This is a genomic window from Aidingimonas halophila (assembly GCF_900106955.1).
Classification (GTDB): Bacteria; Pseudomonadota; Gammaproteobacteria; order Pseudomonadales; family Halomonadaceae; genus Aidingimonas; species Aidingimonas halophila.
Genome location: NZ_FNNI01000010.1, coordinates 1 through 55,911 on the forward strand (window position 1 = coordinate 1; position 55,911 = coordinate 55,911).

Genomic DNA, 55,911 nt, shown 5'->3' on the forward strand with positions numbered 1-55,911 from the left:
CTTCGCGGTCCATCGTTTGATGGGGTTGTCGTCGCTCATCCTGTCCTCCTGATGACTGCACTATACCCTGTGCAGCTATGGAGGGGGTCACTTCACTGGGTCGTTAACTGCCAACTTAGATCTAGATCCGCTGCTGCAGTCCACACAAACTACAGTATTTTCGTAAAAAATTAAGTATTTTGATTTCTTTCTATGCCTAAAAGTTTAAAAAACTTACTCATACGGAAACCTTTGTGCAAACATAATAGCTATCATAACCAAGGCGATCTCTTCTAGTTTCTCGTATCCATTCTCATGTATGGATTTTTTAATTTCAGGCAGTACCATCTCTAAATCAGCAACGTGAAAGTGATGAACATCGTCTCCAACTTCCAAGACTGCCAACCTCGTCTCCATTGGCCATTTTTTACTTTCTTTTTCTTTAAACACACTATAAACCACATTGTCGTCAAATGAGTAAACAGCCCCTGCCGGGATATGGTATCTAGTCCGAGGCTTAAGCTGCCGAGGCGGTATCTCTCTTCTATCAGGATTTAGTGAAGCAGTCTCAAAGATCTCACAAAAATTCTTAGCGGCCCTAATTTCCTTTCTATTCGCACGTTCTTTAAGCTTGTGGAATGAAGAAAACCTAGTGCTCACTGATGTAGGATGAGAAACTAACGAGGGGATATGAATTTGAAACCAATAATTAAAAATCCTCTTCTTCATTCCGAAGTCTGACTTAGCCTCCAAGTGGCTAACCACTTTTTTTAAATCCTTTTGGATCGTATCTTTAGCATGATCACTAGTAAAAGCAAATGTTAAACCATTATGTTTGTACGCAACTTTAGTTACATCAGCAGCAACGCAGCCAAAGACGTTCCTCCCATCACGTTTTGCGGGCATTCTTTTTTGCAGCTGAACTTCAGCATCTCTTATTCTTTTGCTCAATTGTTTACTGCTGGCAATTCTCTTGCATTCAATATAAAAGGCTTCTTTTTTGGAAACAGCAATAACATCAGTTTCGGTAGTAAGATCAACATGGCAACCATATTGCAAAAAATAACTAGCGATCCTAAGCTCAAACTGAGCATTCCTAGAGTCGGAGTCTTTATCTAGTGCGGCAAAGTCACTTCCGCCTATCATGAGCTCCAACTTCTCATCACCACCTAAAGGCTCTTTGCATTTCAACCCCCTCAATATCCACATAAGCTCGTGAACTTCCCGCAATACATAAAGCTCCCAATCTAATGGGCTTTCAAACGGTCCTGTCAAAGAATTTTTAAATACTCTCCAAGGATCTGAGTCTTCCTCCAAAACCAAAGAAAAATAGTCTAAATACCTCTCAATCCTTGTATTTTTTAATCTTATCCCTTTTAAAGAGAGGTATTCATTAAGTTCCACTAGGTCCTGAAAGTGATGGGAGTACTCTAGTGATGGAAGCGTTTGCAATGGCAAGTTGTATGTTTTTTCTTTTTCCATGCTTTTCAAATCCTCAAACTTGGTACAATAATTAATCAACAGTTTCAGGAAACCATGCAGCGGAATTGAGAAATTCTTCGTGTCCGCTTTGGGTCGAAAGTAGCCATCCAAGCAAACCATAACGATGCAGCTCCTCCAGATCCCAAACCGGCATCAACGTTACAAAATTTATCCATTATGTCTCTTTTAGCAGACAATAATGCTTATGCCCACTTTTTCGGCACAGTTTTTTCGTCAACCCGTAGTCAACGAGGCTGGTCGAGATGGCGTTGAAAAGGGTGGTGGGGAGACTGCTCCAGAGTTGGAGAGCGATGCACTGTATGCAGGCACTTACTCCCAGCCGATGGAGCGGCTTTGGCCTGTGTTATCGATCCGTTGGATGGCTTACCCCATCACCTATGGGAATAGCCTCGATGCCATGGGGGAGGAGTCCCTTTGTCAGGCTGGGTCGCTATTCATCGGTGGGTTTCGTGACTCGCGGTGGCAATATGCGCCTCCGGGGAGGCGCAATGGCAAAAGCTGCTTCCGGACGGGCGAATTGACCGCTATGGACTGCGGCACTCGCCGGTAGGCTGAGCCATTCGGCGGGTTGAGCTGCGTAGGCCCAGCCAGGCATTGACGAAGAGCGTCAACAGGATCAGGGAACCGCCGAGCAGCGTCGCTTGAGGTGGCTGCTCATCCAACCACCACCAGACCCACAGGGTGCCGAACACGGCCTCAATCAAATAGAACAGGGCAACTTCCGCCGATGGCAGATAGCGGGTCGCGTTATCGATCAGTGCGGTGGCCAATGGCATCTGCAATAGACCCATCAGTGCCAGGACGCCGTAGCTTTGTGTTGTCAGGGCCAGTGGCGTTGCCATCGGCAAGGCAATCAATGCCGATAGTCCGCCCCCTATGGCGATGAGGGGAATTCTGTCCAGGTTGGGGTGGCGGCGCAGGAGGGTGAGGTTGCCCCCGACGGCGGCCGCTGCGATCACCGCATAGATATCGCCGAGCAAGCCTTCGCCGGATAGAGAACCCGAGAAGACGATCAACATGCCGGCCATGGCCGCCACGATTGCCAGCCAGGTTCGCATGGCTACCGTCTCATGCAGAAAGCAACGCGTGAAGATGGCAGCAAACAGGGGGGCGGCACTCAGGATGACCACCACATTGGCGACCTTGGTGTTCATGACTGCGAGGACAAACAGGCTGGAGGTGATACCCAGCGTTATTGCAGAGAAGAGTGCAACGCCGGGATTCTCACGTAGCGTTGCCAACCGGCGCCCACCGAGGCACAGCAAGCCAAGCGATAGCGCCATCAGGGCACCTCGCCAGAAGATGACGTTCCATCCATCTGTCGCTGCCAGCCGAACCAGCAGGCTGTCGAAGCTCAGGACCGTGACGCCTGCGGCCGCCATCGCCAGGCCGCGTCCGTGGCCATGTAGGGAGAAGAACATTCAAGGTGCTCCTGCTGTGGTGCGTGATGGCCCGATGTTTAGCCGTGGGTGATCATGAGGGTGTTAACAGCTTGCCTGCCAGGATATGGCCCCCGGTGGAGGAGGGCTGTTCTCTTCACGTCAGCCCGAAAGACTTCTGCGACACGCGCATGCCTCTGCATATCTATCCATTTATGCATAGCCACTCATACCTATCCGCTTATACCCTCCCATACTGCTCCACACCTCCTGAAGTCACCATCATCCATTGAATCCTGATATTCAATTCCTGCTGGTGGCCAGAAGCCGATCTTCCGCTGGCGGCGAGCCGATCAACGCCGACATTGTGATTCAGGGCGCTGCGCCGCTGGTTCTTTTCCTGAACTGGGCCGCCTTGTAGCGGTTACCGCACAGGGCCATGCTGCACCAGCGCCGCTTGCGTGCCTTGGTACGGTCATAGAACCACAGGATGCAGTCAGGGTGATCGCACTGTTTGACGAGGGTGAAGTTACCTTCCACCAGTAACTGCGCCACCGACTCGGCGACCGGGCCAAGGAGGGATGCGATCGGCTCACCGCACGCCGTACGGGTCAACACCAGGTTGCCTTCGTCATCGCGTTCCAGGTGCGGGACGCTGGAGTAGGCGTGCAGGTGCTCGTTCAGGCCGCTGATATCACCCAACTGACCTTCCTTGCGCTGCGCGATGAGCTGACGCGCCAATGCCCGTAGTGCTTTCGCCTGGGCGAGCAGCTCTGCAAGATCAATTGCCTCGTCCTCCGGCGCCGAAACGACACCACTCCGCTCCAGCCAATGGAGCACATCGCCGCCGCTGTTCCAGTATTCGATGACCTCGCCGTTGTCGCGCGCCTCGGTATTCAGCAGGTCCATCGCGAGATGGTCACCCACCATTGGCGCCTCGGCCAGGCTGCTGTTGCTCGGTATTTCTGCATCTGCCATTTCGTAACCTCTAAAAAATAGTTTGACAGGTTATCAAGGGCTGGCTCATGCTCAATCTCGAGTAACCTATTTGGGTTGAGTATAGAGGTTATGTAGATTCCCACACCAGCTTTAACGTCGAGGAACACCATGAGCACAAGAGAAATGCCATCTGCAGCCACTGCCAACAGCACCGAGACCCCTGTGCAGGTCCACTACAGGACCATGGAGGTCCTGGGCACCAGTGTCTTCTATCGCGAAGCCGGGTCACCGGAGGCACCAGCCGTGTTGCTGCTGCACGGGTTTGCCGCGTCGTCGTACATGTTTCGCGACCTGATCCCGCAACTGGCCAGGAAGTATCATGTGATCGCTCCTGATCTGCCTGGCTTCGGGCAGACCACGGTCTTGCCGGGTGTTGAGTTCAACTACACCTTCGACAACCTGGCATCGGTGATTGATGACTTCACCGTGGACAAGGGGCTGGATCGCTTTGCCATGTACGTGTTTGATTACGGAGCTCCGGTCGGTTGGCGTCTGGCGGTTAAGCACCCGCAGAAGATCACCGCGATCGTGAGTCAGAACGGCAACGCCTACGAAGAGGGTTTGAGTGAGGGTTGGGCAGATATGCGCAAGGCGTGGGCCGAGCCGACCGCTGAGAATCGCGAATCCCTGCGCCGGTTCAACACCTTCGAGATGATCAAGTGGCAGTACATCGAAGGCGTCAGCGACACCTCGCTGATTCCGCCGGAGACATACCAGTTGGCCCATGCCGCCATCGAGCGTATTGGCGTCGAAGCGCAGATGGATCTGCTGCTGGACTATGGCGAGAACGTCAAGCAGTACACTCAGTTGCACGAGTTCTTCCGTCGCTACCAGCCCCCGACACTGGCGATCTGGGGCGAGAACGATCCATTCTTCATACCGCCTGGTGCCGAAGCGTTCAAACGCGACAACCCGAACGCCGAGGTACGTTTCCTCGACTCCGGCCACTTCGCCATCGAAACCCATGGCAAGGAGATCGCAGAGGGCATGCTGGAGTTGTTGGATCGTAGCGTCACGACCTGAGCCACATCATCCTCACGACAGCGGGCCTGGCCGGAGAGCTGGTCAGGCCCGCATGCTGTGGGGAAGGAAGGTATTGTTGTGGCGAGTGGTTGTTGGTGTTTGGGAATGGTTGCTTTCGGCCAAGAGCGGACATTGAGATCATGCTGATATAACGCTGCAATCAGTCGCGCGAGGAACGAGCGTCGGCTGCATTGCCATTGTTAGGCTTATCACGCTCACTCTCGGTCCGTGAATCAAAATTTGCACGCAAACCCGCAAAGCTGACTTCCATACTCTTCATTTTTAGCCTGCTTTCTTTCATGAGGACCGTGAGCAAGGCGGCCAGCACAGCAACCACCGCTGGAATAACCAAGAACAGAAGCTGTTTAGGCTCGGAAATCGGTCCTGAGTCTGTTGACGTAACAAACCCAACAACAGCAGTCATCATGCCCACCATCATGCTCATGGTCGCAACCAGTTGCCGACGATAGCGTGCTGCCTTCTGATAGTCCTCTGCTTCACCTTTATGCTCAAAACCCGTTATTTCCTCACGTATAACTGCCAGCTTTTCGCAGAACTCTTCCTTTGTTGCAGCCGAGATAAAACTTGAATCCATTACCTCTTTGGTAAGCTCGGCACCAAAATCATTGAGGTCATAAAGAGCAGATCGATCTAGTCCATATCGGCGCGCCGTGGCGGTGGCTAGCCTTTGTAGCACATCATTGGTTGGAATGACGCCCTCAGATATGCCAGGCCTCACTGCATATAAAATTTCCTGATTGGCTTGGTCGACTCGTCGAACATATTCACGATTATCACGGCGTGAAAAAATCGATCTTGTTATCAACGCAACGACTAGGCTGCTTAGCACGCCGGCGCCAATGCCAACTACCCAAGGATTGTTTATAAACTCACTCATCAATTTCCTACTGTATACCTAACAGGTATTAGACAGCGCACTCGTTGATTGACTTGAACGAGCGCGCGCGTTCAACATTCTTATGCCGCCACATAAACTCATTGATTTTTTGATGTATTTTCGTCGACATGGCTATATAACACCAATAAACGAGCATTCAGTCTTTGCCGGCATGTCGGCTTTGGGTCGTCCTGCGAATGGTAGCGAGGTCAGGCCCACGCTAGGCATGGATTGAGCCACACTTTCCTCTCCACCTGTGGAGAACCATGCCATGAATGCTTCAACAACTGCAATTCGAGAGCCCTGGAACAAAGGCAAGCTGGTCGGTCAGAAAACACCACTTCGCTTAAAAGATATCTGGGCCATTCGTGTTCGGCTGCAGCTCGCCGGGAAGACACGCGATCTAGCGCTATTTGATCTAGCGATAGATAGCAAGCTGAGGGCCTGCGACCTGGTCACTTTACGTGTCCGTGATATTTCTCATGGCGAGCGCGTGTCACCAAGGTCCATCGTAATGCAGCGGAAGACACAACAGCCAGTGCAATTTGAGATAACCGAGCAGACACGCGAGGCCTTAGCCGATTGGATTCAGCGCGCCCGGCTTCGAAGCGAGAACTATTTGTTTCCGAGCCGCCTCAGTAGCTCAGAGCACCTGTCAACACGACAGTATGCTCGTATCGTCAAAGCTTGGGTAACCTCTATTGGCCTAGATCCTTCTATCTATGGCACGCATACGCTGCGCCGTACCAAGGCATCGCTGATATACCGTCGGACGAAAAACCTGAGGGCCGTTCAACTGCTCTTGGGTCATACGAAGCTGGAAAGTACTGTCCGATACCTTGGGATAGAGGTAGATGATGCTTTGGAGATGGCTGAACAAACAGAAGCATAGCAAGAGCAGAGGCGGCCTGATTCGGGCCGCCTCTACCGGCCAAAAGCTGCCTGTCGTTGCGAACTTCTGAGCGACGGCTTCAGACTGATCTCGGTCGTTCGTCATGATCACGCCGAACGACCGCCTAAACAGGTAACCGACATTCGTAACCGTCAATTTCTACTGCTTCACATGCCTTCCCCCGAACGCGGAAGGAGCAGGAGAAAAGGATCTAGGGTGTCGGTTGTCGACAGGTACACCAAGTCGCAGAATATCACCCGACTCCAGCATCGCTCTGATTTCCTATTGCTCATTTTTTAAAAACGGCGTGGCATAGCCAAAGTATTCATTTTGAGCTGTGCGTTGCACATCCCAGCGCCTCGAATGTCCCGCTGGGCGCTCCCGTTGATCGGCATGCGTAAGGACCAAGCGATTCTTGGCACGAGAAACCCCGACGAAATAGGCGCATCGGTTTTCATCCTGATCGCCAAAGAAGATTTCGTTGTCGACGGCCATGATGATGACTGAATCGAACTCAAGGCCCTTGCTCTTATGGATGGTCAGGATTCGTACGGCTTGGTCATCTGAGAATCGCTCAAGAGCCTTGGGTAAGTCAGACTCCAACTTTAGCAATTCCTCGATTCTGGCCTTGGTATCGCGAACCACCTCCTTCAACCGATCGCGTGACTCGTAGTCTGGGGAGAGCGACACCAGAGTTTCGATACTGACTTGCTTCAGAAATTCTCGAACCAACTCCCACCAGCCGGAGTAGGGCTCATCGACCAACTCGGCAATGGCTATCTCTTTTCGTTGCTTCTTGACGAGTCGATCAAGGTCCTTGCGCGCGTTCGACTGAATCTCTTCATCAGCAAAAGGGATGAGTTGATTCATGAGCCGGATCCAGGCTTTTGGCTCGCGCTGGCCGTAGAGGCAGGAGAGATAGTCCACGATCAGACGTGCAGCCGGCTCGACCGTAATGTCCTGCATATGCTGCTCGTTACGGAACGGGAGGCCACGTGTCTCCAACGCCGCCATCAGATGATCGGCGTACAGGTCGAGCTGATTACGAACCAGGACTGCTATCTCCGCAGGTGGCAACTGCTCGGTCCTTATCCAGCCTTCAATCAAGCCAGCGAGGTAGTCAGCCTCCTGACGACTATCTTCGAAGCGCCAGGCGAATACCTCACCTTCGTCGCCGGCAAGCTGCTCATCAGGCATGACGGAAGATGGGTCAAGCTTGCGAATGATTTCGTTTTGCAGGCGAAGCAGTCTCGGCTTTGAACGAAAGTTGCGGTACATATTGAGCGGGGCGGCGGCAAAGTCGGCAACGAAAGTCGGAAAGATGCCGTCCAAGGCTCCTGCCCAGCCCATGATCTTCTGTTTAGTGTCGCCCACGGCGGTTAAGCGAATGCTCGTGCCTTGAAAGGCGAGCTTGAGTAGCTCGTACTGCAGGTTGGTGCAGTCTTGGAATTCGTCGAGGAAGACGTCGCTGTAGGTTTGACGGATGGCGTTCCGCGCGACCGCAGACTGCTGCAGAATCTCGATCGCAAACGGCACCAGGTCGGAAAATTCGATCAAAGTCCGTGATGGGGCAGGCTTTCTATCCGCAATCTTGTACCCTGCATCCAGCGCATATTCGCCCGTAAGAACAGGGCGGAAACGGTCGATAATGCGCTTGGCGAAAGCATGAAAGGTATAGCTGTCAAACCGCGTGGCAAGCTCGGAACCACAGCGCCGCTTGACCCGCTCTTTTAGGTTACTACTGGCATCAACCTTAAACGAGATGGCCAGAATCCGTTTGGGATAACGACAGGTTCCTGTGCGCAGTAAAAAGTCTGCACGTTGCGCAAGCATTTCGGTTTTGCCAGCTCCAGGGCCTGCCGTAAGTGCGAGACTTCGCGCGCACTCTTTGGCTGCCAATAGTGCATTCGGTTCAAGAGTCAGCCCATCTGCAGACTTCCAAGCATCGACCGCAATCACTCCGGCAACTCCTCGAGTTTGGCGATGACGGCATCGGCCAAACGTCCGAAGGATTCGGGAATATTCGCGAGCAGGTCTGCATCGCTGAGATTGGCAAGCGCGTCAATGTGCGCGGCCGGCTTGCTTCCTAGCTTGAAGCTGCGGTGATAAGTGCTGAACAGTTGCTGTTCGTCCTCGCTATATTGGCTTGCATCCTGATGGTTCTTGCCGAGGACAGCCTTGATCGTTGACTCTTCGGGCGTTTCTTTCTCGGCATCGTAGGCAACCGGGTAGGCCAGCAGCATGGAAAAATCGAGATCCATGGGCGCCGAGAAAAACACTCCGCGATTCTCCAATTCGAGGAATACGCTTTTCTCGTCTTCAAAATAGTGATGTGTTCGGACTGGTTTTTCGACTGCATCCCATTTAGGTAGATCCCAATCATCAGGGAGCGCTTTTGTCGGCTCAAACTTCACGAGTTGATCATTCACGTATTTGATCCGTCCCCAGCCGGCGGCATAACGAGCCACATCAAGATCCAACAGTGTCAAATACGGAATCTGCAGTGAAGAGAGCAGCCGCCAAAAGTGATTGACATGACGCCCCCCCAAGGGCGCTATCGAAACTGCTGACTCATCAACCGGAGCCCCTTTGGCCTGAAGTAGCCGTGGCAACACGATTTCTTCACTATCACCCTCTCCCAGAACCACCAAGCGGGAGAAATAGACTTCAGGAAAGGCCTGTACGGCCTCACGCACAAATTTGTGTGCTTCGTCTCCGTTTTCCGGCAGTGGAATGTGCATGACGCGTGATGTTCGATTCCGGGTCAGCCGTAGATAGCGGATACGTTCCGGAGCGACGCGCCGCAACATCGTCGGCGCGTGGGTCGCAATCAGTGCTTGTGCGTCACCTTCGCTGGTCATCTTGTTGAGCGCATTGACGATCCGCCCAAGGTAGTGCGGAGAGAGGCTGTTTTCTGGCTCTTCGACCGCCACCAGCGTAAACACGGGCGGACGCAGTTTTTCTGCGTCGAAAGAATCGTCATCTTCAGCTAGGACAGCGCGACCAATGGCTTGCGAGGACAGCACGAGGGACAGATACAGCATCGACTTCTGACCATCGCTCAGTCTCGAGAAGTCCACCAACTGCTCGTCATGGCCCGGCGTGAATGATACCGACATATGTCGCAGCAATGCTTCAATCTCGGACGTAGCAAATGTGAGCTTGGGGTCGACAAAGAAGCTTCCCTTGTGCAAAGTACTCCATGTCGATTTCAAGCTTTTGCTGAACGTGTTGATTGATTGATTCGCCGCCAAGCTGTCGCTGATTTGGTCGGTCAGGCCCTTGATAACGGCTCGTTCTGCATCCCAGTTCACCGCACGCAGCATGCGTCCCAGCAATGCATTGGCGCCATAGGCAATGTGATCGGCAGGGTCACGGCGTGCGGGCAGGTAGTGAACGTGGATATGCTTGCGTTCAGATCGGGGAACTTGAGCTGTGCTCAGCGGCGAGCCATCTGCATTGATGTCCAGCACATAGACCATGCTTTCTTCTATATCTCCATCCAAGCCCATGGTGGCGGTGAGGCGGAAACGCACTCGCGGTGTGCCGTCGATTTCGTCAAGGCGCATGTGGCCGAAATGAGGGGCTACCGTACTATTGTCGTCGTCATCCTCGTCGCCGAGTTCCGGGAACAGAAAGTCTGCCTCAATCCATAGCTGACGCTCATCTGGCGGTGCTTCCTCGTTGAATGGGACATGAAAATCCGAGCGCAAGATCCGGCGCAGTGATGGCTCAAAGGCAAACAGACGGCACAGGGCTTGGAGTGCTGCTGTCTTGCCTGAGCCGTTATGGCCGATGAGATAAGTAATCTCCTCCAGCCAGATCTCGGTGGGCGCCGCTCCGAATGACTGGAAGTTCGAGAGCCGGATCGTTTGAAGCCTCATTAAATGTCCTCACCTGAGTTTGTCGTTATGGGGAGATGAGTGGTCAATCTGCACCAAAGAGCGGCCGTTTGGCCGACAACCCCGACCGACAACAACCGCTGCGGAGCAGTCATCGGCCTTTCCTCATCGAACTTCCGCTTTGGGTCGATAGCCGTCATTCCACTATCTCCTCATAGAACGCCAGCCTCCCCTCTATCTCCTCCATTCCTTCCAACGGTCGCTCATAACTCCACGCCACATCGGCGTGCTCGCCAAACGAGAAATACGCGGCGTCGCCCTTGAATGGACAATGAGTCACGGTCTCGGAGGGGGTCAGCAGGTCCATTCGTACGTCGTCGCGGGGAATGTACTGGCGCGCCGGATAACCGCGTTCTCGGAGCTCGATGGCGCGGGTGGTGTCGGCGAGCGGTGTGCCATCGATGACGACACGCACCCGGCGGTCGTGCGGGTTCAGGGTGATGCGGGGTTCTGAGGAAGCCGGTGCCATGGTGCCATCCCTTGCGTACGGGTTGTGTCGTTATGGTGTCATTGGGTTCAGCCTAGCACCGAAGGATGTTTTGCCCCATGCGTTGGATCAACGGAATGGCCGGGGCAGTACACTCAACACGGTGGCCCATGGTCAGGCATGCCGCGTCGATGAACCACACCATGGCTCCTGGAGATGCTAGAGTTCGAGTGAACCCTTCCCAATGGCTCAGCGACCATGTCCCACGTCGACATCACCGTGATCTCCGATGCCATCTGCCCATGGTGTTTCATCGGCAAGCGCCACCTCGATCTCGCCCTGGCCGAACTGCCCGAGGAAATCGGCGTGTCGGTGGCTTGGCATCCTTTCGAGCTCAACCCCGACATGCCCGCCGAGGGGCTGTCGCGGCGCGACTACCGCACCGCCAAGTTCGGCTCGTGGGAGCGCTCCCAGGCTCTCGACGCCCAGGTTGAGGCGGCTGCCACCCAGGCCGGTCTCGAGATTCACCACGAGCGCATGACACGAACGCCCAACACCTTCAATGCCCACCGGCTGATCTGGCTCGCCGGGGAACATGGATTCCAGTCGGCCGTGGTCGACGCGCTCTTCCGGTACTACTTCGTCGAAGGGCAGGACATCGGTGACAGCGCGGTACTGGCCAACGCCGCCCTAGACGGTGGACTGGTGGGTATCGACATCCCCGCCTTCCTGGCGGGCGACCAGGGCCGCAGTGAGGTAAGAGCCGGCCTCGACGAGGCGCGGCGCCTGGGTGTGAGCGGCGTGCCCACCTTCATCATCGACGATACAGTCGATCTGTCGGGTGCCCAACCACCCGAGACACTGCGCCAGGCGATTCTCGAGACGACCGACAAGCGTTGAGGGCCCCGCATCCCGACGATCTCGAGATTGGTTCCCACGGCAAGGAAAGCAGCAACGATGCGGCCTACCCTGCCCAAGCCATTAGCGTCTGGCTGAGCGACGCCACGGCCTTCTCCAGCTCGGCGAGGCCCTGATGCGTCGCCCGTTGATTTCCGAAGATCGACAGTGTAGACGCTGATCGCTCGCGGTATCGGAACGGTGCTTTAGCCTAGAGGAGGTACGGCTCGAGCCAGCGTCTCAGTTGCGCTCCCTGCATCAGCCCGGCCTGGCGGGCGATCTCGCGCCCGCCCTTCAAGACGATCAGCGTGGGGATGCTGCGAATGCCGAAGCGCCCGGCCAGGTTAGGTTCTGCTTGGGTGTCGAGCTTAGCGAAGCGGATCCGCGGCTCCAGTTCGGCAGCCACCTGGGCGAAGACCGGCGCCATCATCTTGCAGGGTCCGCACCAGTCGGCCCAGAAATCCACCACCACCGGCAGCTCGCTGCGCTCGACCAAGGCCGCATAGTTGGCGCTGGTGAGCTCCAGCGGTGCGCCGGTGAACAGCGCTCGTTTACACTTGCCGCAGCGCGAGGCGTCGGCCAGCCGCGCCGTGGTCACGCGATTGATGGCCAGACAATGGGGGCAGGCCACATGCAGGGAGTCGGTCATGGCAGGGCTCCAGGAAGGATGACATTGACGAGAATATGGAGGCGCCCGCCATGAAAGCAAAGCCAAGACGCCCTTCTCGACATGATGAAACTCGCCATCTCCTGGCCTCAATGGTTTGGTAAGCTGCGGAAGGCGGGGCTTGGCCGCTGGCGTAACCGCGCAGCACGGTGTAACGCGTCACCTGCTCATCATCGAGCCCATGGTAAACCCGACGAGGCTGTCAATGGATGCACCGTGAATAGGCTCCCGCGTACCATGCACAGAGAAGCGGTACACTGCGACGAAGCAAACCAATGGCAAGGCAAACAGCTCCGATGAGACGATCCGCTGCCCCTACGCATACCCGGCATTCGCGAGGCGACGCCAGGTCATGACTACAGACATGGCATTTTTCACTGAATACAGGACAGGGAGAGTCGGCCTTTGTCGTCGCCAATAACGAGATACTCGCTCAACTGGCTGACCGGTCAGTTTCACGAGCCAAGCAGGGAAGCGATGTATCGCCGTGACATCGATTCCAGAGTTCGCCTCGAAACCTGCCTGGCCCTCAGCGTGGCTGCCCTGGTCTTTGGCATGTTTGCCATTTCGGACTACTACTATACCGGCGTGAGCACCGAGCTTTACCTGCTGCTCGCCATGCGAATCCTGGTGGTCGTCTCATGCCTGGCTCTGGCATTCGTGATCGGGCGCTGGGGAAACTGTTCACGCAAGGGCTGGCTGCATGCCTTGCCACTCTGGATACTGGCAACGGGCATCATCCTGATCGTTCCCTTGCGCCCCGAAAGCCTCTCGACACAGGTCACCGCCGTGGTGGTGGCCACCATGGCCTTCTACCTGCTGATTCCCAACCTGCTCCCCGTGGTGGCATTCGCCAGCCTCTATTTGAGCCTGGGCTTCCTGGCTTCAGCGATGATGGTGGCCGATATTCCTGCCGTGGTCGCACTGCGCATATTGCTGTTGCTCATCATGACCAATGCCGTGGGGTTCTTCGCCTTGCTGCGTCTTGAAAAACTGCAACGAAAGCAGTTCGCGCTGCTGCAGGAAGAGCGCATTCAGAACCGCCAGCTGGTCGAGGAAATCGCTCACCGAAAATCGCTGGAAACGCAGTTGCGCATGGTGGCCGAGCGGGATGCCTTGACGGGCCTGGACAGACGAAGCCATTTCATGAAGCGCGCCGAGGCGCTGCTTCTACGGTCGCAGCTCGAGAAGACGCCCTTCAGCCTGTTCATGATCGACGTGGACCACTTCAAGGCCATCAACGACACCTGGGGGCACAGCCAGGGGGACCGGGTGCTGACCGCGATCGCGGGGACCTGCAAGCGATCCCTCAGGCCCCAGGACATGATCGGGCGCTTCGGCGGCGAAGAGTTCATCGTGGCCCTGCCGAATACTCACCTGAAAGACGCCCGAATGGTCGCGGAACGCGTGCAGAAGACGGTCGCCGAACTGCCGGCGATGGAGGAAATGCCCGACCATCGTCTGACCGTTACCATCGGCATCGCCGGGGTATTCGATGAAGAGACTGACTTACCCGCCCTGATCCAGCAGGCCGACCAGGCCCTGTACGCCGGCAAGCACGGCGGAAGGAACCGGGTCGTGATGAGCCACGAAGGCACGAACGAGGCTTGAGGAAAAGGAGCGGGTACACACCGGCATCAGCCACGCACGGAACTGCCTCACTGTGGTGAAAAGCGGCCACGAAATGCTGGATGAAGCGGTGACGGGGGTAGCGAGGACGAGCACGGAGCAAGCCAGGGGCCGTTTCTCAGGTCGTCACCGCCGGCTCGCGGCTGGTTCGGTAGAGTTCCTGCAACCGGCCGATCAGTGCATCCACCCGGCGCTCTGCCGCCGCGATGGAGGCTGCCAACGGCTCTCCGCCCTCTTCCTGGTGCTCGATGGCCACCCGATGGATTCGAGTGATGCCGATGAATTCCAGCGCCGTGGACAGGCCGGGCTCCAGGTGATTCATGTGGGCCAGCTCGCCGCCGGGCTCGAAGCCGGCCCCGCCCCGTGACGACAGAACGATCGCGTGACGCGGGCGGTCGGCCAGGCGGGGCGTGAAGGGGTCGTCCGGCCGGCTCGGATCGTAGTCCACCGTGCGCCCCATGCGCACCACCAGGTCCACCCAGGCCTTCAGCGCCGCCGGCATGCCGAAGTTGTACAGCGGGGCGCCGATCACCACGACGTCGGCTGCCGTCAGCTCGTCGATCAGCCGATCACTCTCGGCGAGCACCTCCGCCATCCAGGGCTCCTGGCGTTCCAGGGGCGTGAAGGCGGCCTGGATCCAGCGCTGGTCGATGAAGGAGGGCGGGCTGCCGCCCACGTCGCGATGGGTCACGATGGCCTCCGGCTGACGGGCCTGCCAGCCGGTGACGAAGCGGTGGGTAAGGCGGCGGCTGAGGGAGCCGTGCTCGTCGGTGCCGGCGAGGCCGGGGCGGGCACTGGCGTCCAGCTGCAGGATATGGGTCATGTCAGGCTCCTTGTATTGTGAGTTGAACTCACTCATCGTTGAGGGGTGACTTGAGCCTATAATCCAGGTATTGGGGCCACAAACGATGAATATTTGCCGGTATAGATGAGCCTAACTCAACCATGAGCCCTCGCCGACTCCCTTCACTTTCTGCCCTGCGGGCGTTCGAGGCCGCCGCCCGCCACCAGAGCGCCAAGCAGGCAGCCAATGAGCTGTCCGTCACGGCCACGGCCATCAGTCATCACATCCGGGGGTTGGAGGATGCCCTGGAGGTGGAACTCTTCGTGCGCAAGCCTCGGCAGCTGGTGCTCACGCCGCAGGGACGGGAGCTCTTCCAGACTCTGGAAGCGGCGTTCGACAGCATCGGAGAGGCCGTTGCGCGCTTGAAGACGCCGCCCGTCCGTCAGGCGGCCACCCTCTCCACCACCCCGGCGGTGGCCGTGCGCTGGCTGCTGCCCTGGGTGTGCCTGCTGAGGGACTCGCATCCGGACATCGACCTGCGAATCCACGCCTCCCACGAGCCGGTGGCACTGGACGGCGTGACCGCGGATCTGGCAATTCGCTATGGCGACGGCCAGTGGCCGGGACTGGTGGTGGAAAAGCTGTTCGACAACACCTTCATCCCGGCCTGCAGCCCCCACCTGAACCTGAACGATCCGTCTGAGCTGCCCGATCATCCGCTGATTCACTTTCGGCCCCAGAACGCCTCGGTAACGCCCGCAGACTGGGCCGGCTGGCAGAAGCGGGCCAAGGTGGAGGGGCTGGATGTCGGCGCCGGGCTGGTATTTTCCGACGAGACCCACGCCATTTCCGCTGCCATCGGCGGTCAGGGAGTGGCCCTGATGAGTCGCCCGCTGATCGCCGATGAACTGGCGGAGGGGCGCCTGGTCCAGCCCTTCGGGCCGGAGTTGGAGGGCAAGCCGTTCTATCTGGTCTATCCGGAAAGCCGGCGCGATACGCCGACGATACGAGCGATCCGCGACTGGGTGATGAGGGTGCCGGGAGGACTTTACCAGCTTTCGGACAGCACTCGAGGAAATGCCAATGGCGTTTGATCCTGCCCAGCCGCGGTAGCCGGCCCGCCAAGGCGGTACACTGGGGCGACCTCACTCATGGCAAGGCAAACAGTATCGATGAAACACTCTCCTACTCCTGACACTCGTACCGATGGAATCGGTGAGCCCCCGCTGACGGCACTCGGCGGCAGCTACATTCTCTTCGCGATGGCGGCCGATGCCGAATACGGCCCGCATCTCAGGCAGCGAATCGAGCCGCTCATGACCGGCGTAGGCCCGGTCGAGGCGGCCGTCGAGCTCACCGCGGCCCTGGCCACCCTCACCCAGCGCGGGCGTCTACCGGACCTGGTGGTGTCGCTGGGCTCGGCGGGCAGCCCGGTGCTCGAGCAGACCGAGATCTATCAGGCGACTGCCGTGTCCTACCGTGACATGGACGCCACCTCGCTGGGCTTCGAGGCGGGCGCTACACCCTTTCTCGACCTGCCGGCCTCTCTCCCGCTGCCCTTGCGCATTCCCGGCATTCGCGAGGCCACGCTGTCGACCGGCGCCAATATCGTCTCAGGCGCAGCCTATGACGCCATCGCCGCCGACATGGTGGACATGGAAAGTTATGCCTGCCTGCGCGCCTGCATGCGTTTCGAGGTGCCGCTGGTCGTGCTGCGCGGCATTTCGGACGGCAAGGCCGAGCTGCACCACGTAGATGACTGGACGCAGTATCTCCACGTCATCGACGAGAGGCTGGCCATGACCGTCGACCGTCTTGGCGAGGCGCTCGCCGAAGGCCTGTTGAAGCACTGAGATCTGGCGGCGGCTGCGGAAGGTCCTTCTCTGCAGCGTCGTTTGACACGGCCGGGTGTACTGTATTTATATAGCTTTTTATTTAGATAGATCGGTCTATACAGGAACGACAGTCGATGCCAGCTTCCAAACGCGACCAGTTGCTCGCCACGGCCGAGCGCCTCTTCTATGACCAGGGGTTCCATGCCACGGGGATCGACCGCATCGTGACGGCCGCCGGCGTGGTGCGTATGACGCTTTACAACCACTTCGCCTCCAAGGAGGCCCTGGTGATGGCCGTACTGAAGGCTCGTCACGAACGCTTCATGGCCAGTCTGGATACGGCAGCGGCCGCCGCCTCGCCGGGCCAGGCGACACTCGCCCTGGTCGAGGCGCATGGCCACTGGCTGGAGCAGTACAGCCAGCATGGCTGCATCATGGCCCAGGCGATGGGCGAGTACGCCGAGCACAGCGCCGAGATCCATGCCCTGGCGACTGCCGCCAAGACCGACCTGCTGGCTCGCCTCGAGACCGCCGTGGCCCGCGACGGGCTGGACCATCACACCCGTCTGGCACGACGCCTCTTCCTGATGCTGGAAGGCAGCAATACGGCGGTGGCGGTGCTGGGTGCGGAAGTGGCCCTGGCCGACACCCGGGCTGCGGCCGACGCCCTGCTCTCAGCGGCCTGGAGCGAGACCCCATGAAGACCCTGTCCCCGCTCGGCATGGCGACCCTCGGCAGCGGTGTCATTGCCATCACCTACGGACTGGCCCGCTTCGTGTTCGGGCTTTTCCTGCCCGCGATGCGCGACGAACTGACGATCTCGCCGACCATGGCGGGAGTGATCGGTGCTCTGCCCTTCCTGAGCTTCGTCTTCGCGATCCTCGCCGCCCCCTGGGTGACGCGCTACCTCGGCATTCGCCGCGCAGGAGTCGCGGCCGCCGGTCTGGCAGGGGTCGGGCTGATGACGATCGCGCAGGCACCTTCCTCGCTGGCACTGGCCACCGGCGTGCTCATCTGCGGGATCAGCACCGGGCTGTCGTCGCCGGTGATGGCGCAGGCGGTGCACCGAGTCGTGCCGCCCGGCCTGCGCGGGCGGGTCAACGCCATCATCAATGCGGGCACGAGCCTGGGGATTGCGCTCGCCATGCCCGCGGTGCTGATCTGGGCGGAGGCCTGGCGCAGCGCCTATGTCGGCTTCGCCGCCCTCGCGGCTCTGGGCGTCGTGGGGGCCCTCTGCTACCTGCCGCGGGATGAGCAGCGCGCCTCACCCTCGCGACCCAGTACGGCCGCCGTGCCGGTGAGTCGGACACAATGGCTCGCCATCGGCAGGTTGAGCGGCATGGCCGGCGTCATGGGCTGCGTGAGCGCAGCCTACTGGGTGTTTGCCCCCGATGCAGTGATCACCGCCGGGGGGCTCGCATCGAGCCAGACTGCCTGGATGTGGCTGGCGGTCGGCCTCGGGGGACTCGCGGGAGGTGGCGCCGGCGACCTTATCGCGCGCTTGGGACCGGCCCTGAGCCATGCCGCCGGCCTCACCGTGATGTCCACAGCCATTGCGCTGCTGACCGTCGATCCCGCTGACTTCGCCCTCGTCCTGACCTCCGCGGCCCTGTTCGGCGCCGGCTACATGATCCTCACCGGCTTCTACCTGGTCAGGAGCACCCAGATCATGACCCAGGCACCCGCCTTCGCCCCGGTGCTGCCGCTGCTCGCTACTTCGGTGGGCCAGGTCGCCGGCTCTCCGCTGGCCGGCTGGCTGGTCGGGGCCGAGGGCCATACCATCGCCTTCGTGCTCTTCGCCATCCTGGGCATTGCTGTCGCCTGGCTAGGGTCGTGGTGGCTGAACGAGCGAGGCGCACCGGCCGTAGACGAGGCTCGACCACTCGAAGCCGTTGATCGGGATGACCCGGCGGACCGCTAGCCATATCGAACCCACGCCACGCCTCGGACAGCTCCCCGGCGCTGGCCTTCACTGCCGATTCCGGCGAGTCAGGTGGCATGGAAGCGATATACTGGAGATCACAGAGCTTCGAGGAGACCGATGTGCTCGATCCGCAACGCTGCCGTCAGGCACGCCTGGCCCGGGATGCCCGTTTCGATGGTCGCTTCTTCACTGCGGTGACGAGCACCGGTATCTACTGTCGGCCCATCTGCCCGGCCACCCCACCGCAGGAACGTAACGTCCGTTATTTCGAGAGCGCAGTGGCTGCCGCCGAGGCCGGCTTTCGCCCCTGTCTCCGGTGCCGGCCGGACAGCGCTCCCGGCTCACCCGCCTGGAAAGGCGTCGATACCACGCTGGAACGAGCACTGCGGCTGATCGATGGCGGCGCCCTACAGCAAGGCTCGCTCAGTGAACTGTGCGCACGCCTGGGGATCGGCGATCGCTATCTGCGCCACCTGTTCCACGGTCGCTTTGGCGTGTCGCCCAAGAGCTACGCTCTCTATCAGCAGTGCTTGTTTGCCAAACAACTGCTGCACCAGACCAGTCTGCCGGTGACCGACGTGGCCTATGCCAGCGGTTTTCGCAGCCTGCGCCGCTTCAACGACGCCTTCAAGACACGCGTCGGCCTAGCACCGCGAGAACTGCGGCGTCGCGTCGGCGCCCCATCGGCCGCACTGAGTCTCGAACTCGCCTACCGCCCACCCTATGCCTGGCAGACACTACGCGACTTTTATGCCAGTCGCGCCATCGACGGTCTGGAATGGATCGACGACGATGTGTATGGACGCACCATCACCTGGGGCACGACCCAAGGCCACTTCACCGCGATACATCGCCCCGAGCGGCATGTCTTCGACGTGGCGCTGACATTGAACGACCTGGGCTCATTGGCGCCGATCGTGCGTCGCATCCGGCGCCTTCTCGACCTCGATGCCGACAGTACGCTCATCGAAGCGCACCTGGCCAAGGCCCTGCCGGATCTGCCACTGGTGGAAGGACTGCGCCTGCCAGGGATCTGGAATCCATTCGAAGCCGGGGTGAGGGCGATTCTCGGCCAGCAGGTTTCGGTGACCGCCGCCCGGGGGTTAACCACCAGGCTGGTCGCCGAACTCGGCGAAACCGCCGGTGATATCGATGGCAAGCCTTGCCGACACTTTCCGGAGCCAGCCACCATCGCCGCCAGCCCTCTCGACTTTCTCGGCATGCCTGACACCCGTCGCCAGACGCTACAGCGCTTTGCTGCCTGGTACGCCGGTGCCGAGGCCAACGACGACACTCATGCCTGGACGGCCCTCAAAGGCATCGGCCAATGGACCGCCGACTATGCCGCCATGCGTGGCCATTCGCACCCGGATATCTGGCTCGCCGGCGACCTGGGCATCCAGAAAGCCCTGCCTGCCCTGCACAACGCCGATCCACAGTGCGCCGCTCCCTGGCGCAGCTATCTCACCTTGCAACTATGGAGCCACTGAGATGTCTTCACTCGACGCACTCGACTATTACCTCCCCGCCGACGACGAACCGCTTGGCCCGATCCGTCTGCGCGCCAACGAGCACGGCCTCACCGAGATCGCTTTCGTCACGGCCGACGACGAACCGCCCAGGCCCAACCCGCATACCCGGCGCGGCCAACAGCAGTTGGCGGAGTACTTTGCCGGCCAGCGGCAATCGTTCGACCTGCCCCTGGCTCCTCAGGGCACGCCCTTCCAGCAGCGCGTCTGGCAGGCATTGCTCAGCATTCCTTTCGGGAGTACCGCCAGTTACGCCGAGATCGCCGCACATCTCGACGATCCCAAGGCGGTACGGGCAGTGGGAGCGGCCAACGGACGCAATCCACTGGCCATCGTGGTGCCCTGCCACAGGGTGATCGGCAGCGACGGCAGCCTGACCGGCTATGCCGGCGGTCTGGAGCGCAAGCGCTGGTTACTGGCGTTCGAGGCAGGTGAAATGCCTTTCAGATTGGACCTGGCCGACCCTGCCTCGCTTCACGACACTTGAGGCTGGCCAGCGGCGCCGGCGCCGAAGTGCGTGAAGCACTGGGCACCGCGGTGTTCGCCGGCATGATCGGCGTGACCCTGTTCGGACTCTTCCTCACGCCGGTGTTCTACGTGGCGCTGCGCAAACTGGTCGAGCGTGGCCACCGCGAGCCGCAGGCAAGCGACCAGCCGGCAGGAAGCGAGTACAAGGCGTGAGCGGCTGCCGAAAGCGCTGGCATCGACTTATCCCGATGCCGATATCGAGCATGACATGAAATGTACATGAACGTGCGTCGTTTGACTGGATACAACATAGCAATTATGTCCAAGCATCAGGCGGTCGATCCGGCCTATGCTGTGCAAAGTCAACAGGCAGGAGAAACGCGGCATGACGGAACAGTCGAGCCGGTTTCGGTTCACCAAGAGCCCCCATGTACCGGCACTGACAGTGCTTCAGGCAGCGATGCACGATTTCAGCTATGATCGCCACGCCCATGAAGAGTATGCCTTCGGTGTCACGCTGGCGGGACGCCAGGACTTCTTCAGCGGCGGTGAGTTTCATCGCAGCCCGCCCGGCAACGTGATTCTGTTCAACCCCGAAGAGGTTCACGACGGCCAGCCAGGCGGCGGAGAGACACTGGACTATGTCATGGTCTACGCACACCCGCGACAACTGGAAGCGCTGTTCGCCGACGCCCTCGGCCATGAGGCGGCGACCGATTTCCGCATCAACGAGACGTTGATTCAGGACCCGGTCCTGCGCCGGGACATCCTGGAACTGGTGCGCCTGGTCACGACCCAGGTCGGCAGTTGCATTGACCAGGAAAACGCTCTCTACCGGCTCATTGCGCGATCCGTTCAACTCGCCGGCGCCTTACAACCGAACCACGTCGCCAGCCGACCCGATACCCTGCTCGGCTTCGCCAGGGAGTACATCCACTCCCACCTCAGCGAGGATGTCTCGCTGGACGACATCAGCCAGGCGGCCCACCTCTCGAAATACCATTTCCTGAGGCTGTTTCGCCGGCAGTTCGGCATGACCCCACACCAGTATGTGATCAATTGTCGGGTCAATGCCGCGCGTGCGGCACTGGACGCCGGCACATCGCTCAATGAGGTTGCCTTCCAGTATGGCTTTGCCGATCTCAGCCATTTCAACCGGCGTTTCAAGCGCATCTATGGCATGACACCCCGCCAGTATCAGAGCCATATCACCACCTGAGCCGAGGTCTCTCCATGTTGGGAATCGTCGCCTATGCCCTGGGCGTCATGTACACGCCTGGGCCGGTAAATTTTCTGGGCCTGACCGCCGGACTCAACGGGCAAGCCAGAGCGTCACTGGGGTTCTGCCTCGGCGTCGGCACGGCCATGCTGGTGTTATTCCTGGGGTTCGGCTGGGCCGGTGCCGCCTGGGTGCAGGGCGATATACTGGCGGTGATCGGCGCACTGGGCTGCGGCTACATCCTCTATCTCGCCGTTCGCATTGCCCGAACCCGCATTGATCTGGGCAACGTTGATCATGCCCCGCGCGTCCTGCGCTTTCGCGATGGCCTGATCATGCAACTGTTCAATCCCAAGGGCGTGGTCGCCACGCTACCGATCGCCACGATCCAGTTTCCCGCCGAAGGCATCCACGGTATCCCCCTGGTGATCTGGTCACTCGGGCTGGCCGCATTAGCCATCGGCGCGCCGGGAAGCTATGCGATGCTGGGCAACCTGGTCGGAAGCCGAATCAGGAACCCCCGATGGTTCAGATATTTCAACCTGACTATGGCGGCACTGCTCGCCGGAGTGGCGATATCGATCGGCTATGAGCACGTCTGGTTGCCGTTCATGTCTTGAAGGCGGCAAGGCCGGAGCGTCATTTCAGGACTGACAGCACGGCGCTCACGCGATCATTCATTGACTGACTGGTGAGAGCCCCAAAGCTTCGGTCAACCCGGATGCGCCACTGATCGTTTCTTGGAAATGATTGCATAACGCCTACAGCATGCGCGCCCTTGTAATGGAAGGGGCGTCGCCGTGCCTGCACCGATTATGCATTTAGCACCTGAACAAGCACTAACTTGTTTCCATATAAGTCTGAGAAATGGGCGGATATTGCACCTTCAACCGTTATCGGCTTCTCCAAGAATCGAACGCCCGCTTCTTGGAGTCGATCAAACTCATCGTAAAAGCTATCAGTATAGAGAACTCCGATAGGCTGATCGCCCGTTTGTTGACCAACAGCAGCTACATCTCTTTCGGTTTCAGCTTTCAAAAGCCAGACACCTACATCCTTTCGGCTTGGAAAGGTCAAATGGATGAAGCGACGCTCCCCCGCCTCAACATCCGTCGACAGCTCTAGGCCAAGCTTTTCAACATAAAAATTGAGCGCATCCTCATAATCTTCGACAAGAATGACCATCCTTCCAAAAGAGACCATGACTTCTCCTTTCAAGTCTCTATATTTGCATAATCGGGATAGAGGGACGCCTCCCGGATCAGTCGCTGCCGGATACCCGGCCAGTGCTGGCACAGATACGCCGGTCGCCCGGCATTCAGTCCTTTCTCTAGACAACGGTTCAGGTGTCTGCTGCAGCGCATTATTCGACCGACTCGTTCGCCAAGCCGAAGGGGATATGCACCATAGGAATGCTTCCACCTTCGGACTCCAAATGGGTTCGTTGATCATCAAAGAATATATGGGGTTTCAGTACCTTCAATATTCGGTCTTTCTGCATGCCACCGAGAAAGAAGACCTCATTTGCGCTGACACCCCAGTGTTCCAGTGTCGTCACGACACGCTCATGCGAAGGCGCATTTCTTGCCGTGACAATCGCAGTTCGGAGAATGCGTTGGTAGCCGGGATCTTTTTGAACGGCACGATCCTCCAGGTTCTGCATGAATGCCAGCTTTTGAAAAAGGTCAGCCAAGGGGCCAGGGCTATGCGGGATGTGCGATCTTGAGCTTTCATGCTCATGGAAATCATCAAGCTCGCCCTCTTTATAGACACGTTCAGAGGCGTCATCCGCGATAACACCATCGAAATCGAATGCAACCCGCAGTTCTGAATCCGCTATGTCATCGACAACATCGGTTGGCAAGACCGTCCCAGCCGGGTACCCGTAATCAATTGCCTGCGATACGTCCGCCTCATTTGCGGAGAGAAACAGGGACGCATTGAAGGCCGGGATGTAGGAGTACGGTGACTTACCTTCTAGAAATGCAGCGCGCGATATATCGAGTCCATGATGAACAATCGAACGGAATACCCGTTTGCCCGTTATGGCCGAATTCCGGGAAAGAAGGACCACTTCCACAGGCCGCTCTTCGCTGAAACGTTCGTTGATATCAAGAAAGCGTCGAACGAAGGGAAACGCGACACCTTTGTCAAGAGGCTCATCTAAATGCGCCTCTTGATGCTCTCGGTACGCCTTAGGGCCCTCTTCCCGGAAGACCCGGTCCGACGCGCGCAGATCAAAAAGCGCGCTAGAGGCGACAGCAATTACGAATTTTCGGTCAATCGGATATGGCATTTCTATCTCGGTCCGTCGAAACGCGGAGGTTTGCGGCAATTTAGGAGCCGCGCAGCAGTGTAAGAATTGTCCGGCAACAGCGGCTGGTTATGCATTATTCGTGCTTCTCGAACGGAGGCGGCTTGCGGAACGCAACTTGATTGACTGGTTAAATGTCGTCACGCCATTCTCTATGCTTGCGTACCCTCTCGTACTCAAGCCATGGTGCGTCATGCGAAACCCAAATATGAGCCTCTGGCCTCAATTCAGGATCACCGTCCAGAGTAGCTACGCGAACGATTACATGTGGCTGCGCCGGCCTCTCTGCCACTAAATGAGAACCACAGCGTTTGCAAAAATGACGCAATTTCCCAGGCGAGGATTCGAACGTAGAAATGAAACTCGCGCCCTTAAGCCAACGGAAATTCTCGCGCTTTACGCCAGCCGTAGAGGCAAACTGAGCCGCGTGGGCTTTACGACAAGTTTGGCAGTGGCAATGCACAATGGGCATATCCACAGAGTCTATTTCGTAACTTATCTCGCCACACAAACAGCTTCCCTTCAGCCCCATAGAGGGATCTCCTTCCATACATTTAATTGTTAAGCATTTTTACACCGTGCGGAGCATGGCAGATAAATGCCTGTTGGGCTAAGCCGCCCATCAGGCTCCGATACCACAGCTTCTATAGGGTATTGTATTGGCCGACGTGCAGCCTGAGGCATCCGGTCGCGAGGGTACAGGCCTGTGATGTCGCGTTCGGGCCGTGAGATTGACCATGTTTTCACCCCTCTTCGAACCGTCCAACGCCGAAGCGCACCGGTGACTTTAACGTATCGAAGCGGAGCGCCCGGTTAGCTGTCCCCAAGCATGTACGCACGAAGCTGCCGCTCCTCTCGCATGACATAGAGGACGAGAACCCGACTGACATCCTCACGATAAAAAATGCGACACGGTGGAACCACTAACTCCCTGTATACCGAATCAGGAAGCTCTGGGGGAATCCGTCCGGATTGGGGGAAGTCTTCCAAACGCTCGGTCGTATCGCAAACTTCCTGGACCAGATGACTTGCGGCAGAAGGATTATCCAGAGCAATGTACTCAGCGATGGCATCCAGTTCCTGAAGGGCGGACTCCGTCCAGATTACTTCAGCCATTTACTCATTTTCTCCCTGGCCTCACTTTGGCTGTACGTTCTTCCCTCGAGTACAGCACGCTCTCCCCTTGAGAGCCCCTCAAGCAGCTCAAGTCGGCGCTGCATGAACTCATAATCCTGCACATCGACAAGGTATGCGGATGGCTGACCATGCTCCGTGATCAGTATCGGCTCTTTAGACAAGTGCAGATCTGCCAGAATCTTTGTTGCTTGACGCTTAAGGTTCGTAACAAGCTCGACTTTCATGGACTCACCCTGAATCGGACTAATAGTGACACTATAGTATCACTTTTCTGGTGAGGCAATCATAGCTAACGTTTGAGCTGAGGCGAAGGGTTAGGCGTCACTTGGATCGGGTTAAGATAGTAGTTGAGCTTCGATTGCAGCCTTGTCAATGACTGACCAGACTTGGGCGATTCTCCGGTCAAGGAACTCATAGAAGACGTTCTCGGCAAACGAGACCTTCACTCCGTTAACGTCGAGGTTGAGGAATTTCTCTCTTGGCGTGCAGTTGAAGCGCAGCCGGCTTGCTACGTACGGTGGCTCGGCAACTAGCAACTCAATGTTGAAGTGCAGGTCGGGAATATCGGTGAAGTCTCTCTCCAGCATTTCGCGATAGCCTGTCACCCCAATTTGATTGCCGTTATGCCTCACTTCTTCATGAACGAAACGCCCCAAAGTCGACCAATCTTGCTCATTTAGACAGGCAATGTAGTCCCGGTAGACGCTCGCTAGTTCGGATTTGGTCATCGGTGACCCTTTCTGTACCGCGAAGGTGCGGATGCGCGTTGTGGGTGCCCAAGAGTAAGCAGTGGACGCCATTGATGGAAGTGAGCTTGCGCGTGATGCCTAACACCAATAAACGCGCCAATTGCATTTGGTGGAGAGTCTGCTTGAGACGACAGCTTTCCCGTAATCGCTTCCAGCGACTCAAGTGGCTGTTCTTTACTCCATACCGCGTCGTTATGCTTGTTGCTGGAGTAGTCACGGGCACCGCCCTGGAAAGGCAGTGGGACACGGTCATAGAAAGTGTCGGCAGGTCCATCCGCCCCGACGGTCGTGCGAGTGCGGTGTGATTCAGGGCTCTGAGGAAGCCGATGTCATAAGACCATCCCATGCGTATCGGTTATCTCATTATGATGTCATGAGGTTCAGCCTAGCATTCGACGCGGATCACCAACCACGTTCCGGATCAACGGCGACTCATAGCAAGATATGATTACCTGCCCGAAAAGGCTTTAAACAACCGACCGAGGCGAATCATCGAGGTGAGCGGCACCAGCAGCACGACGGCGAATATCGAGCGCCCGGCAATGAGCCCATCCAGTGGGACCGTATCGGCGAAAAACTTGATGAAGGCATCCCCTGTCGCCATGGCCGTGACCGCCGCAATGATGGCCAGGGTTCCCTGTGTAGTGGAATCGGAACTGGCCGACACCATCACCGACGCCAGCGCCGCCGAAGCGATGCAAGCCTACCGCCAGATCGCCCTCAAGCCCGAAGCCATTGCCGCCGCGATAGCCCATGTGATCGATCAGCCCAGCGATGTCGATACCAGTGAGATCGTGGTTCGCCCCACCGCCAGTGCCTAAACGCCGACGATCGTGTGAGGAAAACGAGATGATGCCGGTGCAGACCGGTGCAGTTGCCGCAATGGCGACCAGCCGAGCCGAACATACGGGCATGCCGTCTTATCGCCCCGGTTACAGCATCGCCCCGCCATCGACGGCATAGACGGCACCCGTGGTATAGGCGGATTCGTCCGAGGAGAGATGGACCGCCAGGGCGGCAATCTCCTCGGGACGGCCCAGTCGACCCATCGGCTGGCGGTTGATGAAGGCCTCACGCGCCGCCTGGGCATCGCCGGTGGCATGCATCCGGTCGACCAACGACGGGCTTTCGACCGTGCCGGGACAGATGACGTTGGCCCGGATGCCGTCGCGAATGAAGTCCATGGCCAGCGACCTGGTCATACCGACGACGGCAGCCTTGGTGGCCGAATAGGCGAACCGCCGCGGCACGCCCTTGAGCGGCCCGGCGACCGAGGCGATATTGAGGATGTTGCCGCTGCCACGCTCGAGCATGCCCGGCAGGAAGGCGCGACAGGTCGCATACACGGCCCGCGCGTTGATGTCGAACGAGCGTTCCCAGTCGTCCGGCTCGGTATCCAGGATCGTGCCGTCATGGACATAGCCGGCCACATTGGCCAGCACATCGATCGGACCGATACGCGCCGCCAGGGCCGCAATGGCCTGGTCGTCGGCGACATCGAGCTGATGCGATTCCACGCGGGCGAATTGTTCCGCCAGTGCGTCGACCGGCGCCAGGGTGCGACTGGTGGCGATCACCCGCCCCCCTTCGGCGGCCAACTGCTCGACCACCGCGCGCCCGATCCCCTGGCCCGCGCCGGTGACCAGGATCGTCTTGCCGGCGACCCGCCCGGGGCGCGTCACCTGATCGTTGCTGTCCGTCATCAGATGCCTCCCGCCAGATAGCCACCATCGACACTGATATCCGTACCGGTCACGAAACCGGACTCCTCGGATGCCAGAAACAGCGCCGCACCGACGAGTTCGTCCACTTCGCCGAAGCGGTTATACGGGGTTCGCGTCAGCGCGGCCTGTTTACGCTCGGCCGGCATACGGTCGCGGTTGAGTTCGGTGAGGAAGAATCCCGGCGAGATCGAGTTGACCCGCACGCCCTGCTCGGCCCATTCCGCGGCCAGGGTCCGGGTCAGTCCCAGGATACCGTGCTTGCTGATCGAATAGGCGCAGGCATTGGGCCACCCCCGATGGGCCGCCAGCGAGGCGATATTGATGATGGCGCCCTGGCCACGGTCGAGCATCAAGCCACCCAACACCGTGCTCGTGAAATAGACACTCTTGAGGTTGGTATCCAGCACCTGATCGAATTCCGCTTCCGAGACCTCCGTGGCGGGCTTGATGACGGTGGTGCCCTGGCAGTTCACCAGGATGTCCAGGGTCCCCATGTCACGGGACACATCGGTCGCGAGCCTGTCGATCGCCTGTCTTTCGGTGACGTCGACGGTATAGCCGAGCGCCGAGGAGTCGCTCTCGCGCAACCGTTCAGTGACCCTTGAGACCTTATCGGTGGTGCGTGCCGCTATGGCAACGCGCGCGCCTTCTCGTTGAAAGCCTTCGGCGAGGGTCTGCCCGATCCCGCTGGACCCACCGATCACCAGGGCATTCAGTCCTGACAGTCGTGCAGTCGGCATGGCTGTTCTCCTTGTCGTTCGCCGGCGTTGGATTGACGTACTTGCATCACTGGGTATTCTAGCCTAAATGTATATGTGTATACACATATACATTTCATACAACAACAAGATCCGGTACGCACTCTCAGAGGAGCAACGCCAATGTACAAAACGCTGATAACCCTGAGTCTCGGTGCTCTCCCGTTCGTCATGGTTCCCACGACGTCGCTAGCCCAGGAGGAGTTCATCCGCATCGCCACCGCCGGTTCCGGCGGCAACTACTATCGCCTCGGCGGTGGTCTGGCATCGATCTATAACGACCGGATCGATGGCGTGGAGGCTTCCATTCAAGCCACCGGCGGCACCGTCGAGAATCTCGACCTGCTGGCCGACCAGGAAGTCGAGCTGGCCTATCTGTCCGGCGGGATCGGCCAGGAGGCCTACGAAAACACGGGACAATTCGAACAGCGGCCGGAAGGGCGATACGAGGGACTGCGCGCCATCGCCACGGTCTATCCCAACCCTCAGTGGTTCATCGCCATCGATGAGGACATCGAGTCGGTCAAGGATCTCGAAGGCATGCGCGTGTCGGTGGGTACCCAGGGCGGCGCGGGCGAGACCTGGTGGCGCTCGATCATGGAACATCTGGACTGGACCTATGAAGACATCCAACCCGAGTTCACGGTCCACGATTCCGCGATCGATCAGGTCCGCAATCGCCAGATCGACGCCCTGATCTGGCCGGACGCCCCCGGCTCATCGAGCATCCAGCAGATCGCCGACACCGATCGTGGCCGCGCCCTCGATATCGACGAGGACATCATCGAGTACATGGCCGACCAGGGGCTCGATTACGCTTATACTCTCGATGCCGATGACAATCCGTTCGGCGATGAGGACATCCAGACCTTTGCCTCACCGATCACGCTGGCATCCCATGAAGGCGTTTCCGAAGAGCGGGTCTACGAAATGACCAAGGCCATGTTCGAGAACAAGGAAGAGTTGATCGGTGTGCATCCCCTCGCCGAGTACATGGAGCTCGAGGACGCTGCGGAAAATCTGCCTTTCCCTCTGCATCCGGGTGCGGAACGCTATTACGAGGAACAGGGCGTTCTGTAAGTCGTCGTTCGTCACGCTACTACCGATAATCGGGGCTGTTCTCATCACAGCCCCGATGATGCCAACGGGGGAAATCTATCATGGCCGGATCGCATGATGACGAGTCGCGTCGGCAGCACGACTCGGATGCCCAATGGGAGCGTCCCGACCTCGAAGGGGAAGGCGTCATCGATGTCGATGCGCTCAGTTCCCAGTCAGAGGTCAAGAGTGATACCCGCTCGCTGGCAGGCTGGTGGGCAACGTTATTCGCAATGGTCGCCGTTGCCTCGTCGCTGTTCCATTTCTACACCGCCGGTTACCGCCCATTACCGGCCATGGAACAACGCCCCATCCACCTGGCCTTCATGCTGTTCCTGTGCTTTCTCATCTATCCGGCGACCCGTGCCGGTGCCGACCGCCGCCCCAGCCTGATCGACGTGGCCCTTGCCATTACGGGCGCGATCACGTCCTATTATCTGGCCTTTTATTATCAGGATATCGTCATGCGTGGCGGATTCCCGACGCAGACCGATATCATCGTCGGCACGATCTTCTGCCTGGTCATCCTCGAAGCCGCCCGCCGCACCATGGGCATGTTCCTGGTCGTGCTGTCGCTCGTCTTTCTGGGGTATCTGGCGCTGGGCCCGTATCTCCCCGGCATGCTCGCCCACGGCGGCTTCAGCTTCGAGCGCATCATCAGGCAGATGTACATGTCCACCGAGGGCATCTACGGCATTGCCGTCGGGGTCTCATCCACTTACGTGTACCTGTTCATCCTCTTCGGCGCCTTCCTGCAGAAATCGGGCACCACCACCTTCTTCACCAACCTGGCGTTTGCCGCGGCCGGGCAAAGCCCCGGCGGGCCGGCCAAGGTCGGCATCCTGGCCAGCGGCATGATGGGCATGATCCAGGGCTCGTCGGCCGCCAACGTGGCATCGACCGGGGTTTTCACGATTCCCCTGATGAAAAGCCTGGGGTTCAAGGGCTATTTCGCCGCTGCCGTGGAAGCCGTCGCCTCCTGCGGCGGACAGTTCCTGCCACCGGTCATGGGAGCGTCGGCCTTCATCATGGCCGAGTACCTTCAAATGCCATACAGCTATGTGGCGCTGGGCGCCATCATCCCGGCCGCCCTTTACTATGGCGCTGTCTATCTGCAGGTTCATCTGCGCGCCAGGAAACTCGGCATGGAAGGGCTACCCCGCAACCGACTGCCCAAGGTCAAGGCCGTCATCCTCTCGCGCGGCCACCTGGTGCTACCGATTTTCCTGTTGATCGGCATGCTGGTCTTTGGCTTCACTGCGCTGTTCTCGGCGTTCTTTTCAATCATCGCCATCGTCGTGATCAGTGCCTTGCGCCGTGAGACTCGCATGAGCCTGCGAGACATTTATGACGCGCTCGTGCTGGGGGCCCGCAACACGATTTCCACGGCAATTGCCTGTGCCGCCGTCGGATTCATCGTCGGCACGGTGGCGCTGTCGGGTATCGGGCTATTGTTCACCCAATCCATCCTGGGTGTCGCCGACGGCAACCTGCTGCCCGCCCTGCTGCTGGCCGCAGCGGCCTCGCTATTCCTGAGCTTCGGGCTACCGACCACCTCGGTCTACATCATCACGGCGACGCTGGTCGCTCCGAGCCTGGTGGAAATGGGCGTCGCACCCCTGGTAGCACACCTGTTCTGTTACTACTGGGGTGGCGTGTCGTCGATCACACCGCCGGTGGCGCTGGCTGCCTATGTCGGTGCTGGCATCGCCAACGCACCGGTCATGAAAACCGGCTTCACGGCCATGCGCCTGGGAATGGCCGCCTATCTAGTCCCGTTCATCTTCGTCTACTGGCCAGCGCTCGTACAGTGGCAGGATGCCAGTCCTTGGCAATTGGCCATCGCCCTGGTGGGCGGTGTTCTGGCCGTCGTATGCATGGCCGGCATTGGCGAACGCTTTCTGACTCGTGGCCTGGCGCATTACAAGGTCATCGCACTGGCAGGATGCATTCTGCTGATCATGTACCCGGCCTTGTGGGCCAACCTGGCAGCCCTGGTCATTGCCGGCGCGATCTTTGTCATCGAATACCGTGCCAGACCAGGCAAGCTGGTCCCGTCATGACCCGCGCTTGAAGCCTCTCATCCCGGGGCTTGATAATGTGTGGCAGATGGCACGGTGACGACGATGAACGAGAGGTCTATGGCGATCGGCAACGGCAGTGATCCAACGGGGCGAGCCCCGCGTTTGCACGAACAAATAGCCAGTGAGTTGCAGCGCCGGATCGCCAGGGGCCGTTTCCAGCAGGGTGACCGGCTGACAGAGGTCGGCATCGCCAACGATTTCGGCGTCAGCCGGGCGACGGTCCGCAATGCCTTCAAGTCGCTCGAACGCCTCGGCGTGCTCAATCGCACCGAGCACCGTGGTGTAACAGTGGCCCCGACAGCCCAACCGGCATTCCAGGCGAATCAGGACGATGATGCCCCGGACGAGCACGCCGCCCTGATCAATACCGCCAGTTGGGAAAGCATCTATCAGGACGTATCGCGTCAGGCGGTCGCTCGCTCGGCCTACGGTGCCTGGCGGATCATCGAGACCGAGCTGGCCGCCAGCTATGGCGTCAGCCGCACGGTGGCACGGGAAGTGCTCGCACGGCTGGAACATGTCGGTATCCTGCGCAAGGACCAGCGAGGGCGCTGGTTGCTCCCCCGCTTGACCGCCGAGCGCATCACCCAGCTTTATGAAATGCGCTGGATCCTCGAACCCAAGGCCCTGCGCCACGCGGCACCGAACCTGCCCCGCCGGCTCCTCGACGACATGCAGCACGAACTCGATGCAGTACTCAGCCAACCTGAAATCGTGCTTCCCCAGGAGTATGACCGGCTGGAGAAACGGCTGCACGTGGAACTGCTCTCGTACGGCGACAACCAGATCCTGATCGAGACGCTGCAGCATTATCATGCCCTGCTGATCGCCAACGCCCACCTCTACGACACAACGCCCTCCGCCTACGACGTCGACCCTTTCATGGAAGAACACCTGGCGATCGTCCAGACACTCCAGGCGGGTCAGCCGGATAACGCCGCCGGGCTCCTCGAAGATCACCTACGCGGCGCACTGGATCGGGTGCTCGGCCGTATCGACTACATGGTCCGCCACAAATCGTTCGACCCGCTGCCCTACCTCAAACCACTCTCGGATGGGACTGCGACGTGAGAGGTCACTCGGCATTCCTCTACGCAAGTGTGTCTTCTTGACCTTCTCTCACTTGATGTCGGCATCGCTGACCTCCATAGCAGTTAGCGATAAGTGTCCATTCTTATCCACTGAAGAGAGTGCCCCCTGAATGGATAGCATATATTAGCGCTAGACAGCCCCTTAATATTTTCGGTCACCTGTAAGACTCCAGGCTCGAATCACATGTGCTGCGTCACTCGTAGCGTGCGATATTTCCTTACATGCAGCCAGGTCAGCAACAACATCCCCGCCAAAGCGGAAACAATGGAGGCGAGAAAAATCCCGAGCTTAGCGCTATTGATGAGACTTTCACTAAAGGCCAGGCCTGCAATGAACAATGCCATTGTGAAACCGATTCCAGAGAGCAGACTGCCACCTGCAATCAGGCCCCACGTGAGCTCGGCTGGACGAGTGGCGATGTACAAACGCACAGCTAGCCAACTGAAAAGTAACACACCGATGGGTTTTCCGAGGACAAAACCTAAAAAGACTGCCACGGTGACCGAACTTCCAAAGTCACTCAAGGAAAGTAATAATCCGGCATTGGCAAATGCAAAAAGCGGCATGATAAAAAAACCGACCCATGGGTGTAACGCAATTTCGAGACGTTCTAAAGGCGACAATGACTCGCGTGCCGCAACCGAAGCCACCTGTAATGTTTCCCTGTCTTGCGTGTCTCTATTGCTTTCACTACTGGTTGGATGAGCAACGACCTGTCCTAATATAGCGTATAGTCGCTCATCACTGACCCAGCGGCGTGCGGGTGTCATCAAGCCAAGTATGACGCCGGTGATAGTAGGATGAATTCCTGAGGCATCAACGGCTAACCATATAGCCGCCCCAACAAAAAAGTAGAGAGGAAAACCGCGCAAGCCGAGCAGAGCCATTGCTCGTACCGTGAATAAACCGATCATGGCTAACAACAATGCATTCCAGCTAATATTGCTACTGTAGCCAATAGCAACGACCAGAATAGCGCCGATATCGTCCATAATCGCCAGCGACAACATGAACAAGCGTAAACTTTGTGGGATACGGGGCCCCAACAAGGCGAGACAGCCGATGACAAAGGCTGTATCGGTAGCCATGACCGTACCCCAACCATTCTGACCAGGTTGTCCTGCTTGCAAGGTCAAGTAGCACAAAGCGGGGATGGCCATACCACCCAAAGCGGCGATTATCGGCAAAGCGGCCATTCGCGGTCTACTAAGTTCTCCAAGTACCAGCTCTCGCTTGAGTTCCAATGCGACAAGAAAGAAAAACAGGGTCATCAAACCATCGTTGATCCACTCGCGCAGCGGCCGCGAAAATTCCAGCGAGTCAATGTGAATACCTACCGGGGTCATCCATATATTTTCGAAAGCACTTGCCCATGGTGAGTTAGATAACGAAAGGGCAAGTATCGTGAATAAAAGTAGTAGTCCTCCCCCAGCTGACTCAATGCGCAAAAATCTTGAGAAAGGTCTCGTAATTCGGTCTACGTATCCCTTGGGAAGTGGTGTGTGATGTAGATCTATTTTATGATCCTGAACCATGAAACTGCATCCTAGTGATAAGAACACTTACCAGGTCCCGGATGGTTATCACGCGCTTGGGAATACCTCCGGGCCTTCAAGTGACCAAGCTTTCATCATTGCTACAGGCAGTTAATGGTACATGGCCTTTGGCATGCCGGAAGGACGACCAGCCAGGCCCCGCAGCACCGTCATTCTCATTGCAAACCAAGGCAGCGGCTTCGCTAGCTCATTCGGTCATCCGATACCTACTGATACGCCCGTTCAATCATCGAAAGTCGGAACCAGTGACGTGTCGGAACATCCCCTTTGGCAATCGCCAACAGGCTGGCGAGCCGTGCTTCGAAAGCGAGCAGATCGTAGCAACTGCCGTCGAGAGAGTTGTCGTCCATTGAATAGTCGATCGACAGGAGTTGACGCTCGGGATCGAAAAGGAAGGTAAAATCCATTTCCAGCGCCATCCGGCGAGCAGTGTCGGCGACCTGTCTATATCGTGCCTGCAGCCGGAATAGCGAGGCGGCCTTGCCGAATGTTTTCCGGTCGCGGCAATGCTCGGCCACCGACTTACGCAAGGCTCCGATCCAGAACAGGAGCTCTTCAGCCCACGAGGCTTCGACATCTCGCAGGGTGTCATGAACCATGCGCGTGGTTTGATCAACGAATCGTTTCAGAGCCGGCAACCAATCCGCGAACAGAGTATCGCCCTTCAAACGTGCCTCGATCTCGTCCAGACGCTCCTTGAGCGCAGCGACATCGGCGTCATGACTCATGGGTACCGTGCGGAGGGTGTCACGGACGAGACGCAGGTTATCCGCGATACCCGGGCTCGGGTCAGACAAAAGTTCGGCTTCCGACCAGACCTCACAGGCATTGGCGACAACCAGAAGGTGACCGGCGAGGCTGCCACTATCGACCAAAGAGATATATCCAGGATCCAGGCCACGCAAGCGTTTGGCCAACTGGGCGACAAACGGACCAGCCAGGGGACTCATGCCGCGCATCCATGTCTTGGCGTCAAGCGAGGAACGTTCCCCCTCGGGGACGAGCCATCGCGTCGCCAGGGTGTCAGCGTCGTTGCGCGCTGCCTGTTCGCTGATCATCTGGTCGGCAAGTCGTCGCAGGTTCTCGACGAGCACGATACGCAGGGTGATCGCCACTGCCCACAACTCCCCGATAGTCAGCGGTTGAACGCGTTGATAGGCAGCAATGAAACCACGCAAGTTATCGGGATTGAGATGGCTATCGGTGTGAGCAATGAATGCCCAGGCTACCCCGAAAACGCGAGGGTAGCCCGCCAAGGGGCCCGTTCCCAATTTCGGTAATTGCCGATAATAGCCGGGAGGCAGATCGCCACGTATCTCGCGGATCTGGGCTTCGATGAGATGGTAATTGTCGAGCAGCCAGGCCGCAGCGGGAACGATATCGCGCCCCTCGGCCACTTCCGCGGCACTCGCGTGATACGCTGCCAGCAGAACCTTGGCATTGTCCTCCAGTCGTCTTGCCAACGGCAGGACCCTGGGCGGCGTATCAGTGACACACTGAGCCGAAGCAAGGCTGCCGGCATGCTGCTCAAGCCGTTCGATACTGAACAACTCGTCCCGCACAGGGGCCGTATCATTCCAAGGCGATGACGAGGTAGAGGCCCAGCCTAGAATACCGAGAAGCGAATCCACAAGCACTATCCTGGTCAAGGCGTGTTACCCATTGGGGCAGGCGATACTGCGTTTCCAGAATAATGCAAAAGGTCCGGGCACTTGTCGGTTCGCTAGCGTACAGTCCCCTCTCCAGAACGGGCCGATGGGAGGGAGAAAATGGGGCTTATGCGCGCCAGCGCACCGAACGCTCGGGTTGATTAGTGCAACATGACATCGCTGCTGTCATGCATTTCGCGGATGGCGTCACCAAGGTCACTCCCATGAAAAATCTCAGCGACCTCCCTATCAGCGCCGGTACTCCAAGGCCCTGGCACCCAATCATTGCGCGGCGTCCCGACCACGAGCCGGCCGTATTGGGTACACTCATGTACGTTCACGTTCCTCTCTGCGATAACCAGGGTGAGCCTTTACAAGCGGCTCGCGGTGACGACGAACTCATGAGTATGGAGCCCGGCCAAACCTGAATGGTCCCGGCGGGTCTACGCCCGCCATTTTCTGCAACGCCCCATCGCGTCGGTCATTGCAGGATTGTGCCATAGGGCATCAGGCGATCGCTTTCCTTCTTGACCACGGCGTAACACTCGCAGCTAAGTTGCTCGAGTCGCGCCCTGTCGAGTACCGTAATATGCCCGCGCCGATATTCGATCACGCCCATTTTATGTAGCTTGCCGGCCGCCTCGGTGACTCCCTCACGACGGACCCCCAACATGTTGGCGATCAGTTCCTGGGTCATGTTCAATTGGTTGCCCGGCAACCGGTCCAAGGACAACAGCAACCAGCGGCATAGCTGCTGATCGATCGAGTGATGGCGATTACATACCGCCGTTTGTGCCATCTGTGTGATCAGTGCCTGAGTATAGCGCAACAACAGGTTCAGCATTTCTCCATGGCGATTGAATTCCTTCTTGAGCTGATTCACCGGCAGCCGCAACGCGTGGCCGGCACTTTGCACGATCGCGCGGTTGGTAGTGCTTTCGCCCCCCATGAAGACAGCGATACCGACCAGACCTTCATTCCCTACTACCGAGATTTCCGCGGATGCCCCGTTCTCTGTCACGTAGAGAAGCGACACAATCGCATCGATCGGGAAATAGACATGACTCAGTAACCCGCCCGCCTCGTGCAGCACCTGCCCAAGGGACAGATATACGGGCTCAAGAAGAGACGATACGCGTTGCTTGGCCTCGTCTGGCAAAGCAGCAAGCAGTTGGTTTTGATCATGTGAGTGACTTTCGGTCATGTGTTGTCCCCCCTGGATAGGGTCTCGTCCTTGCTGACTATCAATATATGCGTCCTCATTGGGCATCGTTCAGTGTGACCTTCCTCGATCATGCCGTCTCATGGCCCGCTACGAATCGTTCGAGCCACGACTGCCCTATCTCAAGCCATTGTCGGATCCGGCGGGGCCGTGAGCGATCAAGCGTTCGGCGTTGAAGTTGGTTCCACACTCTGCCGGTGGCGTAGGGACGGGACGCTCGAGTAATCCCCCGTGAATCCCTTCCGTGTCGATTCGCCAGTAGGGAATCGGCAACCCCGCCTGTTTCTCGAACTCCCAGCCGAACACATCCCGGTAGCAATGCATTGCCGCTTCGGGGTTGGTTGCTTGAATCTCGAAATATGCAACCGCGTTCACATGACCTCCTGTCGATTTAAAACCCCAGCCTCAGGGAGGCCGTCCACGGGAGCATCCCCTGCAAGCCCCGTCAGGCCGATTCTTCGAGCGGACGGAGCTCGGATTCACCTTCGAACTCCGGCCAATGAATGCGATGGAGTTCCATGAATTGCCTCGCCAAAGCGACCGCGTCGGCGTGCGTCTTCGCCTCAATCAGGGCATAGCCGCCCACCACCTCCTTGGTCTCTGTGAATGGACCGTCCGTGACGCTGATCTCCCCGCCTGCCAGGCGAACGCGAGTGCCCTTGGCGAGCGGTTGTAAACCTGCGCCATCGAGGAACACGCCGCTTTTGATCTGCTCCTCCACGAATTCTCCCATCGCCTCGTAGAGCTCGGGCGGTACTTCCGTATCGCCATAGTCACTGGGATGTTTGATGAATATCAAGTACCGCATAGTCGTGCCTCTCGTGGTGAATGGATTCCGGAGCCCGCGGGCGGCTCTCCCGACAGGAACTCGGTGTCGCACGCGGCTACGCCCTTAATCGAATGGCAGGTGCGGAAATCGACAGCTAGCCCGCCGTCGCTACTGTGCGGGTGCCTACCGTCAGAAGGTATCGGTTCTCGACAACCGCCGAGCCGTCCGTCGCACGGTTGTAGCGATCGAATACCGCACGCAGGTCACTACGCAGACTTTCCCTGGTTTCATCATCCGACGCACTGGCCGCCCGCATGGCCGGGCCGAAATAGTTGAGAAACACCTCGACTGCGTGGTCAACCGAGCGGTAGTACTGCAGCGCCGTACGCTCCTCGCTGTCGACGGCGCTGGTGCCGGATCCAAGCAATTCCTTGAGACCGGCTTCAGTGCCCCAATGCATCGGCGGCCTGAGCCCAGGCGGTGGAGGCATATACTTCGCGTTGGTGGCGAAGAAGTCCCCGCTCCAGCCCTGCGGGAGTGGCGTCGCTAGCCCGATCTTTCCGCCCGGGCGACAGACTCGCAACATCTCCGACGCCGCTCGTTCTTGGTCCGGTGCGAACTGCACCCCGTAGACGGACAAGACTGCGTCGAAGCTGGCATCCGGAAACGGCAAGGTCTGTGCATCAGCCACGCGGAAGTCGATCCCGAATCCCTCCGCGGCAGCTCGCCGCTTGGCACGTTCGATCAACGCCGGCACGTAGTCGATACCGGTAACCTCACAGTATCTCCGCGCTGCCACCAGTGCGGCAGTCCCACTCCCGCAGGCAACGTCCAGCACTCGGTCACCTCCGCGAGGATCGACCGCCGCACAGAGAGCTTCGGCCATCACCACATTCTGCCGTGCGATTTCGTGAAAATCCCCTGTGGCCCAGGCTTCCTGCTGACGTGCGGTGACGGCCCCGTAATCAACGCTCGCATTCTGGTTCATGAGTTTTCTCCTTCCACCGATGGGAAGTCCCCATGGACATCGACAAGGCGGGGTTACCCAACCCCGGATGCAGTTGTCCATGTAGAGCGAAGCAGAACATTTGTCAGACAGCAGCGCATGATTAGGCTGTCTCGCCCGCAGAGTGAATGTGGCCTGTGTCCTTGCTAGCGATCGTTCGTGCCCTTTCCCGCGAGGACATTGGGGATACACTTCTCGGTATGTGCGATACGCGTCTTAGACTGCTTCGCCTCTGTGAAGTGTAGGACGTAACCTCTCCGTGACCGAGCGCCAGCGCATGAAAATGCCTTCGCGAGCCTGCGGTTCTTGTTCAAGATCTGGGTCAGTGCTTCCGGAAGCTCCAGCTCACGCTTCGCCTTGAAGTCGACCTTCAGTCCCGGCCTGCTCACCGCTAGCGCTCAGCGATGCGTGTCCACGGCAGTGTGGGAAGTCCGCAGCATTGGAATGGGCCGATACAGCCGGGTGTGCGAGCGTACCGACGATGACTAACCTCCAAGCTGTCATAGCCTGGATAGCTGACGGGCGGTGGAAATCAACAGACTCGACAGGTTTTGTTCCAATTCCTCAGGCATACTCCGCACACGAGACATCGAGATGCTGACAGCTGCGCGAGGGCGATTGTGTCTATCCAGCACCGGGGCAGCGATGGAGATATCGGAAAGAAAATATTCCTCTATCGACAAGGCATATCCCTGACGCCTGCACTGCACCAAGCGCTCCATGATGGCAGGTAACTCGTGCACGGTGTTCGACGTGTAACACTTCCTGTCCGTGCGCTCCAGGATATCCCTGGCTTCCCCCGCTTCCAGTTGGGACAACATCGCCAGCCCAGGGGCCGTACAGAATGCCGGTAGGCGAGAGCCAATGGTGATGTCCGTATCCAGCATGTTGCGACTCAACATGCGAGAAAGGTAAACCACATCCGGCCCGTCCAGAATCGTCAAACTGACCGAGCCTTCCGTTTCCTTGCTCAGGTTCAGCAGATAGGGGCGCACCTTATCGACCAGTGGGTGGGCATGAAGATAGTGTGCGGCAATATCCAACGTTCGCACGCTCGGCTCTATCAGCTGGGTTTCTTCGTTGCGCTGCAAGTAGCCTAGCTGCGTCAACGTGTGGATGAAGCGCTGCGCGGCACTCCGGTCCATATCGCATCGCTCTGCCAACTGCTTGACGCTCATCGCCGGATGCTCGGCATCGAAGACTTCGAGGATTCGAAATGCCTTTACCACGCTCTTGACCATTAAGCGGTCCACTTTTTCCTGTTCACTCAATGCCTTACCCCTCCCTAGCGGTCGCCACGCCTAAACAATGGCATATCTTGTGTCAATTTTCCGCTTTACAATAATCTCAATTCAACTACATTGATTAAATGTAGATCATTAGTGATTGCATTGCAATCATAAGCACAAATAATCTAGAGGCCATCATGTCCGACCACATACTCACTCACAAGCAAGGCCGCGTAGGCGTCATCACCCTCAACCGTCCCGAGGTCCTCAATGCCTGGCACAGCGAGATGCGTCAGCAGTTGATAGCGGCACTGGCGACGTTCTCCAACGATGATGCCATTGGTGCCATCGTACTGACCGGAGCGGGTGATCGGGCCTTCAGTGCCGGGCAGGATCTCAATGAAACCCGTGACTTCGATGCGGAACGGGCAAAGCGTTGGGTCGGTGAATGGGAAGCCCTTTATGACAAGCTTCGCAGCAGCCCCAAGCCGATCATTGCCGCACTCAACGGGGTCGCTGCAGGGTCCGCCTTCCAAGTGTCCTTGTTGTGTGATTTTCGCATCGCCCACAGCGACGTGCGCATGGGGCAGCCCGAAATCAATTCCGGTATCGCCAGTACGACCGGTCCCTGGATCATGCGGGAGCACCTCGGGCTCGCGCGCACCATCGACCTGACCCTGAGCGGCCGACTGATGAATGCTGATGAAGCGTATGCGCTTGGCCTCATCAACCGTCTGGTTGACGCCGAGCAGGTACTCCCCGAGGCGCTGTCACTGGGTGAAGAACTCGCTGACAAGCCTCCTGTAGCGATGCGCCTGGACCGCCAGCGTTTCAAGGAAATTACCGAACCCGGTTTTCGTGACTGCCTTGAGGCGGGAGCGCGTATCCAGGCCGAAGCCTACGCCTCGGGCGAACCCGCTCGCATGATGGAAGCGTTCCTCAATCGACGCAGTGGCTGATACACGGCAGTTGAGACCTGTCACCGGAGAGACGTGCCTATACAAAAGGACCATCGGATTACCATGAGATTCAGCCTAGAAGATCCCAGTTTCATTCTCGCCCTGCGCGATATCGCCGCGCGCGAGCCGGAAAGCGTGTTCGGGACTTTCGACCATCAGCCCCTGACGTTCGGCACCCTTGATCGCCAGGCGGAGGCACTCGCGGTCCACCTTCGTCAGGGACTGGGCATTCAGCCGGGCGAGCGTGCGGCGGTCATGATGAATAATGGCCCCGAGGCCATATCCATTCTCTTCGCCTTGGCCAAGGCCGGTATCGTCTGGGTGCCGGTCAACGCCCGTCAGCGCGGCCGTGGATTGAAGTACATCATCGAGCACTGCGACCCCGCCCTGCTCTTTGCCGATGCCAACCTGATGCCGGTCATCGACGACAGTGGTGCGGAAATTGCCGGCCAGACTCTGCTGCTGGGAGGCGAGAACGACGCCGTTTCCGACATCCTGGCTGGTGACGCCAGGCTGGAAGCCCCCGCTCCCGCCATGTCGGCTCTTTATGCCTTGATGTACACCTCCGGCACGACCGGCAAGCCGAAAGGGGTTCGCGTCACGCACGCAATGATGGCTTATGCCCTCAAAAGCGTCGAATTGCTTTGCTCCATCAAACCGGGAGATGTCTTCTTCCAATGGGAGCCCTTCTATCACATTGGTGGTGCCCAGATGCTGTTGTTGCCATTGTTCTTCGATGTGCGGCTCAGCCTGACCGAACGCTTCAGCGCCAGCCGCTTCTGGGAGCAAGTCAGTGCCAGCGGGGCAACCCATATCCATTACCTGGGAGGCGTGCTGCAAATATTGCTGAAGCAGCCACCCAGTGACCTGGAAACTCGCCATAACGTGCGCATTGCCTGGGGTGGCGGGTGTCCAAGCGAGATTTGGCCGGCTCTGCAAGAGCGTTTCGGGTTCGAAATTCGCGAGTGCTACGGCATGACGGAAGCCTCTAGCCTGACCACCTGCAATGCCGAAGGAAGGCAAGGCTCCGTGGGGCGGACCGTTCCCTGGCTGGATATCGCCATTCACGACGAACATGGCCACCTCATGCCGACCGGCGAGCCCGGCCAGATCGTGGTCCGCGAAACGCAGCCCGGCGTGCTGTTCGATGGGTATTTTCGCAATGCCGAGGCCTCCGAAAAGGCCATGACGAATGGCAGGTTAAACACCGGCGACCGCGGATGGCTCGATGCGGATGGCTATCTCTACTTCCTCGGGCGCATTACCGACAGCGTTCGCTGCCGAGGCGAAAACGTATCGGCCTGGGAAGTGGAAACCGTCACGCAGCAACACCCGGATGTCGAGGAGTGTGCAATGATCGGGGTCGAGGCAGAGATCGGCGAACAAGACATCAAGCTCTTTCTCAAGCCCAAGACCGGCCACATGATCGAGCCCAATGAGCTCTACCACTGGCTGCAGAAACGTCTGGCCTCCTATCAGTGCCCACGCTACTTGACCGTCGTGGACGAGTTCGAACGAACACCCAGCCACCGCATCGTCAAGCACCGCCTCCCTACCTCTGTACACGAGGCCTGGGATAGCCAACAGCAACTGTCACCCTGAAATGGAGACGACATGGATAACAACGACAACAGGAACGCCCTATCGACCCCCTGTCCAACTAGAACAAAGGAAACCAGCACCATGGTTAACGTACTGATCAAGACGGCCGCCATTGGCACACTGACCCTTGGGTTGGGTAGTCTCGCCCATGCCGAAACTTGGGACCTGCCCTCCCCGCAACCCTCGGATAACTACATTACCGAAAACGTGAGTTGGTTCGCCGAGCAAGTTCATGAAGCGACCGATGGCGAACTCGATATTAATGTTCATCCGAGTGGCTCGCTCTTCCCCGGCGATCAAATCAAGCGTGCCGTGCAACGAGACCAGGCTCAGATTGGCGTACATGTGCTCTCGGCGCACCAGAACGAGAATGTCCTGTACGGTATCGATTCCGTTCCTTTCCTGGCGGACTCTTTTGAGGAATCCAACCGACTTTGGGAAGTGACCAAGCCCGCATTGGATGAAGACATGGCCGAGCAAAACCTGCAATTGCTCTATCACATTCCCTGGCCCCCACAAGGCCTCTTTTTCGATCGTGAGATCCACTCTCCCGATGATGCAGAGGGCCTGAAGTTTCGCGCCTACAACACAGCGACGGCCCGCTTTGCTGAGCTGATGGGCATGACGCCCACTCAGATCGAGGAAGCCGAGCTGTCCCAGGCTGCCGCCACCGGCATGGTGCAGTCGCTCATTTCGTCGGGGGACCCGGTGTATAATCACCAGCTCTGGGATGACTTGCCCCACTTCTACGATGCGAAAGCCTGGTTGGTCCTCAGTCATATTTTTGTCAACAAGGACCGGTGGGACGCCCTTGATGAAGACACCAGGCAGGAGGTGCTGGCCATAGCCGAGGAAGCCGAACAGCGCGGTGAAGAACAGGCCAGGGACCTTACCGATACGCTCAAGGACCGGTTGAGTGAGAAAGGTGTTACGATCCACCAGCCCAATGACGCATTACAGGCGGAATTCAGCCGCATTGGTGAAGAGATGCAGGAAGAATGGCTGGAGGAAGCCGGTGAAGAAGGTCAGCGCCTGGTAGAAGAATATCGCGTATCACAATAACAGTAGCCTTCATGTCCCCATTCCTCGGGATGGGGACTCCGCCTGGTTAGACGGAAACAGGGATAACTCCCATGAATACCTTTTCCTCTAAAGCAGCCCTGTGGCTGGAACGCCTTTATCGAGCCTGCGGGTACCTCGCCGCATTATGTATTTTCGTCATGCTGATCGTGATCGTCATCCAGGTCGTATTGCGCTGGAGCGGCATGACCTTCCCTGGTGCCTCCAACTATGCAGGTTACCTGATGGGCACCGGCACCTTTCTGGCCCTGGCCTACACGTTTCATGAAGGTGGCCATATCCGTGTCAGCCTATTGCTGGATCGCCTGGGACGCTTACGTCCCCTCGGGGAACTGTGGTGCCTGCTGGCTGCCGCTGGCATTGTCGGATTCATTACCTGGCACGCCGCCGACGCTGCCTATTGGTCGTATCAATTTGGCGATGTCTCTTCGGGGCAGGACGCGATGCCTCTATGGATTCCCCAGTCGCTGCTGGCATTTGGCGCCATGACCTTCACTCTGTCGATACTCGATCACTTCCTTCGCAGGCTGGCCACCATGCTTCGTTCCAAACGCGCCAATCATCACGCGACTCACGCCGCAAGGAGCCATTGATGGATTTCACCGAGCTGGCCATTGTCCTGCTGTTTGTCCTGTTCCTGCTTTTGGGGTCCGGCGTTTGGGTCGCATTATCCCTGGTTGGCGTTGCCATCGTCGGTATGGCGTTGTTTACGGACCGTCCTATCGGGGCGTCGATGTACAGCACGCTATGGACATCATCGACCAGTTGGACCCTGACCGCACTCCCGTTATTTATCTGGATGGGGGAGATTCTCTACCGCACACGACTTTCCGAAAGTCTGTTTCGCGGGTTGAGCCCTTGGCTGAACTGGCTTCCCGGGCGACTCATGCACACCAATGTCATCGGGTGCACGTTATTCGCTGCGGTCTCTGGATCATCGGCCGCCACATTGACCACCGTGGGCAAGATGTCCATGCCTGAACTCCGCAAACGTGGTTACCCCGATTTCATGAGTGTCGGGACGCTGGCCGGAGCCTCCACCCTGGGCCTGATGATTCCACCCTCATTGACCATGATCGTGTACGGCGTCATCACCAATCAGTCCATCCCCAAGCTCTTCATCGCCGGGATTATTCCGGGATTGATACTGGCAGCATTATTCATGGGCTATGTCGTGATCTGGGACATAGTGAAAAAGCCAGGGATCACGAAAGAGCCGGCCATGTCGATGAAGCAGCGTCTGCATGAATCTCGCTTATTGATTCCGGTCGCGCTGTTGATCATTACCGTGATCGGCTCCATGTATTCCGGACTCGCCACCGCAACCGAAGCCGCCGCCCTTGGTGTCGTAGGTGCCTTGCTGCTGGCCGCCATACAACGGAGCCTGACCTTTGGCTCACTGGTGGAAAGCTTACTGGGTACCGTTAAAACCTCATGCATGATCGCCTTGATCCTGGCTGGCGCCTCATTCCTGACGCTGGCGATGGGCTTTACCGGGCTCCCGCGCGGCTTGGCCGAATGGGTGGGATCGCTGGACCTCTCCCCCTTCATGCTCCTGGTGGCGTTAATGCTCGTCTACATCGTGCTGGGTTGCTTTCTCGACGGTATCTCGGCAGTGGTGCTGACCATGGCAGTCGTCACGCCCATGCTCAATGACGCCGGGATCAATTTGATCTGGTTCGGTATTTTCGTGCTGGTCATGGTGGAAATGGCCCAGATAACGCCCCCCGTCGGTTTCAACCTCTTCGTCATGAAAGGACTGACCAATCACAGCCTAGGATTCATCGCCAAAGCAGCCGCCCCGATGTTCTTGATCATGGCATTGATGGCATTCCTGCTGATCGCCTTTCCGAATCTGGCCACATTCCTGCCCAGCTACATGAATGAAGCCACAATGTAATCGGCCAATCTGGGTAACCATTTCACCGGGTCAGCCATGCAGGTTGCCCCGGTGGCAAACCTGATCAGTCACCGATCGACTTTCCCGGCTCCAGCACCCAGCATCGCTCGTTATGCGTGTACTTCAAGTGAGCGTAGTACGTACTGGCCTCGGGGGCAGCGATCAGGATCAGCTTGCACCGAGGGCCCAACTGCGTTTGCGTGATCGCTTGCAGTCTTTTGCCAATTCCCGACTGTTGATAATCGCGATGCACTGCCAGGTCCGAGAGATAGCAGGCATAGTGAAAGTCAGTGACACTACGGGCAATACCGATGAGTGAGGATCCGTCCCAGGCACTGACGACAAGGTTGGAATTGGCGATCATCCCTGCCATGCAGATATGGTCTTCAAGCGGTCTGCGCTCTCCCAGCGTGGAGCTTTCCAGTAAATCGATAAACTGATCCGCGGTGACAGGGGCATTGATGGAGTAATCGATGGTCATATCCGTCTCATGAAAATCCGCACTGGCAAGACAAACTGATTGGGGTACCAGAAGATACTAGCGTCTATCGGATACCTGTTACATATTGAATCCTTTTTCGATGGCGCCAGAGACAATGTCTCCTGTCCCGGCAACTCGGCGCCTCTGTCCCGTCACCATGCCGACACGGTGTTGTCGTAGGTCCAGGTCTCTGGAACTCATGCAGCAACCCTCCTGTCACGGCAGATGCAGAGCTTATCGCGGCCTGAGCCACTTAAGTCACTCACGACCCGATTCAAGGGAGGAATCCCATGAAAGCGATCACCCGTGATGACCTCAAAACCATGAACGAAACCGAGCACGAAGACTTTGTGCTGCTCAACGTACTACCGCGGGAAGCCTTCAACAAGGAGCACATTCGCACCTCGGTGAACGTGCCTGTCGGCGACCCCGAGTTCGTCGAAAAGGTCGAGGCGCTAGCCGGTCATAAGGATCGCAAGATCGTCGTATATTGCGCCGACTTCGATTGCGACGCTTCAGCCAATGCAGCCAAGAAGCTTGAGGAAGCCGGTTTCAGTCACGTCTACGACTATGAAGGGGGCACAAAGGACTGGTTCGAGAAACGGCAGGCGGCTTGATGGCAGATAACCGCCTGTTTCAATGAACCATCATCAATCCAACAAACGGGTCTTATCGTCAGCCGCCATGGCGAACGTCCGCCATGGCGGTGTCGTGTGGTCCCGGTTTAGATTGCCCATCGCACGCGGGCGCACTCCCTATCGGCACTTTTCGATTACGATGATGGCTGGCAAACAGCGCCAGCCTTAATCCAGGTATATGCCATCCAACAAGACGCTGATACCCCATTCGAAACCACCAAGGAGCGTATTGTGAACCCCGACGACCTTGAGAAGCTGGTCATTCGCAAGATGCCATTCGGCAAGTACGAGGGCCGGTTGATTGCCGACCTGCCCGGTCCCTACCTCAACTGGTTTGCCCGGGAGGGGTTGCCGTCGGGCGAGATCGGCCGGTTGTTGAACCTGATGCATGAGATCGACCACAACGGCCTGAGCTCGCTGCTCGATCCATTGCGTGAAAAACATGGTGGCAAAGCGCACGACGAATCGCCATGACATGCGGCACTCGCTGGAGTTGGCAAGCCCTTCAAACTGTTCCATACTCGAGATGACAGTCAGGCTAGTATCCTGTCATACAATACAGCAATCACTAATCAACCATTCATAACAACGCCAAGGAATGGTTCTGCCATGCGACTCAAAGACAAGACAGCCTTGATCACTGCCGCCGGTCAGGGCATCGGGCGCGCCACTGCCGAACGCTTCGCCGCCGAAGGCGCCCGGGTCATCGCGACCGATATCAATACCGAAGCCCTCACTGAACTGGCCACGGTACCGGGTATCGAGACACAGCCCCTGGATGTGCTGGATACCAATGCCATCGACGCCCTCGCCGCTTCGCTGTCGGCACCGGATATCCTGTTCAATTGTGCGGGGCATGTCGCCGGTGGCTCGTTGCTGGAATGCGACGAGCGTGACCTGGAGTTTTCCCTCTCGCTCAACGTCATGGCCATGTATCGCATGATACGGGCGTTCCTGCCGGGCATGGTCGCCCATGGGGGTGGGAGTATCATCAACATGGCGTCGGTGGCGTCCAGCCTGAAGGGCGTGCCCAACCGCTTCGCCTACGGCACCACCAAGGCGGCGGTCATCGGCTTGACCAAATCGGTAGCCGCCGACTATATCGGCCAGGGCATTCGCTGCAACGCCATCTGCCCCGGCACGGTGGAATCGCCATCGCTGAAGGCGCGCATTGCCGAGCAGGCCCGACAGCAAGGGCGCGATGAAACCGACGTCCACCGGGAGTTCATCGCCCGGCAACCTTTGGGGCGCCTGGGCAAGCCCGCAGAAATCGCGGCGCTCGCCACTTATCTGGCAGCCGACGAATCCGCCTATACCACCGGTACCGCCCAGATCATCGATGGCGGCTGGTTGAACTGATAGAGGACCTACTGACGATGAAACTGTTGCGTTTCGGCCCGCGCGGCCATGAAAAGCCCGGTCTACTGGACGATCAGGGTATCATTCGCGATCTCTCCGCCCATATCAATGATCTTGCCGGTGACCATCTAAGCCGCGATCAATTGGCCGGGCTGGCTGAACTCGATCCTGCCAGCCTGCCGGCCGTCGATGCGAGTGAACGTCTTGGCCCATGCGTGGGTCACGTAGGCAAATTCATCTGCATTGGCCTCAACTACTCCGACCATGCCGCCGAAACCGGCGCTGAAGTACCGGCCGAACCGGTGCTCTTCAACAAGTGGACCAGTGCCATTTGCGGCCCCAATGACGACGTCATCATCCCGCGCGGGTCGAAAAAGACGGATTGGGAAGTGGAACTCGGCGTGGTGATCGGAACGGAAGCTCGCTACGTCGATGAAAGCGAGGCGATGAACCATGTTGCCGGGTTCTGCGTGATCAACGATGTCTCGGAGCGGGAATTCCAGCTCGAGCGCTGCGGCAACTGGGACAAGGGCAAGGGGTGCGACACCTTCGGCCCGATGGGCCCCTGGCTGGTCACCCCCGATGAGATCAGCAATCCCCATGAACTCGCGATGTGGCTGGAAGTCGATGGCAAGCGCTATCAAAACGGCAGCACCAATACCATGGTCTATCAGGTGCCTTTCCTGATCAGTTATCTGAGTCGGTTCATGAGCCTGCAACCCGGCGATGTCATCTCGACGGGAACGCCGCCGGGTGTCGGCATGGGACAGAAACCCCAGGTCTATCTCCAGCCGGGCCAACGCATGCGCCTCGGCATCGAGGGACTTGGCGAACAGAGCCAGAACGTGATCGCCGAGCCCGGTGCCTGATCCCTACGCGCCCGGCGCCATCGACACATCAGGAAATAGCAGGAGTCATGGACATGAGTCGAACGATTGCCAGCGACACATTCCAACAATCCAGCCTGCGTGTCCATGTCGACGACAATGTGCGTGTGGCGCTCAAGGATCTCAAGCCCGATACCGAGATCGAGGATAACGGGCGGATCATCCGTATCGCCCGGCCTATTCGTCGCAAGCACAAGTTCGCCCTGCAAGATCTGGCCGAGGGTGACACGGTGGTCATGTATGGCGTCACCGTGGGACGCGCCACCTGCCCGATCGCCACGGGCGAGGCCATTACCACCACCAACACCGAGCACTCCACCGACAACAGCCAGCCACAGGCCCGTCGCGACCAGTGGCAGGCGCCGGACGTGAGCGAGTTCGAGGGCGTCACCTTTGATGGCTATCATCGCCCCGACGGTCAGGTGGGAACGGCCAACTACTGGTTGGTCGTGCCATTGGTATTCTGTGAAAACCGCAATATCGAAGTACTGCGCCAGTGCGTGGCCGATGCACTGGGCGACGACCCCTACCGCGACTACAAGCGCATGGCCCGGGCGATGTTGCGAGGCGAACCGGTTGATACCACTTCCAGTGACGCCGGCCAGGAGCGGTTGTTTCCCCATGTCGATGGTGTGCGTTTCCTGACCCACACCCACGGTTGCGGCGGAACCGACGACGACGCTCAAGCGTTGTGTCGTTTGCTTGCCGGTTATATCTGCCACCCCAATGTGGCAGGCGCCACGGTGCTGAGTCTCGGTTGCCAGAAATCCCAGATGGACATGCTCAGCCGTGCCATCGAGGAACGCGATCCCCAGGGATTGCGACCGGTACACTACTTCGAACAGCAGGCCACCCACAGCGAAACGGATCTGATTCGCCAGGCGCTGACGACCATCTTCGACGGCCTGGCCGATGCCAACCGTTGCGAACGGGCCCCGGCGCCACTCTCGAAACTGACCATCGGGGTCGAGTGCGGCGGGTCCGACGGATTCTCGGGTCTGTCGGCCAACCCTATGGTGGGCGCGACCATCGATCGGCTGGTTGCGCTGGGTGGCAGTGGCATTCTCAGTGAGTTTCCCGAGCTGTGCGGTGTCGAGCACGAGTTGCTGGCCCGTTGCCGCGATGATCAGGTCGGCGAACGATTCCAGCAGTTGATGGAGGCCTATCAACGCCATGCCGATGCCGTCGGCGCCAGCTTCTCGATGAATCCGTCGCCGGGCAACATCCGCGACGGTTTGATCACCGATGCCATGAAATCGGCGGGTGCCGCCAAGAAAGGCGGCGACAGTCCGATCGTCGGCGTGCTCGACTATACTGAGCCGCAGCGTCAGCAGGGCCTGAACCTGCTCTGTTCACCGGGTAATGATGTCGAGTCGACGACGGCGCTGGTGGGCTCCGGCGCCAATCTGGTGATCTTTACTACTGGTCTGGGCACGCCGACCGGCAACCCGATCGCGCCGGTACTGAAGGTCGCCAGCAATAGCGAACTGGCCAAGCGAATGCCGGATGTTATCGATTTCGATGCCGGACCGATCATTAGGGGCGAAGCGCAAATCGAGGAACTGGCCGAAAGAATGCTGCAGTTGTGCATCGACACGGCCTCGGGCCGCTATCGTCCGCGGGCCGTGCAACTTGAACAACTCGATTTCATTCCCTGGAAACGCGGGGTTTCACTGTAAGACGGGCAAACGCCATGGCTGCCGGTATCGATTGATGTCGACGGGTCACTCGGGTACGTGGGACAGTCGCTTCTTGAGTTCCATGTAGGTGCCATAGTGCCGGTCCAGATGGCGACGCATGGCCGCCTCGGCCGCGTCGGGGTCACGCGATTCGATGGCTTCGACGATCTCGGTATGGGCCTGGAACGCCGCCTGGTCTTCACCTTCCTGCTGTAATGCTTCGGCGCGACGGTCATCGAGCCATTCGGATAGCGCTTCGTGGATTGCATCGAAGATGGGATTACAGGCAATCGATGCCAGTACGCCGTGAAAATCGTTGTCGGAGCGCTTGAAGCGCGCTTCATGCCCCAGAGCAACGCGATTGTCCTCCAGGGCAGCGCGCAACCGTGCGAGATCGTCGTCGGTCGCATGGCGGGCGGCATAACGGGCCAGCGAAATCTCGAACATGGCCCGTGCTTCCTGGAAGTACTGCTGTCCTTCCGATTTGACCAACAGCTGCCGTGTCACGCCGGAGAGTCGAGCCATCACGGCTTCGGCAGTGGGACGGATCACTCGCGCCCGCGTACCGCTGTTGATGGCGATCAATCCCAGACGCTGTAGATAGAACAAGGCTTCCCGCACCGCCGGACGCCCCACGCCGAACTGCTCCATCAACTCCCGCTCTGTCGGCAGTTGATCGTCTTCTTTCAAGCGACCTTCGAGAATATCCACTTCCAACTGCTCGGCCACCTGTTCGGAGAGCGTCTTACGCTCCACCTTGTATCGGCTCATTCGTTGCCACTCCTCGATACGGCTATCTGCTGCCCTATCTTACTGTATTCGCCCCTTATCGTGCGCCTCTGTCATGAGCGTCTCACGGCGAGTGGCGTCAATCCCAGTTCCTCGGCCAAGCGCTCGTAAGCCGCCAGGTTGGCAGCATCCAGGGGGATACCTTGCGCATCGCGACGCGCCTGGCAGCGCCATTCGCGATCCCCCGGTGCCATCACCTCAGTCCCGTCGAGAGCCGGCTGCGATCGCAGGTCGTCCAGATACGTGCGCATGCTGGCCTGATAGGTCTCACGATCGCTGAAGGCATCTGGCCGCATGGCCAGGAAAAAATGACCGACACCGCGAGGGGTCGACATGTCGGGCCCTCCCATGGGCAGCAACCGGAAACCGTTCTGCATGCCGGTCAGCGTGGAACTCAGCACTTCCACCATGCCCGCCAGACCGGCGCCCTTGAAGCCGAAGTCAGCCCCGCCCAGTGGTAGCAACGAGGCCACTTCTGCAGGGTCGCACGTCACTTTTCCCGTCGCATCAGCGGCCACATCCGGTGGCAATGCACGACCGATGGCGCCATATTGCTGCACCCGGTTCCAGGGAATGGAACTGGACGCCATGTCGAGCAGATAGGGAGGTTGCCCCTCGACCGGCGCCGAAAAAGCAATCGGATTCGTGCCATGGAACGGTGCCTTGCCATCATGCAGGCGAACGAAGGGATCGGAATTGCATACGGTCATGCCTATCAAGCCCCGTTCGGCGGCAGCGAGAGCGTAACACCCCGCCGCCCCGAAGTGCGAGGAGTGGCCGACCGCCACGGCCCCCATACCGACCTCATCGGCCATCGAGCAGGCATGATCCATCGCCGTGTAACCGGCCAGGTGCCCGAAACCGTCGTCAGCGTCCAGATAGCCGATCGCCGGCAATGGCTGGGTGAAACGCATCGACGGACGCGCCGTGATACGTCCACCGCGCACCGCATTGACATAATGTGGCAGTAAACGAAGACCGTGACTGTCCACTCCCATGCTCGAGGCCGTCAGCAAGGCCCGGGATACCGCCTCGGCGCTGGGGGTATCGACATCGCAGCGCCGTAGTACGTCATGCATGAAGGCTTGCAGGTCGGCCGCATCGACGCGAGCCACATCATCGTTTTCCGCTTTCATCGTCATCCCTTATCGATACACCAGCGTTGGCAGCCACATGGAAATGGCTGGAATGAAAGTCACCAGCAGCAGCGCGACTACCAGCGGTATCAAAAACGGTAACGTACCGCGCATGCACTTCTCGAAGGAGATGTTCGACACCCGCGACAGCACATACAGCACCATGCCCACCGGCGGAGTCAGCAAGCCAATCATCAGGTTCAGCACCATGATGACGCCGAAGTGCACCGGGTCCACACCGACGCCGACCGCCATGGGCAACAGCACGGGCACCAGAATGGTGATGGCGGCGATCGTTTCCATGAAGCAGCCCACGATGATCAACACCATATTGATGAGCAGCAACACGGCAATCGGGTCATCCGCATACGGTCCCAGTAGCCCGATGAGGTGTTGGGTCACCTGGTTGCTGGTCAGGATCCAGGCGAAGATCGAGGCACCGGCAACAATCATCAGGATCACGGCCGTCGTCTCGATGGTTTCCATGCTCACCTTGAGCAAGCGCCGCCAGGTCAGCGTGCGGTAGACGACCCCACCGAGAAACAGTGCATAGACGACGGCGGCAATCGCCGCTTCCGTCGGTGTGAAGGCGCCGGAGAGAATCCCGCCCACGATGATCACCGGAGTCAGCAACGACAGGAATGCCCCGGCGAAGGTACGCCTCAGTATCGGCAATGCGAAGGTGGCATCCCGCGGATAGCCACGCCGGCGCGCCAGCATGGTGATCATCAACATCAGGACGACACCCATCAATAGACCGGGAATCAGGCCGGCCACGAATAGCTGCCCGACCGATGCAGAGGCCATGACGCCATAGATGACCATCGGCAGACTCGGTGGAATGATGGGTCCAATGGTCGATGACGCCGCGGTGATTCCCACGGCGAACTCCTGATCATAACCGGCGTCACGCATCGCCTTGATCTCGATGGTGCCCAGCCCACCGGCATCGGCGACCGCCGCCCCGGACATGCCGGAAAACACGATACTGGCGCCGACGTTGACGTGGCCCAGCCCGCCACGCATCCAGCCCATCAACGCCTTGGCGAAGTCGAAGATGCGACTGGTGATGCCGGCATTATTCATCAGGTTGCCGGCCAGGATAAAGAAGGGAATCGCCAGTAGCGGGAAGCTATCGACCCCGTTGATCATGCGGTGGATGACGACCACATCCGGTATCCGTCCCACCAGGAGGATATACATCAGGCAGGAACCGGCCAGGGCAATGGCGATGGGGACACCGAGCACCAACATGGTGAACAGCGACACGAAAAGAAAAGCTAGGTAGTGGCCCAGCAAGGCCAACACGATACAGCCGGTAACCGCTATGGCGGCGATGATGGGAGGAACGATAGCGCCTCGCCAACGCGTGACCGGGACATGGGGCATGGCTGTGACTCCAGAAAGCGGGGGAATTAGCGTTTATCGTCGGTGAACATCAATTCACTGGTCCCTTCTCGCCAGTGTCGGATCATCGCCTGGACAGCGCGAAATATCATCAGCACATAGCCGATGAGGACCACGTAATAAAGCAGGCTCTTGGGGATATCAACGGACACCATCATCGAGTCGGTTTGATTCGCCAGTTTGAACGTGACCCAGCCAATCGCCAGGTAGAACGCAATACTGACGAGATCCACCAGTGTTGACATGGTGCGGCCCACGATGCCCGGCATGTAGCGATAGAAGAACTCCACCGCGATGTGCGAGCATTTCCTGACCGCCATGGCACTGCCGAGAAACCCCACGATCACCAGCAGGTATCGGGCCATTTCCTCGGTCCAGGCGATCGAATTGCCCAACACATAGCGGCTGAAGAACTGCAGAAAGACATCGAAAGCAAGTACCCAGAAGACGGCCAGTGTGACGTAGTCTTCCGGCGCATACGCCTTGGCATCGAACACATCGTCGTCGGGAACGTCGAACGTCACCTCATCAGTCGACCGATGATCCTCGGACATAAAAACCTCCTAGACACACCATCCCTCATAACGAGGGATGGTGTAGTGACATTGGAATGGTTACTTTCCGAGTTCCTGAACGCGGTCGTAGGTTTCCTGATCCCAGTCGACATCCTCGCCGGTGTGATAGGGAATTACGGCTTCGCGGAACGGTTCGGTATCCACTTCATTGACGGTGGTACCTTGCTCCTCGAACCATTCAACCAACTCGTCTTCCTGTTGACGGATGTCCTCGGTGATGCGCTCACCCGCTTCGATGTAGACCTCCCGGAAGATTTCGCGGTCCTCTTCGGAGAGACGCTCCCAGAGCGGCCCACCAGCGATGGTGATCAGTGAATCGGTGATATGACCGGTCAGATTGATGTAGTCCTGCACTTCATAGAACGCCTTGGCCCGAATGGTCGGCAAGGGGTTCTCCTGGGCATCGACCGTCCCTTGCTGCAGGGCCAGATAGACCTCGGAGAAAGCGATCGGCGTCGGATTGGCGCCCACGGCCTCGGGGAACATCATGTACAACGGCGCGTTGGGCGTGCGGATCTTGAGATCCTCCATGTCCTCCGGCGTGTTGATCGGCTCGTTGGACGTCACGTGACGCCGGCCGTAGTAGTTCATCGCCAGCGGTACGTTGCCAGTTTCATCCTCATAGCCCTGTGCGATTTCATCGAACAGATCACTCTCGGCATAGGCCTGCCAGTGGTCGAAGTCGCGGAACATGTAGGGCGCGCCGGCGATACCGATCGGGCCGTAGGAACGGCCGGCAAACTGATTGCCGGTATAGATCAGGTCGACGGTACCAAGCCCAAGGCCTTCGTTGATATCCGCTTCCTTACCCAGCGAGGAGGCTGGATGGACCTCGATCTCGTAGCGCCCATCGGTACGTTCCTCAATCTCGTCAGCCGCCCACAGAGCCCACTCATGGTATGGCTCCGAGGTCTCATAGACGTGAGCGAAATTGAGGGTCTCGGCATGCGCCGCTCCTGCCATACTGACTCCTGCTGCCAGCAGTGTCATCGAAAACCACTGTAGGGGGCGACGCTGGCTCGTGCTCGTGTTACCCATCTTTTTGTTCTCCATGCATGAGAAGAATGCAATGTCTCGA

At 58.4% G+C, this 55,911-nt stretch carries 57 protein-coding genes and 1 pseudogene; 27 read left to right on the forward strand and 31 right to left on the reverse strand.

Going from position 1 to position 55,911, the window contains the following annotated elements:
* Window positions 1–213: 213 nt before the first annotated feature.
* From BLW01_RS16745 to BLW01_RS16755, 3 genes are all read right to left on the reverse strand, one after another.
* Window positions 214–1,461, reverse strand: coding sequence for a hypothetical protein (locus BLW01_RS16745; protein ID WP_139243950.1), 1,248 nt, complete (start codon window positions 1,459–1,461; stop codon window positions 214–216).
* A 545-nt stretch (window positions 1,462–2,006) separates the two neighbouring features.
* Entirely contained in the window at window positions 2,007–2,903 is an 897-nt protein-coding gene (locus BLW01_RS16750) for a DMT family transporter (RefSeq protein ID WP_092571821.1), read from the reverse strand.
* A gap of 330 nt (window positions 2,904–3,233) precedes the next feature.
* Window positions 3,234–3,839, reverse strand: coding sequence for a CGNR zinc finger domain-containing protein (locus BLW01_RS16755; protein ID WP_092571823.1), 606 nt, complete (start codon window positions 3,837–3,839; stop codon window positions 3,234–3,236).
* Between the two features lie 129 nt (window positions 3,840–3,968).
* Between BLW01_RS16755 and BLW01_RS16760 the strand changes: the two genes are divergently transcribed.
* Window positions 3,969–4,883 (forward strand): alpha/beta fold hydrolase, encoded by a 915-nt coding sequence (locus BLW01_RS16760; protein ID WP_092571825.1) that lies wholly within the window; start codon window positions 3,969–3,971, stop codon window positions 4,881–4,883.
* A 160-nt stretch (window positions 4,884–5,043) separates the two neighbouring features.
* On the opposite strand, the gene BLW01_RS16765 is transcribed toward BLW01_RS16760, so the two are convergent.
* Complete coding sequence (locus BLW01_RS16765) at window positions 5,044–5,781, reverse strand: hypothetical protein (protein ID WP_092571827.1); 738 nt, start codon at window positions 5,779–5,781, stop codon at window positions 5,044–5,046.
* Window positions 5,782–6,052: 271 nt separating this feature from the next.
* Here BLW01_RS16765 and BLW01_RS16770 point away from each other — a divergent pair, with 271 nt between their 5' ends.
* Window positions 6,053–6,673 carry a tyrosine-type recombinase/integrase gene (locus tag BLW01_RS16770; RefSeq protein WP_092571829.1) on the forward strand — a complete coding sequence of 207 codons (621 nt, stop codon included), beginning with the start codon at window positions 6,053–6,055 and terminating at the stop codon, window positions 6,671–6,673.
* A 282-nt stretch (window positions 6,674–6,955) separates the two neighbouring features.
* Here the strand turns inward: BLW01_RS16770 and BLW01_RS16775 are convergent, their stop codons facing one another.
* From BLW01_RS16775 to BLW01_RS16785, 3 genes are all read right to left on the reverse strand, one after another.
* Entirely contained in the window at window positions 6,956–8,632 is a 1,677-nt protein-coding gene (locus BLW01_RS16775; RefSeq protein WP_092571830.1) for a UvrD-helicase domain-containing protein, read from the reverse strand.
* Window positions 8,629–10,557, reverse strand: coding sequence for an ATP-dependent nuclease (locus BLW01_RS16780; protein WP_092571832.1), 1,929 nt, complete (start codon window positions 10,555–10,557; stop codon window positions 8,629–8,631). The genes BLW01_RS16775 and BLW01_RS16780 overlap by 4 nt, the downstream gene beginning before the upstream one ends.
* 154 nt (window positions 10,558–10,711) lie before the next feature.
* The gene (locus tag BLW01_RS16785) at window positions 10,712–11,044 is read right to left on the reverse strand and encodes a DUF427 domain-containing protein (protein ID WP_092571834.1); all 333 of its coding nucleotides are present in this window, start codon (window positions 11,042–11,044) and stop codon (window positions 10,712–10,714) included.
* A 216-nt stretch (window positions 11,045–11,260) separates the two neighbouring features.
* Here BLW01_RS16785 and BLW01_RS16790 point away from each other — a divergent pair, with 216 nt between their 5' ends.
* Window positions 11,261–11,902: a DsbA family oxidoreductase gene (locus tag BLW01_RS16790; protein ID WP_092571836.1), complete on the forward strand. Its 642-nt coding sequence runs from the start codon at window positions 11,261–11,263 to the stop codon at window positions 11,900–11,902.
* Window positions 11,903–12,110: 208 nt separating this feature from the next.
* Here BLW01_RS16790 and trxC read toward each other — a convergent pair whose 3' ends face one another.
* Window positions 12,111–12,548, reverse strand: a complete 438-nt coding sequence (gene trxC / locus BLW01_RS16795; protein ID WP_092571838.1) for a thioredoxin TrxC — start codon at window positions 12,546–12,548, stop codon at window positions 12,111–12,113.
* Window positions 12,549–13,043: 495 nt separating this feature from the next.
* On the opposite strand from trxC, the gene BLW01_RS16800 reads away from it, so the two are divergent.
* A complete protein-coding gene (locus tag BLW01_RS16800; protein ID WP_092571840.1) occupies window positions 13,044–14,177 on the forward strand; it encodes a GGDEF domain-containing protein in 1,134 nt (377 codons plus the stop codon).
* A gap of 136 nt (window positions 14,178–14,313) precedes the next feature.
* Here BLW01_RS16800 and BLW01_RS16805 read toward each other — a convergent pair whose 3' ends face one another.
* On the reverse strand, window positions 14,314–15,018 hold the full coding sequence (locus BLW01_RS16805) for an FMN-dependent NADH-azoreductase (protein WP_092571841.1): 705 nt from the start codon (window positions 15,016–15,018) through the stop codon (window positions 14,314–14,316).
* Between the two features lie 122 nt (window positions 15,019–15,140).
* Between BLW01_RS16805 and BLW01_RS16810 the strand changes: the two genes are divergently transcribed.
* The 9 genes and pseudogenes from BLW01_RS16810 (at window position 15,141) to BLW01_RS16850 (ending at window position 22,574) form a co-directional block, all read left to right on the forward strand.
* Window positions 15,141–16,073 carry a LysR substrate-binding domain-containing protein gene (locus BLW01_RS16810; protein WP_092571843.1) on the forward strand — a complete coding sequence of 311 codons (933 nt, stop codon included), beginning with the start codon at window positions 15,141–15,143 and terminating at the stop codon, window positions 16,071–16,073.
* A gap of 78 nt (window positions 16,074–16,151) precedes the next feature.
* Complete coding sequence (locus BLW01_RS16815) at window positions 16,152–16,832, forward strand: 5'-methylthioadenosine/S-adenosylhomocysteine nucleosidase (RefSeq protein WP_092571844.1); 681 nt, start codon at window positions 16,152–16,154, stop codon at window positions 16,830–16,832.
* Window positions 16,833–16,948: 116 nt separating this feature from the next.
* Complete coding sequence (locus BLW01_RS16820) at window positions 16,949–17,515, forward strand: TetR/AcrR family transcriptional regulator (protein WP_092571846.1); 567 nt, start codon at window positions 16,949–16,951, stop codon at window positions 17,513–17,515.
* The gene (locus BLW01_RS16825; protein ID WP_092571848.1) at window positions 17,512–18,735 is read left to right on the forward strand and encodes an MFS transporter; all 1,224 of its coding nucleotides are present in this window, start codon (window positions 17,512–17,514) and stop codon (window positions 18,733–18,735) included. The genes BLW01_RS16820 and BLW01_RS16825 overlap by 4 nt, the downstream gene beginning before the upstream one ends.
* 122 nt (window positions 18,736–18,857) lie before the next feature.
* Complete coding sequence (locus tag BLW01_RS16830) at window positions 18,858–20,228, forward strand: AlkA N-terminal domain-containing protein (RefSeq protein ID WP_092572057.1); 1,371 nt, start codon at window positions 18,858–18,860, stop codon at window positions 20,226–20,228.
* 1 nt (window position 20,229) lies between these two features.
* Window positions 20,230–20,754 carry a methylated-DNA--[protein]-cysteine S-methyltransferase gene (locus tag BLW01_RS16835; protein ID WP_092571849.1) on the forward strand — a complete coding sequence of 175 codons (525 nt, stop codon included), beginning with the start codon at window positions 20,230–20,232 and terminating at the stop codon, window positions 20,752–20,754.
* Window positions 20,751–20,948 (forward strand): annotated as a pseudogene (locus BLW01_RS16840) (efflux RND transporter permease subunit); the annotation flags it as partial. The gene BLW01_RS16835 and the pseudogene BLW01_RS16840, both read left to right, overlap by 4 nt.
* 172 nt (window positions 20,949–21,120) lie before the next feature.
* The gene (locus BLW01_RS16845) at window positions 21,121–21,954 is read left to right on the forward strand and encodes a helix-turn-helix transcriptional regulator (RefSeq protein WP_092571851.1); all 834 of its coding nucleotides are present in this window, start codon (window positions 21,121–21,123) and stop codon (window positions 21,952–21,954) included.
* A gap of 14 nt (window positions 21,955–21,968) precedes the next feature.
* The gene (locus BLW01_RS16850) at window positions 21,969–22,574 is read left to right on the forward strand and encodes a LysE family translocator (protein WP_092571852.1); all 606 of its coding nucleotides are present in this window, start codon (window positions 21,969–21,971) and stop codon (window positions 22,572–22,574) included.
* Between the two features lie 193 nt (window positions 22,575–22,767).
* On the opposite strand, the gene BLW01_RS16855 is transcribed toward BLW01_RS16850, so the two are convergent.
* From BLW01_RS16855 to BLW01_RS16880, 6 genes are all read right to left on the reverse strand, one after another.
* The gene (locus tag BLW01_RS16855; RefSeq protein WP_092571854.1) at window positions 22,768–23,157 is read right to left on the reverse strand and encodes a VOC family protein; all 390 of its coding nucleotides are present in this window, start codon (window positions 23,155–23,157) and stop codon (window positions 22,768–22,770) included.
* A 160-nt stretch (window positions 23,158–23,317) separates the two neighbouring features.
* On the reverse strand, window positions 23,318–24,250 hold the full coding sequence (locus BLW01_RS16860) for a 5'-nucleotidase (protein WP_092571857.1): 933 nt from the start codon (window positions 24,248–24,250) through the stop codon (window positions 23,318–23,320).
* Between the two features lie 148 nt (window positions 24,251–24,398).
* Window positions 24,399–24,818 (reverse strand): GFA family protein, encoded by a 420-nt coding sequence (locus tag BLW01_RS16865; RefSeq protein ID WP_092571858.1) that lies wholly within the window; start codon window positions 24,816–24,818, stop codon window positions 24,399–24,401.
* Window positions 24,819–25,081: 263 nt separating this feature from the next.
* Window positions 25,082–25,384: a type II toxin-antitoxin system RelE/ParE family toxin gene (locus BLW01_RS16870; RefSeq protein WP_092571860.1), complete on the reverse strand. Its 303-nt coding sequence runs from the start codon at window positions 25,382–25,384 to the stop codon at window positions 25,082–25,084.
* Window positions 25,372–25,629 (reverse strand): type II toxin-antitoxin system Phd/YefM family antitoxin, encoded by a 258-nt coding sequence (locus BLW01_RS16875; protein WP_022992576.1) that lies wholly within the window; start codon window positions 25,627–25,629, stop codon window positions 25,372–25,374. Before BLW01_RS16875 ends, BLW01_RS16870 begins: the two co-directional genes overlap by 13 nt.
* 111 nt (window positions 25,630–25,740) lie before the next feature.
* On the reverse strand, window positions 25,741–26,133 hold the full coding sequence (locus tag BLW01_RS16880; RefSeq protein WP_092571862.1) for an ester cyclase: 393 nt from the start codon (window positions 26,131–26,133) through the stop codon (window positions 25,741–25,743).
* Window positions 26,134–26,735: 602 nt separating this feature from the next.
* Here BLW01_RS16880 and BLW01_RS16885 point away from each other — a divergent pair.
* Window positions 26,736–26,975 carry an SDR family oxidoreductase gene (locus tag BLW01_RS16885; RefSeq protein WP_229806513.1) on the forward strand — a complete coding sequence of 80 codons (240 nt, stop codon included), beginning with the start codon at window positions 26,736–26,738 and terminating at the stop codon, window positions 26,973–26,975.
* A 111-nt stretch (window positions 26,976–27,086) separates the two neighbouring features.
* Here the strand turns inward: BLW01_RS16885 and BLW01_RS16890 are convergent, their stop codons facing one another.
* Window positions 27,087–27,857: an SDR family oxidoreductase gene (locus BLW01_RS16890; protein ID WP_092571864.1), complete on the reverse strand. Its 771-nt coding sequence runs from the start codon at window positions 27,855–27,857 to the stop codon at window positions 27,087–27,089.
* A complete protein-coding gene (locus BLW01_RS16895; RefSeq protein ID WP_092571865.1) occupies window positions 27,857–28,618 on the reverse strand; it encodes an SDR family NAD(P)-dependent oxidoreductase in 762 nt (253 codons plus the stop codon). The genes BLW01_RS16890 and BLW01_RS16895 overlap by 1 nt, the downstream gene beginning before the upstream one ends.
* A 141-nt stretch (window positions 28,619–28,759) precedes the next feature.
* Here BLW01_RS16895 and BLW01_RS16900 point away from each other — a divergent pair, with 141 nt between their 5' ends.
* From BLW01_RS16900 to BLW01_RS16910, 3 genes are all read left to right on the forward strand, one after another.
* The gene (locus tag BLW01_RS16900) at window positions 28,760–29,716 is read left to right on the forward strand and encodes a TAXI family TRAP transporter solute-binding subunit (RefSeq protein WP_092571867.1); all 957 of its coding nucleotides are present in this window, start codon (window positions 28,760–28,762) and stop codon (window positions 29,714–29,716) included.
* An 80-nt stretch (window positions 29,717–29,796) separates the two neighbouring features.
* Window positions 29,797–31,797 carry a TRAP transporter permease gene (locus BLW01_RS16905; protein WP_092571868.1) on the forward strand — a complete coding sequence of 667 codons (2,001 nt, stop codon included), beginning with the start codon at window positions 29,797–29,799 and terminating at the stop codon, window positions 31,795–31,797.
* 63 nt (window positions 31,798–31,860) lie between these two features.
* Window positions 31,861–32,889, forward strand: coding sequence for a GntR family transcriptional regulator (locus tag BLW01_RS16910; protein ID WP_092571870.1), 1,029 nt, complete (start codon window positions 31,861–31,863; stop codon window positions 32,887–32,889).
* A gap of 200 nt (window positions 32,890–33,089) precedes the next feature.
* Here the strand turns inward: BLW01_RS16910 and nhaA are convergent, their stop codons facing one another.
* The 8 genes from nhaA to BLW01_RS16955 all read right to left on the reverse strand — a co-directional run bounded on the left by nhaA (window position 33,090) and on the right by BLW01_RS16955 (window position 40,383).
* Window positions 33,090–34,445 (reverse strand): Na+/H+ antiporter NhaA, encoded by a 1,356-nt coding sequence (gene nhaA / locus BLW01_RS16915; protein ID WP_092571872.1) that lies wholly within the window; start codon window positions 34,443–34,445, stop codon window positions 33,090–33,092.
* Window positions 34,446–34,672: 227 nt separating this feature from the next.
* On the reverse strand, window positions 34,673–36,097 hold the full coding sequence (locus BLW01_RS18845; protein ID WP_229806514.1) for a hypothetical protein: 1,425 nt from the start codon (window positions 36,095–36,097) through the stop codon (window positions 34,673–34,675).
* A 499-nt stretch (window positions 36,098–36,596) separates the two neighbouring features.
* Window positions 36,597–37,319: a Crp/Fnr family transcriptional regulator gene (locus BLW01_RS16930; protein ID WP_092571876.1), complete on the reverse strand. Its 723-nt coding sequence runs from the start codon at window positions 37,317–37,319 to the stop codon at window positions 36,597–36,599.
* 135 nt (window positions 37,320–37,454) lie between these two features.
* A complete protein-coding gene (locus BLW01_RS16935) occupies window positions 37,455–37,712 on the reverse strand; it encodes a VOC family protein (protein WP_092571877.1) in 258 nt (85 codons plus the stop codon).
* Window positions 37,713–37,782: 70 nt separating this feature from the next.
* Window positions 37,783–38,145: a YciI family protein gene (locus BLW01_RS16940; protein ID WP_092571879.1), complete on the reverse strand. Its 363-nt coding sequence runs from the start codon at window positions 38,143–38,145 to the stop codon at window positions 37,783–37,785.
* 115 nt (window positions 38,146–38,260) lie between these two features.
* Window positions 38,261–39,094, reverse strand: coding sequence for a class I SAM-dependent methyltransferase (locus BLW01_RS16945; protein ID WP_092571880.1), 834 nt, complete (start codon window positions 39,092–39,094; stop codon window positions 38,261–38,263).
* A 164-nt stretch (window positions 39,095–39,258) separates the two neighbouring features.
* Entirely contained in the window at window positions 39,259–39,501 is a 243-nt protein-coding gene (locus tag BLW01_RS19040) for a YdeI/OmpD-associated family protein (RefSeq protein WP_092571882.1), read from the reverse strand.
* A gap of 111 nt (window positions 39,502–39,612) precedes the next feature.
* A complete protein-coding gene (locus tag BLW01_RS16955) occupies window positions 39,613–40,383 on the reverse strand; it encodes an IclR family transcriptional regulator (RefSeq protein ID WP_139243951.1) in 771 nt (256 codons plus the stop codon).
* A 155-nt stretch (window positions 40,384–40,538) separates the two neighbouring features.
* On the opposite strand from BLW01_RS16955, the gene BLW01_RS16960 reads away from it, so the two are divergent.
* The 5 genes from BLW01_RS16960 to BLW01_RS16980 all read left to right on the forward strand — a co-directional run bounded on the left by BLW01_RS16960 (window position 40,539) and on the right by BLW01_RS16980 (window position 45,882).
* A complete protein-coding gene (locus BLW01_RS16960) occupies window positions 40,539–41,300 on the forward strand; it encodes an enoyl-CoA hydratase/isomerase family protein (RefSeq protein WP_092571974.1) in 762 nt (253 codons plus the stop codon).
* Window positions 41,301–41,363: 63 nt separating this feature from the next.
* Window positions 41,364–42,902 (forward strand): class I adenylate-forming enzyme family protein, encoded by a 1,539-nt coding sequence (locus tag BLW01_RS16965; RefSeq protein WP_092571976.1) that lies wholly within the window; start codon window positions 41,364–41,366, stop codon window positions 42,900–42,902.
* An 81-nt stretch (window positions 42,903–42,983) separates the two neighbouring features.
* The gene (locus BLW01_RS16970) at window positions 42,984–43,964 is read left to right on the forward strand and encodes a TRAP transporter substrate-binding protein (protein WP_175529883.1); all 981 of its coding nucleotides are present in this window, start codon (window positions 42,984–42,986) and stop codon (window positions 43,962–43,964) included.
* 71 nt (window positions 43,965–44,035) lie between these two features.
* A complete protein-coding gene (locus BLW01_RS16975) occupies window positions 44,036–44,575 on the forward strand; it encodes a TRAP transporter small permease subunit (RefSeq protein ID WP_092571980.1) in 540 nt (179 codons plus the stop codon).
* Window positions 44,575–45,882 carry a TRAP transporter large permease gene (locus BLW01_RS16980; protein WP_092571982.1) on the forward strand — a complete coding sequence of 436 codons (1,308 nt, stop codon included), beginning with the start codon at window positions 44,575–44,577 and terminating at the stop codon, window positions 45,880–45,882. The genes BLW01_RS16975 and BLW01_RS16980 overlap by 1 nt, the downstream gene beginning before the upstream one ends.
* Window positions 45,883–45,946: 64 nt before the next feature.
* Here BLW01_RS16980 and BLW01_RS16985 read toward each other — a convergent pair whose 3' ends face one another.
* On the reverse strand, window positions 45,947–46,363 hold the full coding sequence (locus BLW01_RS16985; RefSeq protein ID WP_092571984.1) for a GNAT family N-acetyltransferase: 417 nt from the start codon (window positions 46,361–46,363) through the stop codon (window positions 45,947–45,949).
* 290 nt (window positions 46,364–46,653) lie between these two features.
* Between BLW01_RS16985 and BLW01_RS16990 the strand changes: the two genes are divergently transcribed.
* The 5 genes from BLW01_RS16990 (at window position 46,654) to BLW01_RS17010 (ending at window position 50,926) form a co-directional block, all read left to right on the forward strand.
* Window positions 46,654–46,980 (forward strand): rhodanese-like domain-containing protein, encoded by a 327-nt coding sequence (locus tag BLW01_RS16990; protein ID WP_092571986.1) that lies wholly within the window; start codon window positions 46,654–46,656, stop codon window positions 46,978–46,980.
* Between the two features lie 252 nt (window positions 46,981–47,232).
* Window positions 47,233–47,475, forward strand: a complete 243-nt coding sequence (locus BLW01_RS16995; protein WP_092571987.1) for a DUF3820 family protein — start codon at window positions 47,233–47,235, stop codon at window positions 47,473–47,475.
* A gap of 135 nt (window positions 47,476–47,610) precedes the next feature.
* A complete protein-coding gene (locus BLW01_RS17000; protein ID WP_092571989.1) occupies window positions 47,611–48,360 on the forward strand; it encodes an SDR family oxidoreductase in 750 nt (249 codons plus the stop codon).
* A 17-nt stretch (window positions 48,361–48,377) separates the two neighbouring features.
* Window positions 48,378–49,229 carry a fumarylacetoacetate hydrolase family protein gene (locus tag BLW01_RS17005; protein WP_092571991.1) on the forward strand — a complete coding sequence of 284 codons (852 nt, stop codon included), beginning with the start codon at window positions 48,378–48,380 and terminating at the stop codon, window positions 49,227–49,229.
* A gap of 53 nt (window positions 49,230–49,282) precedes the next feature.
* Window positions 49,283–50,926: a UxaA family hydrolase gene (locus BLW01_RS17010; protein WP_092571993.1), complete on the forward strand. Its 1,644-nt coding sequence runs from the start codon at window positions 49,283–49,285 to the stop codon at window positions 50,924–50,926.
* Window positions 50,927–50,971: 45 nt separating this feature from the next.
* Here BLW01_RS17010 and nanR read toward each other — a convergent pair whose 3' ends face one another.
* The 5 genes from nanR to BLW01_RS17035 all read right to left on the reverse strand — a co-directional run bounded on the left by nanR (window position 50,972) and on the right by BLW01_RS17035 (window position 55,871).
* Window positions 50,972–51,697: a transcriptional regulator NanR gene (gene nanR, locus BLW01_RS17015; protein WP_092571995.1), complete on the reverse strand. Its 726-nt coding sequence runs from the start codon at window positions 51,695–51,697 to the stop codon at window positions 50,972–50,974.
* Window positions 51,698–51,768: 71 nt separating this feature from the next.
* The gene (locus tag BLW01_RS17020) at window positions 51,769–52,851 is read right to left on the reverse strand and encodes an Ldh family oxidoreductase (protein ID WP_092571996.1); all 1,083 of its coding nucleotides are present in this window, start codon (window positions 52,849–52,851) and stop codon (window positions 51,769–51,771) included.
* A 9-nt stretch (window positions 52,852–52,860) separates the two neighbouring features.
* Window positions 52,861–54,240, reverse strand: coding sequence for a TRAP transporter large permease (locus BLW01_RS17025; protein ID WP_092571998.1), 1,380 nt, complete (start codon window positions 54,238–54,240; stop codon window positions 52,861–52,863).
* 26 nt (window positions 54,241–54,266) lie between these two features.
* Window positions 54,267–54,812, reverse strand: coding sequence for a TRAP transporter small permease (locus tag BLW01_RS17030; RefSeq protein WP_092572000.1), 546 nt, complete (start codon window positions 54,810–54,812; stop codon window positions 54,267–54,269).
* Between the two features lie 60 nt (window positions 54,813–54,872).
* Window positions 54,873–55,871 carry a sialic acid TRAP transporter substrate-binding protein SiaP gene (locus BLW01_RS17035; protein WP_092572002.1) on the reverse strand — a complete coding sequence of 333 codons (999 nt, stop codon included), beginning with the start codon at window positions 55,869–55,871 and terminating at the stop codon, window positions 54,873–54,875.
* Window positions 55,872–55,911 lie beyond the last annotated feature (40 nt).

What these genes read in the sequence shown, in the direction of transcription:
- BLW01_RS16905 (WP_092571868.1), top strand. Translation starts at nt 29,797, where the DNA reads ATGGCCGGATCGCATGATGACGAGTCGCGTCGGCAGCACGACTCGGAT.
- BLW01_RS16975 (WP_092571980.1), top strand. Translation starts at nt 44,036, where the DNA reads ATGAATACCTTTTCCTCTAAAGCAGCCCTGTGGCTGGAACGCCTTTAT.
- BLW01_RS16880 (WP_092571862.1), bottom strand. Translation starts at nt 26,133, where the DNA reads ATGACCAAATCCGAACTAGCGAGCGTCTACCGGGACTACATTGCCTGT.
- BLW01_RS16990 (WP_092571986.1), top strand. Translation starts at nt 46,654, where the DNA reads ATGAAAGCGATCACCCGTGATGACCTCAAAACCATGAACGAAACCGAG.
- BLW01_RS16865 (WP_092571858.1), bottom strand. Translation starts at nt 24,818, where the DNA reads ATGGAAGGAGATCCCTCTATGGGGCTGAAGGGAAGCTGTTTGTGTGGC.
- BLW01_RS16750 (WP_092571821.1), bottom strand. Translation starts at nt 2,903, where the DNA reads ATGTTCTTCTCCCTACATGGCCACGGACGCGGCCTGGCGATGGCGGCC.
- BLW01_RS16810 (WP_092571843.1), top strand. Translation starts at nt 15,141, where the DNA reads ATGAGCCCTCGCCGACTCCCTTCACTTTCTGCCCTGCGGGCGTTCGAG.
- BLW01_RS16870 (WP_092571860.1), bottom strand. Translation starts at nt 25,384, where the DNA reads ATGGCTGAAGTAATCTGGACGGAGTCCGCCCTTCAGGAACTGGATGCC.
- BLW01_RS16855 (WP_092571854.1), bottom strand. Translation starts at nt 23,157, where the DNA reads ATGGTCTCTTTTGGAAGGATGGTCATTCTTGTCGAAGATTATGAGGAT.
- BLW01_RS17010 (WP_092571993.1), top strand. Translation starts at nt 49,283, where the DNA reads ATGAGTCGAACGATTGCCAGCGACACATTCCAACAATCCAGCCTGCGT.
- BLW01_RS16940 (WP_092571879.1), bottom strand. Translation starts at nt 38,145, where the DNA reads ATGCGGTACTTGATATTCATCAAACATCCCAGTGACTATGGCGATACG.
- BLW01_RS16820 (WP_092571846.1), top strand. Translation starts at nt 16,949, where the DNA reads ATGCCAGCTTCCAAACGCGACCAGTTGCTCGCCACGGCCGAGCGCCTC.
- BLW01_RS16850 (WP_092571852.1), top strand. Translation starts at nt 21,969, where the DNA reads ATGTTGGGAATCGTCGCCTATGCCCTGGGCGTCATGTACACGCCTGGG.
- BLW01_RS16835 (WP_092571849.1), top strand. Translation starts at nt 20,230, where the DNA reads ATGTCTTCACTCGACGCACTCGACTATTACCTCCCCGCCGACGACGAA.
- BLW01_RS16780 (WP_092571832.1), bottom strand. Translation starts at nt 10,557, where the DNA reads ATGAGGCTTCAAACGATCCGGCTCTCGAACTTCCAGTCATTCGGAGCG.
- BLW01_RS16755 (WP_092571823.1), bottom strand. Translation starts at nt 3,839, where the DNA reads ATGGCAGATGCAGAAATACCGAGCAACAGCAGCCTGGCCGAGGCGCCA.
- BLW01_RS16965 (WP_092571976.1), top strand. Translation starts at nt 41,364, where the DNA reads ATGAGATTCAGCCTAGAAGATCCCAGTTTCATTCTCGCCCTGCGCGAT.
- BLW01_RS16860 (WP_092571857.1), bottom strand. Translation starts at nt 24,250, where the DNA reads ATGCCATATCCGATTGACCGAAAATTCGTAATTGCTGTCGCCTCTAGC.
- nanR (WP_092571995.1), bottom strand. Translation starts at nt 51,697, where the DNA reads ATGAGCCGATACAAGGTGGAGCGTAAGACGCTCTCCGAACAGGTGGCC.
- BLW01_RS16790 (WP_092571836.1), top strand. Translation starts at nt 11,261, where the DNA reads ATGTCCCACGTCGACATCACCGTGATCTCCGATGCCATCTGCCCATGG.
- BLW01_RS16815 (WP_092571844.1), top strand. Translation starts at nt 16,152, where the DNA reads ATGAAACACTCTCCTACTCCTGACACTCGTACCGATGGAATCGGTGAG.
- BLW01_RS17020 (WP_092571996.1), bottom strand. Translation starts at nt 52,851, where the DNA reads ATGAAAGCGGAAAACGATGATGTGGCTCGCGTCGATGCGGCCGACCTG.
- BLW01_RS16875 (WP_022992576.1), bottom strand. Translation starts at nt 25,629, where the DNA reads ATGAAAGTCGAGCTTGTTACGAACCTTAAGCGTCAAGCAACAAAGATT.
- BLW01_RS16845 (WP_092571851.1), top strand. Translation starts at nt 21,121, where the DNA reads ATGACGGAACAGTCGAGCCGGTTTCGGTTCACCAAGAGCCCCCATGTA.
- BLW01_RS16895 (WP_092571865.1), bottom strand. Translation starts at nt 28,618, where the DNA reads ATGCCGACTGCACGACTGTCAGGACTGAATGCCCTGGTGATCGGTGGG.
- BLW01_RS16900 (WP_092571867.1), top strand. Translation starts at nt 28,760, where the DNA reads ATGTACAAAACGCTGATAACCCTGAGTCTCGGTGCTCTCCCGTTCGTC.
- BLW01_RS16985 (WP_092571984.1), bottom strand. Translation starts at nt 46,363, where the DNA reads ATGACCATCGATTACTCCATCAATGCCCCTGTCACCGCGGATCAGTTT.
- BLW01_RS16825 (WP_092571848.1), top strand. Translation starts at nt 17,512, where the DNA reads ATGAAGACCCTGTCCCCGCTCGGCATGGCGACCCTCGGCAGCGGTGTC.
- BLW01_RS16770 (WP_092571829.1), top strand. Translation starts at nt 6,053, where the DNA reads ATGAATGCTTCAACAACTGCAATTCGAGAGCCCTGGAACAAAGGCAAG.
- BLW01_RS17000 (WP_092571989.1), top strand. Translation starts at nt 47,611, where the DNA reads ATGCGACTCAAAGACAAGACAGCCTTGATCACTGCCGCCGGTCAGGGC.
- nhaA (WP_092571872.1), bottom strand. Translation starts at nt 34,445, where the DNA reads ATGGTTCAGGATCATAAAATAGATCTACATCACACACCACTTCCCAAG.
- BLW01_RS17030 (WP_092572000.1), bottom strand. Translation starts at nt 54,812, where the DNA reads ATGTCCGAGGATCATCGGTCGACTGATGAGGTGACGTTCGACGTTCCC.
- BLW01_RS16885 (WP_229806513.1), top strand. Translation starts at nt 26,736, where the DNA reads ATGAAGGCATCCCCTGTCGCCATGGCCGTGACCGCCGCAATGATGGCC.
- BLW01_RS16960 (WP_092571974.1), top strand. Translation starts at nt 40,539, where the DNA reads ATGTCCGACCACATACTCACTCACAAGCAAGGCCGCGTAGGCGTCATC.
- trxC (WP_092571838.1), bottom strand. Translation starts at nt 12,548, where the DNA reads ATGACCGACTCCCTGCATGTGGCCTGCCCCCATTGTCTGGCCATCAAT.
- BLW01_RS16745 (WP_139243950.1), bottom strand. Translation starts at nt 1,461, where the DNA reads ATGGAAAAAGAAAAAACATACAACTTGCCATTGCAAACGCTTCCATCA.
- BLW01_RS16945 (WP_092571880.1), bottom strand. Translation starts at nt 39,094, where the DNA reads ATGAACCAGAATGCGAGCGTTGATTACGGGGCCGTCACCGCACGTCAG.
- BLW01_RS17005 (WP_092571991.1), top strand. Translation starts at nt 48,378, where the DNA reads ATGAAACTGTTGCGTTTCGGCCCGCGCGGCCATGAAAAGCCCGGTCTA.
- BLW01_RS16910 (WP_092571870.1), top strand. Translation starts at nt 31,861, where the DNA reads ATGAACGAGAGGTCTATGGCGATCGGCAACGGCAGTGATCCAACGGGG.
- BLW01_RS16765 (WP_092571827.1), bottom strand. Translation starts at nt 5,781, where the DNA reads ATGAGTGAGTTTATAAACAATCCTTGGGTAGTTGGCATTGGCGCCGGC.
- BLW01_RS17025 (WP_092571998.1), bottom strand. Translation starts at nt 54,240, where the DNA reads ATGCCCCATGTCCCGGTCACGCGTTGGCGAGGCGCTATCGTTCCTCCC.
- BLW01_RS16805 (WP_092571841.1), bottom strand. Translation starts at nt 15,018, where the DNA reads ATGACCCATATCCTGCAGCTGGACGCCAGTGCCCGCCCCGGCCTCGCC.
- BLW01_RS17035 (WP_092572002.1), bottom strand. Translation starts at nt 55,871, where the DNA reads ATGGGTAACACGAGCACGAGCCAGCGTCGCCCCCTACAGTGGTTTTCG.
- BLW01_RS16785 (WP_092571834.1), bottom strand. Translation starts at nt 11,044, where the DNA reads ATGGCACCGGCTTCCTCAGAACCCCGCATCACCCTGAACCCGCACGAC.
- BLW01_RS16800 (WP_092571840.1), top strand. Translation starts at nt 13,044, where the DNA reads ATGTATCGCCGTGACATCGATTCCAGAGTTCGCCTCGAAACCTGCCTG.
- BLW01_RS16980 (WP_092571982.1), top strand. Translation starts at nt 44,575, where the DNA reads ATGGATTTCACCGAGCTGGCCATTGTCCTGCTGTTTGTCCTGTTCCTG.
- BLW01_RS16970 (WP_175529883.1), top strand. Translation starts at nt 42,984, where the DNA reads ATGGTTAACGTACTGATCAAGACGGCCGCCATTGGCACACTGACCCTT.
- BLW01_RS16930 (WP_092571876.1), bottom strand. Translation starts at nt 37,319, where the DNA reads ATGACCGAAAGTCACTCACATGATCAAAACCAACTGCTTGCTGCTTTG.
- BLW01_RS16890 (WP_092571864.1), bottom strand. Translation starts at nt 27,857, where the DNA reads ATGACGGACAGCAACGATCAGGTGACGCGCCCCGGGCGGGTCGCCGGC.
- BLW01_RS16760 (WP_092571825.1), top strand. Translation starts at nt 3,969, where the DNA reads ATGAGCACAAGAGAAATGCCATCTGCAGCCACTGCCAACAGCACCGAG.